The following is a 57,671-nucleotide window of genomic DNA, read 5'->3' as shown; positions in this document are numbered from 1 at the left end:
CGCCACCACACCAGCGCCTCCGTCAGCCCGGTCGCGGCCACGTGGGCGAGGGCCAGCGCCGCCACCGCGCGGCGGGCGCCGAGCACCGACACCACCGCGACCACGGACAGCGCGAAGACCGGCCACACCCACAGGGTGCTCTGCGGCACGAACACGGACACCGTCAGCGACTCGACCGGGTGGCCGGCCGGCCAGGGGCGCAGGTTGTCGAGGTTGGTCGACGCCCACTCCCGCAGCGCCAGCACCCGCTCGGGCGGCAGCAGCCGCAGGACCGGCCACATCACGGCGAGCGCGGCCACGTACCAGGACCCCGGGTTGCGCAGCAGGCGCCGCAGCCGGGGACGCGACGAGGACGCTGCGGCCACCGGGGCCGACGGGGCAGCCGATGACGAGGGATCAGTACGCTCCGACACCCGTCGATCGTATGCGGCGGCCGCCGCCCGGCCGCCCCCGGCCCCGTCCTGCCTCCGGTGCTGGTGGGGGCGGGGCCGGGGCCGGGGTTGGCCGGCCTGGGTGGGGAGTGGGGATCAGTGCTCGACGGCCGGAGCGGGCCCGCGCCGGGGTGTCAGGCCGGCCGCGACGGCCTCGCTCTTCACCAGCCACGCCACACCGAAGGCGAAGACGGACACCGACTCGCCGACGTACATCAGGGTCAACGGCGAGTCCCAGGTGAGGTGGAGGAGCGCCCCGACCGTGACCACCACGACGCAGGCCACGATGACCCACCCGCAGACCAGGTACGCCCAGTCGGCGGCGGGCCGGTGGCCGTCCGCACTCCGGGAGTCCGCGAAGAGCCGGAGGCAGAAGTACGCGAGCACCCCGAACAGCCCTGCGGCGAAGCAGAGATGAAGAGTCCCGATGACCGTCTGCGCGGTGCTCGGGTGCGCGGTGACCGAGGCCGGGGGCTCGGTGGGGAAGAGCGCCACCAGGATGGCGAGGACGCCGGCCACCGAACTCAGCCGGTCCTCCCGGCGGTCGTGGCGGTAGCAGATCAGGAAGACGCCGATGGCGCAGAGGCCGCCCACGAAGACGTTGCGCATGGGGGTGTAGTACGACGCGCTCATCGACCCGAGCAGCGTGATCCGGGCGGAGGTGAGGCTGTTGCCGACGGGCAGGACGATCGGCAGCAGGAAACCCATGACGCCGACGCCCAGGCGAAGCCGCCGAACGGTCGCCCCGTCCTGGGACTGGTAGTTGGTGACGAAGACCGGTTGCTCGGCCACGATCGGCCCCCTCGAAACGTCCTGAGGCTGGGCGGGCGCGGCCGGACGGGGCCGCGCACCAGGCGCGCTGGTCATTGCCGGTTTACCCGCGCGGAAGCCCCGGGAATCCCGTGCCCGTCCGGGCGTTCGGCACGTCCTGACGGGACGTCGGATCCCGGGGCCGCCGCGCGGTCGACCGGCCCCGGCCCGTGCCGGGGTACGGGGGGCCGGTGACCTTCGGGGCGGGGTCGGTCTGTCCGCGGCGGGCGGGCCGGGTGGGGGTCCGGTCCGCCCGCCGCGGACGGCGGTGGGTGTGCGGGGTGACTACTCGCCGGTGTCCTCGCCCGGCGCCGGGGCGGTGTCGGGCGCGGTGTCGGCCTCCTCCTCGGGGGCCGCCTCGGCGGCGCCGTCCGCCTCCGGCAGCTCGGAGGTCTCGGGCGCCGGGGTGTAGGGCGCCGGGGTGTACGGCGTCGGGAGGTAGGGAGTCGGGACGTAGGGCGTCGTACCGGTCGACGGGAGGCCCGACGGCGGCAGGGTGAACGGCGTCCGGCTGTTGCCGGCCGGGGACTGGGGTGCGGTCGGGCTCCCGCTTGTGCTCGGGCTCGGGCTCCCGCTCGGGCTAGCGCTCACGCTCCCGCTCGGGCCCGCCGTGGGTCCGGCTGCGACCGGGACCACCCGGAACTGTGCGGCAGGGGAAGTCCCCGCGCCCGCCCGCTCGGCCGGCGCGTTCTTCTGCTTGCCGTCACCGCGCAGCTTCAGCACCGCGCTGGTGGCCCGGTTGCGCAGGTTGCCGAACATGCGGTCGGCGCCGCGCGCCGAGGGCATCCACCACTCCTGGTGGGCGTCGCCCGGCTTGCAGTCGGCGAGGCCCGGGGCGCCCTCGGCGGGCATCGTCAGGCACCTGCCGTCGGCCGGGTGGCGAATCGTCAGATAGCCGTCGGGCCCGACGCTGCGGCGCCAGACCTGGGCGTCGCCGGGCGCGCACGGCCGCTGCACCACCGAGGCGCCGTCCCCGTCGGCGGTCAGGCACTGCCCGTCGGCCCGGCCGACCAGGGTGGCGTCCAGCGCTGCGGCGGGCTGGTCCTTGATCAGGTACGGACTGTTGGCGACGTTCTCCTCCGGGTGCTGGGCCAGCCTGCTGCCGGCCGCGGGGCGCGGGGAGAAGTACGCGAACTCGTCCTTGGCGCAGTCGAGGACCACCCCGCCCATGATGTCGTCGCACCGCGGCGACTTGTCGTAGCCGCGGCAGATCGGGTCGTTGCCCTGGCCGTGGTCGTTGTCGCAGTGGGTCACCCCGAAGTTGTGGATCATCTCGTGGGAGAGTGCCGCCTCGCCGAGGCAGTTCCAGTTCACGGCGATCCAGCCGGTGTGGAGGTCCGCCCGGCGTTTGGCCGCGGGTACCGAGGCCACGCCGCAACCGGTGGCCTGGCCGGTGTCCACGAAGTAGATGAACCGGGTGCGGCCGACCCGGGCCCGGTCGGCGCCGCCGGCCTCCTTCAGCCGGGCCTCGGCCAGCGCCTTGGCCTTCGTGCGGACCTGCCCGACCTTGTACGTGCCGTCGGCGCCGTCCACGCCGACGGTGAGCACCTGGGCCTGGCAGCCGGCCTCCTGGGCGAACCGCGGGCGGCGGCTGTCGCCCTGGCCGAAGCGCTGCGCACTGGCCTCGAACGCCTGGTCCACGTTCCACAGCGTGGTGCGGATCGCGTCGACCGCGTCCGCGCGGGGCCGACTGCCCGCCCGGTGGACGTACACGGCCTGGTACCAGCCCTTGCCGGAGGCGTCGGTGGTGTCGCAGGCGATCGGCGGGGTGGCCGGGGCACTGTCGGCCGCACGGCCGGGCTGCTCGTCGGCCCAGCCGGGCAGGCCCACCGTGGCCCAGGACGCGGCCGCCAGGGTGGCGAGGGCGAGGGGGACGCCGATGGCGAGCGGCGCCCGGTGACGGTTCTTTCGCATGGCTCTCTCCTGCTCGACGGAGCGGGAGCGGGGAGGTGCGGCCGGGTGGAGCGGAGGTCGGTGCCGGACGCTACCCCACCGGCCGGGCGGCGGCAAAACGCGACCCGGAATGGTAAAGGTTCGGCAAAGGCGCGGGACGCCGCAGCCGGGGCGCCACTCTCTCCTGGCATCAGATCCCGAACGGAGAAGAGGAGTTGGGGAGGCCGACCGTGGAGTCCGGAGGTCAGCGGGTGTCGGTGGCGGGTGCCGGGAACGGCCCGCCGCCGACACCCGACCGGCAGACGTCGACACTTCCCCCCGTGTGTGACCCGGCGGCAGCGCCATGCAGCTCGTATTCCATATTTCATATTCCGTATGTCGTATGACATCGGTATCTTCGCTCCGGACGGCTCGACCAGAACGGCTCCCAGATGCACCTCCCCGACAGGACACGGCGCGGCCGGCCGCGTGACCGCGGCCCGGAGCTCTCCGCCCTGGACGACGCGGCCCTCGCGGCGCTGCTCGGCGCCCCGGCCGGGGACGGTCCAGGCGCCGAGGCGGTGATGGCGGAGGTGTTCTCCCGTCACCACGGCGCCGTCCTCTCCTATGCGCGCACCTGCTGCCGCGAGGCCCAGACCGCCCAGGACCTCGCCGCGGAGGCGTTCGCCAGGACCTACCGGGCGGTGGCGGCCGGTGGCGGACCGCAGTACGCCTGGCGCCCCTATCTGCTGACCTGCGTCCGGCGGGTCGCCGCCGAGTGGAGCACCAAGCCCGCGGCGCGTCTGCTGCCCTCTGACGAGGTCGAGTCCTGGGCGCCCCACCTCGCGGCCGAGGACGCCGCCCAGGGCGCGCTCGCGGCCGAGGAGTGCTCCCTCGTCGCCCGCGCCTACCGCTCACTGCCGGACCAGTGGCAGGCCGTGCTGTGGCACTCGGTGGTCGAGGAGGAGGCGGCGCACGCGGTGGGGCGGCGGCTCGGCCTCTCGCCGAGCGGAGTGCGGTCGCTCGCGGCCCGGGCCCGGGAGGGCCTGCGCGAGGCCTACCTGAGCGAGCACCTCGGCACCCGGGCGACGGACGAGTGCCGGCACTACGGACGGCTGCTCAGCGGTTCGCTGCGCCGTCCGGGCCGACGGCGCAGCCGCGAGCTCGACCGCCACCTCGCCGACTGCGGCGACTGCGCACGGGCCGCCGAGGAGCTGCGGGCGCTCAACGGCCGGATCTCGGCGGTGCTTCCGGTCGCCCTGCTGCACTGGCCCGCCGGCGGACTGTCGGGGGCCGGTCTCGGCCTGGGGGCTGGCCTCGGTGCGGGTGCGGGTGCTGGGCTCGGCGGGCCGTTGGCCGCGCTGGCCGCCAAGGGATGGTCGCTCTGGGCCGCGGTGGCCGTCACCGCCGCCGGCGTCGCCACCACGGCGGCGGTCCTGCTGCCGGAGGCCGGGCCGCCGTCCGCCGGCCACCCGCCGCCTCCGGCGACGAGCCCCGGGGCCGGGGGCGCCGGGCCCGCCGGGCGGGTCGATCCGCCGCCACCGTCACCCGTGCCCTCGCCCCCACCGCCGCCGTCACCGGTCCCTGTCCCCGTCCCGTCCCCTGCGTCCGCGACGCCGTCCGACGGGCGTCGACTGGTCAACGCCCGCAACTCCCTCTGTGCGCAGGCCGGTCCGGCCCGGGCCGTGGCCCTCCAGCCGTGCCGGGACCGGCCCGAGCAGCTCTGGCAGCTGCTCCCGGACGGGGACAGTGCCCGGATCAGGAACGTCGCCACCGGGCTCTGCCTGGGCAACGGCGGCCGGTCCGCCGACCAGGCGGCGGTGTCCCTGGAGGACTGCGCCGCGGCTTCGCCGGGTCAGTCCTGGCGGGTCCTCACGGACGGCCGGCCCCACGCGGTGATCAACCGGGGCAGCGGGCACTGGCTGGGCATCACCCACTGGGCGGGCCCCGGGGGAGCGGGGGAGACGCTCACCCAGAGCATGAACTACTACAACAGCCCCTCCTTCCGCTGGGTCCTGGACGGCCCCGACCGGACCGGTAACGGCTGAGCCGAGACCGGCCCGCCCGCCCGCCATCCCGTCCCGGACCACCGGCCGCGGGCGGCGAAGTCCGGCATGCCGTCGCAGGGCCGCTGCGGGGCCGTCGCGGGGTAGGACGGGAGGGGCGGCCACTTCCTGATCATTCGATCGAATTGATGGAAATCTGATCGAGATGGATTGACGCGGTCAGATGACCGCCCTACCGTACGGGCGGGCGTTCATCCCCACCTCCCTCCCCCACCTCGGGAGTCACTCATGTCACTACCCCCCACCCTCGGACGGGCCCTGCTCGTCGCGGGCGCGGCGGCGGCCCTGGCCGTCCCCGCCGTACCGCCGGCCACGGCCGCCACCCCCACCGCCAGGTACCTGGACTGCTCCGCCGCCGCCAACGGCGACGGCAGCCAGGCCAGTCCGTGGAACACCCTCGACGCTGCCAACGCCCAGGTCTTCGGACCGGGCGACCAGTTGCTGCTCATGCGCGGCGCGACCTGCACCGGAACCCTGAAGCCGCACGGATCCGGCATCGCCGGCGCCCCGGTCACCCTCGCCGCGTACGGCACCGGCACCGCCCGCCCGGTCGTCGCCGGCAGTGCCTCCTCCACGGAGAAGGCCGCCGTCCACCTCTCCAACGTCGAGCAGTGGGAGATCCGCGACCTGGAGATCACCTTCCGGGACACCGGCTCAACCAGGCGCGAGCGCAACGGACTGCTCGTCGAGATCGCCGACCTGCCCGACGGCGTCGGGTCGCACTACCTCGTCGACGACGTCTACGTGCACGACGTCGACGGAGACGCCACCAAGTGGTCCAACGGCATCCAGTTCCGCGTCTCCGGCACCACGACCCCGACCGCCTTCGACGACGCCGTGGTCCGCAACTCCCGGATCAGCAACGTCGACCGGGAGGGTCTGACCAACCGCTCGACCTGGATGTGCCGGCCCGAGTACGGCAGCACCGACGGCTGCGCCGGCAAGGACAACTGGCGGCCCAGCACCCGGATGGTGTTCCGGGGCAACACGATCAACAACACCGGCGGCGACGGCATCGTCCTGCGGGCCTCCGCCGGCGGCCTTGTCGAGCACAACCACGTGTACGACATCGCCATGCGCCCGATGGGCTCCAACGTCGGCGTGTGGGCGATCAATTCGGACGACGCGCTGATCCAGTACAACGAGGTCGACCACGTCCGCCGACTGTCCGACAACGGCGACGGCCACGCCTTCGACTCCGACTACGGGAACAAGCGGGCGGTGTTCCAGTTCAACCACAGCCACGACAACGAGGGCGGCTTCATGCTGTTCTGCGGAAACTGCGGCTCGGGCTCGCAGAGCTCCGGCACCGTCGTGCGCTACAACCTCAGCGACCACGACAAGGGCCGCTGGCTGACCGCCTCCGGTGAGTCGGGCGCCGACATGTACCACAACACGGTCTACCTGCCGGCCGGTTCCACCACCGACCTCATCGAGGACGGCTACGGCACCACGAAGGTCCGGCTGACGAACAACGTCTTCCACAACCTCGGCTCCGGCGGGTACCGCGCCATGCCCGGCAAGACCTACCGGCCGGCGAACTTCACCTGGGTCGCGAACACCTTCTTCGGCAACCACCCGGCCAACGAGCCCACCGACCCGGAGAAGCAGACCGGCGACCCCCGGTTCGCCGATCCCGGCGGTACCGACCCCGCCGACTACCAGCTGGGCGCGGGCTCCCCGGCCCGCGCCGCCGGCGCCCCGATCCCCACCCTCGGCACCCGGGACTACTTCGGCAACGCCCTCCCGCAGGTCTGCCGCCCCGACCGCGGCTTCCACCAGGCCGCCGCCTTCGACGACAGCACCTGCGCACCGGTCAACCTGGTCCGCGACCCCGGTTTCGAGAACACCGCGCTCAACCCGTGGACGAGCTACGGAGGCGTCACCCTCGACACCGCCACCAGGCACACCGGCAGCCGGGCCGTGAAGGTCGGGCCCGCCCAGGCCGCCGCCGAGCAGGTCATCCAGGTCAGGCCCAACACCACCTACACGCTGAGCGGTTGGGGCAAGGTCTCCGCGAGCGGCACCGAACTCTCCCTCGGCGCCAAGCAGTACGCCGCCGAAGGCTCCAGCAGCACCGTCTTCTCCGGCACCGCCTTCACCAGCCGGTCGACCACCTTCACCACCGGCCCGGACGCCACCACGGCCAAGATCTACTGTTACGCCCGCAGCGGCACCGGCTACGGCTGGTGCGACGACATCACCGTCCACGCGAGCTGACCCACCCGCTCGCCCCCGGCGCCGGACCGTCCCCACGGTCCGGCGCCGGGCCGGTCCCCGTCCCGGTCCCGGTCCCGGTCCGCCCGAGCCGGTCATCAACTCCTTGACAGCGCGAATCGCAGGTCTGAGACTCATCGCACCCGAATCGTCCTGGTCGGGACCGGTACAGAGGCCGGGCGGAGGCCGCTCGGAGGCCGACCGGCCGCACCGGCCGCACCGGCCGCCTCCGCCCTGGCGGCAGCCGTCCGGAGACCGGGCACGGAGCAGCATCCCTTGGCACCCGGGGTGGAACCATGACGCGCAGCGAAGCATCCGACGCAGTGCCCCGGCCCAGGCCGGCCCGGTCGTCCTCGGCCCGGTCGTCCGCGGGCCGCTGGCCGGGTGCCGTGCGCCGCCCCGGCAGCCCGGAGTTCGAGCAGTCGGCCAAGGACTGGCTACTCGACCTCGCCCCGGCGCGGTGGCGCCACGAGGAGGTGTTCCACCGGAACCCGCTGGAGCTGGCCTGCATGCTCCGGCTCTACCTGGACGCCGAGGTGCTCGCCATGCAGGCCGGTCTCAAGGCCCTGCGCACCGCCCTGATCGGGGCGCCGCGGCGCCGGGACGACGCCGAGACGATCGAGGCGTACGTCCGCGAGCAGGCCTGGGCGCGGGCCGTCCGCGAGCAGGTCAGGCTGATCGAGGACGCCCTGCACGTGGCCTGCGGGAGCTCCGCCCGCAAGCGCGTCGCCTGGCGCATCGTCGGCGGCCCGTGAGGCCTGCGGGCCCGGCCCGGAGGCAGGCAGGGGCCCGGCCCCAGAACGGGCACGGCCGCGGACGGTGATGGACACTGATCGCGGGCGGTGGCGGGCCCGGACACGCCGCCGCCGCGCGATCGGACAGCGGTACCGCGGCATCGGTACCGCAGCATCGGCACCGCAGCATCGACACAGGGGCCGGCCATGAACGACCACCGCCAGGGATCGGGGTTCCGCCCCCCGGGGGACACGGCCTTCGTGGGGCGCGGGGACGAGCTGCGCACCCTCCTGGAGACCGTCGCGCGCCGGCCCGCCGTGGTCTTCGTGGAGGGCGAGGCCGGGATCGGGAAGTCCCGGCTGGTCCGGGAGGCCGCCGCCGTCCTGGGCGGCCGCGGGGTGCGGGTGCTGACCGGCACCTGCCACCCGCTGCGGGAGCCCCTGCCCTACGGCCCGGTGACCGACGCGCTGCGCGGCATCGGGACGTGGCTGCCCCCGACCGGCCGGCTCGGGCCCTCCGCCGGCGCCCTGGCGCCGCTGCTGCCGGACCTCGCCCACCGCCTGCCCGCACCACCCGAGGAGGCGGCCGAACCGGGCGGCCGGCGCCACCGCCTGGCGGCGGCGGTCCGCACGCTGCTGGGCGCGACCGCCCCGGTGGCCCTGGTCGTGGAGGACGTGCACTGGGCCGACGACGCCACCCGGGAGCTGCTCCTCCTGCTGGCCAGGGACCTGCCCGCGGACAGCGCCCTGGTGCTCACCTACCGCGCCGAGGACCTGCCCGCCGAGCGGCCCGTCCTCGGCGCCCCCTACCGGCGCCCGCCCGGGACCGCCGGGGCCGAGATCGCCCTCGGCCCGCTCGGCCGGGCCGAACTGCGGGCGATGGCCCGGGAGTGGCTGGCCCGGGAGCCCGCCGCCGCGCTGGTCCGCACCCTGCTCCGCCGCAGCGAAGGCCTGCCGCTGATCATCGAGGAGGACCTGATCACCCTCGCCGCCCACCCGGCCGACGCCGGGACCGCGGCCCTGCGGGTGCCGCGCAGTCTGCGCGAGGTGATGGACGAGCGCACCGCGGCGCTGTCCCCCGACGGGCAGGCCCTGGCCGGAGCCGCCGCGGTGCTCACCCGACCGGCCGACGAGGCCATGCTGATCGCCTCCGCCGCCCTGGACGAGACCCGCGGCGCCACCGCCCTCGTGGAGGTGCTCAGGGCCGCGGTGCTGCGCCAGCGCGGCCCCGACACGTACGGGTTCGCCCACGACCTCGCCCGGGAAGCGGTGTACGAATCCCTGCCCGGCCCCGTCCGCAACCGCCACCACCGCCGGATCCTGGAGGTCCTCCAGGCACAGGATCCGCCGCCGCTGGTCCAGATCGCCCACCACACCCGCGCCCTCGGCGACCTCGCCGCCTGGCTGCCCCAGGCCCAGGCCGCCGCCGACCAGGCCATGGAGATCGGCGACGACGGCACCGCCGCCACCCTCTTCGGCGCCATCCTGGAACAACCCGACCTGGCCCCCGAACAACTGGCCAAGGCGGCCCTGAGCCTCGCCACCGCCGCCAGGTGGAGCATCGCCTACACCGAGACCATCGCCACCCTGCGCCGCATCGTGCTGCTCCCGGGCCTGCCCGTACCGGTCCGCGGCGAGATCCGCGGTCACCTCGGGCGGATGATGCTCAACCAGGCGCAGGACCCGGCGGGCGAGGAGGAGGTCCTGACCGCGCTGTCCGAGGTGGGGGACACCAACCCGACGGTCGCCGCCAGGCTGCTGGGCTCGCTCGGCATCTCCGAGACGGCCCGCTTCTCCCTCGCCGAGCAGCACGCGCTGATCGAGCGCGGGCGCGTGCTGGCGGCGACGACCGGGGACAAGGTCGCCCGCAGCGTCCTGGAGGTCGCCCACTACGGCGTGCTCGGCCTCCAGGCGGATCCGTCATCGGCGGCCATGCTGGACGCGCTCCCGCGCGAGGGCGACGAGCGGATCGACCGGGAGCACGTGGTGGTCATCCTCAGCAACAGCGCCGAGATCTCGCTCTGCGTGGGCCACGACGAGCGGGCCGCCGCCACCGTCGCCGAGGTCCTCGCGCTCCTCCCGGACACGCACATCCCCATCCTCACGGCCTACGTGCATTACTACCGGATCATCCTGGACTGGCTGGCCGGGCGCTGGCAGGACTGGGAGCGCGGCCTGACGGCCTGTGAGGCGGACTACCCGGAGAGCCCGTTGTGGACCCACGGCCTGGTGGCCACCATCCGCGGCCTGACCGCCGCCGCCCGCGGCCACACCGCACCGGCGGCGGACATCCTCGACCGCATCCTCGCCCAGGAGGGGGCCCGGATGACCACGCTCGGCGCGGCGGCCGGAGCCGCCCGGCTGCACCTGGCCCAGCAGCATCCGGAGGCGGCCTGGGAGAGCCTGTGCCACCCGGTCGACCACCTCGCCTTCCTGCGCCGCAAGGGAGCGTGGCCCTACGCCTGGGACCTCGTGCCCACCGCCGTGGAGGTCCTGCTCGCCCTCGGCGAGACCCGTCCGGCCCGGGAGCTGGCCGACGAGCACGCCGCCGGCACCGCCGGCCGGGACGCGCCCGGCGCCGCTGCCGAACAGCAGCTGTGCCGCGGCCTGCTCCTGCGCACCGAGGACCCGGGGCGGGCCCGGGACTGCTTCGAGCGCGCGGCGGAGGGGTGGCGGGTCATCGGCCGCCCCTACCACGCCGCCCTCGCCGCCGAACACGCCGCGCTCACCCTCCCCGACCCCGCCGAGGCCGCCGACCGCCTCGCGGGGCCCCTCGCCGTCTTCGACCGCCTCGGCGCCACCACCGACGCCGCCCGCTGCCGGCACCACCTGCGCGCCCGCGGCCGGGACCGCCCCGCCCTGCCCGCCTCCCCGGGCCGGGCGGGTTACGGCGAACACCTCTCGCCCAGGGAGGAGCAGGTCCGCGACCTGCTCGCCACCGGAGCCTCCAACAAGGACATCGCCGCCGCCCTCTTCCTCTCGCCCCGCACCGTCGAGAACCACGTCGCCCGCCTGCTGCGCAAGCTCGGCACGACCCGCGCCGACCTCACCGGGCACCGCCACTTCCCGTCCTGAACGCGCCCACGCGCGCCGAGGGACGTTCCTGATTCGTAAGGCCCGGTGGCCCGGTTCCGGGCAGGGTCCGTTCCTACAGTGGCCGGGAGGCTGTTCCCGAGAAGAGAGGCGGACCGCGATGACGGTCGACCAGGACGTCCTGCCCAGCGCCGAGCTGGGCGTGATCGGCGGCTCCGGGCTCTACGAGCTGCTGGACGACGTGACCGAGGTGCGGGTGGACACCCCGTACGGCGAGCCGAGCGACGCGCTCCTGGTGGGGGAGGCGGCCGGCCGCCGGGTCGCGTTCCTGCCCCGGCACGGACGCGGCCACCGGCTACCGCCGCACCGGATCAACTACCGCGCGAACCTGTGGGCGCTGCACTCGCTGGGCGTGCGCCAGGTCCTGGCGCCGTGCGCGGTGGGCGGGCTGCGCCCGGCGTACGGGCCGGGCACGCTGCTCGTCCCCGACCAGTTCGTGGACCGGACCTCGGGGCGCCCGCAGACCTTCTACGACGGCCTGCCGCTGCCGGACGGCACGGTGCCGGAGGTGGTGCACGTGTCGATGGCCGACCCGTACTGCCCGGCCGGGCGGCAGGTGGCGATGGACGCGGCCCGGGAGGCGGCCTGGGAGCCGGTCGACGGCGGCACGCTGGTGGTGATCGAGGGCCCGCGCTTCTCGACCCGCGCCGAGTCCCGCTGGTTCACCGCCAACGGCTGGTCGGTGGTCGGCATGACCGGCCACCCGGAGGCCGTCCTGGCTCGCGAACTCAGCCTCTGCTACACCTCGTTGGCGCTGGTCACCGACCTCGACGCCGGGGTGGGGAGTGGCGAGGGCGTCACCCACGCCGAGGTGCTGAAGGAGTTCGCCCGCAACGTCGACCGGCTGCGCACCGTGCTGTTCAAGGCGCTGGAGCGGGTGCCGGTGGTGCGCGAGTGCCCCTGCCCGCACACCCTGGACGGTCTCACGACCGGTCTTCCCGGGGTGCCCGGCGTCTGACGGGCCGACCGCGGCGCCCGGCAGGCCGGTCCCGGTGCCTGACGGGCCCGACGGCCCGGTCCCGGTCCCGGTGCCGCCACCGACCGGCGAGCGCGACCAACAGCGCGAGGCCGGCGGTGGCGGCCAGCACCAGCAGCCAGTTGCGCAGGTAGGGCAGCGGCAGCGACGAGGGGTTGGCGCGGTCGACGCCGGCGCGCAGGACGGCGGGCAGCCCGACGGCGGTGACCGCCGCCGCGACGACCGCCCAGCCGCGCAGCACCGGCCCGCGCACCAGGAACGCGCCCACCAGGCACACCAGCGCCACCCACAGCCCGTCGTGGAGCACCAGCCCCCCGACCGCCCAGACGAGGACGTCCAGCGGGTCGGTGATGTACGGGTCGGCGAGCAGCCCGTACAGGCCGTAGCCGGCCAGGGCGAGGCCGGCGGCCAGCAGCAGCGCGCGGACGGCGGCGATCACACGATCACCTCGATGCGCTCGACCCACTTGGTCTGCAGGACCCCGGGCCGGTTCGGCACGATGACGCGTGCCGGGAACCCGTGGTCCGCGGCCAGGACTTCGCCGTTCACCCGCAGGGCGAGCAGGCTGAGCGGATCGTCGACGTACGGCGCGGGCATCTCCGTCACCCGGTACGGTCCCTCGGCCTCCAGCGAGGTGACCCGCACCGCCGATCCGGGCGGGGCTCCGGCCCGGCGCACCAGCTCGGCCAGCCGGACCCCGGTCCACCGCGCACCGCAGCTCCAGCCCTCCACGCAGGCGATGGGCAACTCCGCCTCGTGCTGCGGCAGTCCGCCGAGTTCGGCGAGGGTGAGTTCGTATGGCCGCGGACCGTCCACCCGGAGCCGCCAGTCGGCGGGCACCGTGACCGTCCCGGCCTGGGCGGCGGTGCGGTTCACCGGCAGGCCCTGGGGGCCGAGATCGGGGCGGCGCGGGGCCAGCAGGTCCAGGGACCGCAGCCAGGGAACGGTCTGCCCGGCGGTGACGAGGGTGACGGCACCGGCAGCGGCGGTGGTCGCCACGAGGAACGCGCGGCGCTGCGCCAGGGCCGGAGCGGCCCGGCGCCACCAGTTCGCGGCGACGAGCGGCGCCTTGACGGCGAGGTGGACCAGCAGTCCGCCGGTCGCCAGCCAGCCCAGCCAGAAGTGGGTCTGCCGGAACGGGAACGGCCACGGGTACCACTGCAGGGTGTTCAGCAGGCCGGTGAACAGCTCCAGCAGGACGGCCGCCACGAGGACGGCGACGGCCAGCCGCTCCAGGGCGTGCAGCACGCTGCGCGCCGGCGGCCACTCGAACAGCCGGGGGTAGACCGTCCACAGCTTCGCGCCGGTCAGCGGGATCGCGGCCAGACCGCTGATCACGTGCAGGCCCTGGGTGACCCGGTAGCCGTTCACCGGCCGGGCGGGCAGGTGCGGTGCCAGCCGGCCGGGCGGGTCCTGGAGCAGATGGCTGGTCAGACCGGTCAGGAAGCAGACCAGGAGGGCCGCGCCCAGCCAGCGGCCGAGGACGACCGCGGTCCGCGGCCGGTGGAGCGGATCGTGCAGCGGTGAGGTGAACGCACCCGCGCGGAACGGCCCGCGCCGCAGGAACGCCGGGGGAGCGGGCAGCGGTGGGTCGTAGCGGCGGCGGGCGGTCGGAGCGCCGGAGTCGGCGGGTTCGGATTCCACCCGTCCATCGAAGCGCCCCGGGGCGTGCCTCCGGCGCTCCGGCGTGCTTACGGAATCCGAACGGCGGCCTCGCCGCCGGGGCCGGGAAGGCGGGCCGGTGGGAGGGTGGGCGACGTGACCTCCCGTACCGTCCCGCCCTGCCTCCTCGCCCTGGCCGCGCTGGTCACGGCCCTGGCGCTGACCGTCGCCCGGAACGGCGCCCTCCCGCTCCCCGGCTGGTACCTCCTCGACGTCGCCCTCTTCGCCGTCGCGGTGCTGCTGCTGCGCGAGGTGCCCGGCCGGCAGGCCGTGCCGCTGGTCCTGGCCGGCGGCGTCGCCGTGGCCGCCGTCGGGCTCCTCGCCCCACCGCGCACCAGCGACGACGCCTACCGCTACGTCTGGGACGGCCGGGTCCAGGCGGCCGGGATCCCGCCCTACGCCCGCACCCCGGACGATCCGGCGCTGGCACGGCTGCGCGATCCGGGGCTCTTCCCGGTGGGCGACGGCTGCACGGGCTGGGACGAGCGGCGCACCGCCGCCGGCGACTGCACCCGGATCAACCGGCCGGGCGTGCACACCATTTACCCGCCGGTGGCGCAGGCGTGGTTCCTCGCGGTGCACCCGTTCGGCGGCGGGGTCCGCGGGGTGCAGGCCGCAGGGGCGGTGCTGGCGGTGGCGACCACCGCCCTCCTGCTCGGGGTGGGGCGGGAGGCCTGGCGGGCCGCGCTGTGGGGGTGGTTCCCCGGCGTGACGGTGTGGGCGGTCAACGACGCGCACGTGGACACGCTCGGCGCCCTGCTGACGGTCGCCGGACTCGGCTGCGCGGCGCGAGGGCGAGCCGTCCGCGGGGGGCTCCTCCTGGGCGGCGCGGTGGCGGCCAAGCTGCTGCCGGCCCTCGCCCTTCCCGGTGCGCTGTCGGGCCTGGCGGCCCGGCGGCCGACCCGCGGCGACGTCCTGCTCGCCGGATCCGCGTTCGGCGCCTTCGCGCTGTCGTACCTCCCGTACGTGGTGGGCTCGGGCACGTCCGTCCTGGGCTACCTGCCGGGCTACCTGCGGGAGGAGGGCTACCAGCAGGGGCACATCGACCGGTTCGGGCTGCTGCGGCTGGTGCTGCCCGACCGCCTCGCGCCGTGGGCGGCCGCGCTGGTCCTCGCGGCCGTGCTGGTCCGGGTACTGCGGCGGGGCGACCGGCACCGGCCCTGGGCGGGCGCGCTCCTGGTGACGGGTACGGCACTGCTCCTGGTCGCGCCCGCCTACCCGTGGTACGGGCTGCTGCTGGTCGCGCTGGTCGCACTCGACGGCCGCTGGGAGTGGCTGGCCGTCCCGGCCGCCGGGCAGGCGCTCTACCTGACGGGAGGCCAGGGCGCGCAGCAGCTCGCCTACGGGACGGCCCTGTGCGTCGTCCTCGCCGTCCCGCTGCTGCGGCAGCGCCTGGCGGGGCGGGTGGCGGTGGCGGACCGGCCGTAGGGTGCCGGGGGCCGGTCCGGCCCTGTCCGGTCCTGGTTTCCGGTCCTGTGCGGTCCTGGTTACGGAAGTCTGACGGTCCGGTGCGGGGTCTGGCCGTGTCGCCGCTCGGCTGGTCGAATCGGCAGCGTGAGCGAACAGACCGAGCAGGCAGGACAGGCCGAGCGTGCCGAAGAGGCCGAAGAGGCCGAAGAGGCCGAAGAGGCCGGACAGGCCGGGCGTGCCGAACGGGTCGACCAGGGCCGGGGCACGCCCGTGGGCCGCCGGGTGGTGCTGGGGCTGCTCGGGCTGGGCGCGGCGGGCGTCGCGGTCGGCCCGTACCTCCAGCGGGCCCAGGACACCCTGGCCGGCAAGGACCCGACGGGTCTCACCGGCCTGCTGCCGGGAGGCGGCGGCTTCCGCTACTACTCCGTGGCATCCTCGGTGCCGACCCGGGGCCCGGACACCTACACCCTGACGGTGGACGGGCTGGTGGAACGTCCCGGCACCTTCCGCCTCGCCGACCTCCAGGCGATGCCGCAGCGCCGGATCGTGCGGGACGTGCAGTGCGTGACCGGCTGGCGGGTGCCGGCCACCCCGTTCGAGGGCGTGCCACTGGCCCACCTGCTCGATGCCGCCGGCGTCACGGCGGGCGCCGCGGCGGTGCGGTTCAGCTGCTTCGACGGCGAGTACACCGAGAGCCTCACCCTGGAGCAGGCCAGGCGCGACGACGTGGTGGTCGCGCTCAAGCTGCAGGACGCCCCGATCTCCCACCCCCACGGTGGCCCGGTGCGCCTGTACGTGGCGCCGATGTACTTCTACAAGTCGGCCAAGTGGCTGTCCGGGATCACCGTCACCGCCACGGTGGAGCCGGGCTACTGGGAGCAGAACGGCTACGACGTCGACGCCTGGGTCGGCCGCTCGAACGGACGTGACGATGCACCGACCGCCTGACCTCCTGCTCCGCTTCACCCGCGCCGAGCGCTGGGTGCACCGCGCCACCGCCACCCTGATGCTGACCTGCCTGGCCACCGCCGCCTGCCTCTACCTGGCGCCGCTGGCCGAACTGGTCGGGCGCCGGAGGCTCGTCGTGACCGTGCACGTGTGGTGCGGTCTGGCGCTGCCGGTACCGCTGCTGCTCGGACTGGCCTTTCGGGCGGTGCGCGCGGACGTGGCGGGGCTGAGCCGGTTCCACCCCGTGGACCGGGCGTGGCTGCGGGCGGCGTGGGCGCGCGCGGCGCACCGCCCGGCGGGGAAGTTCAACGCCGGGCAGAAGCTCTACGCCCAGTGGACGCTCGGCGCGATGCTGGTGATCCTCGGCACGGGCCTGCTGATGTGGCTCACCCACCTCGCGCCGCCGGCCTGGCGGACCGGCGCGACCTTCGTCCACGACTGGCTCGCGGCGGCCATCGCGGTGGTGACCGCCGGGCACATCCGGATGGCCCTGCGGGATCCGGAGGCCCGGCGGGGGATGCGGACGGGGTTGGTCGACCGCCGCTGGGCCGAGCGTGAGCACCCGCAGTGGCCGGACGGGGAGCCCGCGGGGGCGCGGGAGTAGCTCCGGCGGCGCGCCCCCGGCGGGGCCGGAGCTACCCCTGCGGAACGGTCGCCGGGGACGGGTCCGCCCGCCGGAAGGAGAGGAAGCGGCGGCCGTGGGAGGACCAGCGCTCGGTCTCGACGAGCCCGGCCCGGCCGGCCCGCCGGGCGGTGGCCGCCGCACCGCAGCGGGCCCAGGCGAACGGCGGCCCGAGGCGCCCGTGGCGGCCCTCGACCCGGACGGTGACCCGTTCGTCGATCTCCCGCGGCTCCACCTCGACCAGCAACACACCGCCCGGGGCGAGGAGTTCGGCGCTTCGAGCGAGCAGCAGCCCCGGGTCGCCGCCGATCCCGAGGTTGCCGTCGACCAGCAGCGCGCCGCCCCAGCGGCCCTCCGCGGGCAGCCGGTCGAACACCGAGCGGCACAGGGCCGGCCCGCCGAGCCTGCGGGTCCGGGCCACCGCGGCCCCGGTGATGTCGACCCCGAGCGCCGGCACGCCCAGGCCCAGCAGGGCCGCGACGAGCCGGCCGGGGCCGCAGCCGAGGTCCACCACCGGCGCGGTCAGCCGGGTGCAGCGCAGCAGCAGCCCGTGGTCCGCGCCGGCGGCGGGCGCGCACCAGCGTTCGACGTCGAGCGGGATCCGGCAGCCGTCCTCGCGGCGCAGCCACAGCGGGCCCCGCCCGGCGCGGACGGCCTCGGCGAACGGGTCGTCCACCCAGGCCTCGGTCGCGACACTCACCCCGCCACCTCCCGGTCGCCCTCGATCGATCGCAGGCAGGCGGCGAACCTGCTGCCCGGGGCCTCGGCGGCGACGTGACGCGCGTCCCGGATGGTGTCCACGTCGGTGACCACCGGGAGGTGGCGGACCAGCAGGTCCTCCGCCGCCAGCCGGTCGAGCAGGGCCCGCCCGGTCTCCGGCGTGGACATCGGCAGCCCCAGGAGCAGCCGCCCGGCCAGCCGCGCGTCGGGCCCGGCCAGCCCGAGCGCCCAGAACCCGCCGTCGCCCGCCGGGCCGTACCAGGCGTCGACGCCCGGACGCCGGGCGGGCGACAGGGTCTCCGCCAGGAGGGCGGCGTCCAGCTGCGGAGTGTCCATGCCGACCAGCAGCGCGGGCGCGTGCGGGGCGATCCCGGCGGCGTGCGCGAAGGCGGCCGCGAGCCGTTCGTCCAGCCCGCCGCCCGACTGCGGCACGACCTGCCAGCCCGGCGGGAGCCAGCGGCCCGCCTCGCCCTCCAGGACGAGCAGCCGCCGGCCGGCCGGTACCCGGTCGAGGGCGGCGAGGGTGTCGGCGAGGGCGGCCTCGGCCAGCGCCGCCGCCTGCTCGGGCGTACAGGGCGGGGTCAGACGGGTCTTCACCCGCCCGGGGGCCGGCGACTTGGCGATCACCAGCAGGGTCGGCGCCGGCGCGGCCAGCACGGCCCGCATGTCGCGGACGGCCTGCCGGGTGCCGCGCACGGTGCCGGTGACCTTGGAGCGACCCGCGCGCGGCAGGTAGTCGACGGGCGTCTCGGCGATCCGCATTCCGGCCGCCGACGCGGCGAGCACCATCTCCAGGGGGTAGCCGGAGCGGCGGTCGCCCAGGCCCAGCGCCAGCAGCCGCTCACGGCGCGCGGCCCGCATCGGCCCGAGGTCGTGCAGCGGCGCCCCCGTCCGCGCCCGCAGCCGGTGGGCCAGGGCGGCATTGGCCAGCCGGGCGTGCAGCGGCCACGCGCCGGCGGTCGTGGGGCGGCGGCGGCCGAGCACCAGGTCCGCCGCGCCCGCGGCGACCGGAGCCGTGACGAGAGGCAGCTGGGCGGGATCCAGCGAGCCGTCGCAGTCCATGAAGCAGACCAGCTCGGCGGTGGCGGCGAGCAGCCCGGCGTGGCAGGCGGCGCCGAAGCCGCGCCGCGGCTCCCGGACGACCGTCGCGCCCATCGACCGGGCCAGCTCGGCGGAGCCGTCGCGGGAGCCGTTGTCGACGACGATCGCCCGCCAGCCCGGGGGGACGCGCCCCAGCACCCAGGGCAGGGCCTCGGCCTCGTCGAGGCAGGGCAGGATCACGTCGGCAGGCGGCCGTGGGGGAATCGGAGGGGTCACGTCGGCCACGCTAGGTGCGGACGGGCCCGCGGCGGCCGAACGGCGCCCTTACGAAAGTCCAACGCCGGCCCGCGGCGGGCGGGGAGCGCGCGGGGGAGCCGCATCCGCCGGCCCGCGATCTTACGGAACGCGAACGTCGACCACGGCGCGGCCCCCGACCACCACCGCGGCTCGTATCCTCGGCGAGGTGAACGACAGCCCCGCTCCCCCCGGACCCCCGGACCCCGCCCGCATCCTGGTGATCGACGACGACCTCACCGTGGGCGAGGTCGTCGCCGGCTACCTCACCCGGGCCGGCCACCGCGTCGACCGGGCCTGCGACGGCGACCAGGGCCTCCACCTGGCCCGCGCCCACCGCCCCGACCTGCTGGTCCTGGACCTCATGCTCCCCGGGATCGACGGCCTGGAGATCCTGCGCAGGCTGCGCGCCACCGAGGACGGCGCCGACCTCCCCGTGGTCCTGCTCACCGCCAAGGGCGACGAGGCCGACCGCATCCTGGGCCTGGAACTGGGCGCGGACGACTACGTCACCAAGCCGTTCAGCCCGAGGGAGCTCGTGCTGCGCGTCCAGTCCGTCCTGCGCCGCTCCCGCGCCGCCGCTCCCGCGGCCCCGGCCCCCGTGCCGCTGGAGTCCGGGGACATCACGCTCGACCCGAAGGCGCGCCGCGCCCATCGCGCGGGGCGTGAACTCCTCCTCACACTGCGGGAGTTCGACCTGCTGGCGTTCCTCCTCCGGCACCCCGGGACGGTCTTCGCCCGGCAGGAGCTGATGCAGCGGGTCTGGGGCTGGGACTTCGGCGACCTCTCCACCGTCACCGTCCACGTCCGCCGCCTGCGGGAGAAGATCGAGGACGACCCCGCCGCACCGACACTGATCACCACGGTCTGGGGCGTCGGCTACCGCTACGACCCGGCCACGGACGACAAGGACGGCCCGGCGTGAAGGACCTGCTGCTGATCGCCCTGTTCGCGGGGCTCGGCGCCACCGGCGCCGGCCTGCTCGGCTGGGTGGCCGTGCGCCTGCTGCGCCGCCGCTCGATGGCGCTCTCCCTCTTCTGCGTCGCCTTCGTCACCGTCCTCGCGGTCACCTCCGGGACGCTCGCCGTCGCCCAGGCGATGTTCCTGTCCGGCCACGACCTCGGCGTGGTGATCACCGTGCTCGGCATGGCCTCCGTGGTCTCGCTGCTCACGGCCGCACTGCTCGGACGCCAGGTCGTGGCCGGCAGCCGTGCCCTGACCGCAGCCGCCCGGACGGTCGGAAGCGACACCGGCTTCACCGCGCCGGAGCATCCGCTCGGGCTCGAACTGGCCCAGCTCAGCGCGGAACTCGCCGCCACCAGCGCCCGGCTCGCCGAGTCCCGCGCCCGGGCGCAGGCGCTGGACGCCTCGCGGCGCGAGCTGATCGCCTGGATCTCGCACGACCTGCGCACCCCGCTGGCCGGGCTGCGCGCGATGGCCGAGGCGCTGGAGGACGGCGTGGCCGACCGGCCGGAGCTCTACCTCAGGCGGATCCGTGCCGAGGTCGAGCGCCTCACCGGGATGGTCGACGACCTCTTCGAGCTCTCCCGGATCCAGGCCGGCGCCCTGTCCCTCTCGCTCTCCCGGGTGTCCGTCTACGACCTGGTCGACGACGCCCTGGCCGGCGCGCACCCGCTGGCCCGGCAGCGCGGCGTCCGTCTGGAGGGCCGTCAGGTCGCCGCCGAGCCGGTCGAGGTGGACAGCCGCGAGATCACCCGGGTGCTCGGCAACCTGCTGGTCAACGCGATCCGCTCGACGCCGGAGGACGGCGTGGTCGCCGTCTCCGCCCGCCGCGAGGTCGACGAGGTGGTGCTCTCGGTCACCGACGGCTGCGGAGGCATCCCGGAGCAGGACCTCTCCCGGGTGTTCGAGACCGGCTGGCGCGGCAGCGCCGCCCGCACGCCGCGGCGCGATCCCGGCGAGGGCGGGGACAGCGGCGCCGGGCTCGGACTGGCCATCGTCCGCGGCATCGTCGAGGCGCACGCCGGGCGCGCCCGGGTGCACAACGTCACCGGGGGCTGCTGCTTCGAGATCGCGCTCCCGGCGGCGCCCGGGTAGTCAGGCCCGCAGGGGCGCCGCGGCGAACTCGGCCATCCCCGCGTGGAACGGCACCCGGGCCCGCCAGCCGAGCTCGGCCCGCAGCCGGGACGAGTCGGCGGTGATGTGCCGGACGTCCCCGAGCCGGTACTGCCCGGTCACCACCGGCGCCGGCCCGCCGTGGGCGTCGGCCAGCGCCCGGGCCATCTCGCCGACCGTGCGCACCTCGCCGCTGCCGACGTTGTAGGCCCGGGCACTGCCCGGCACCCGGCTGCCGACGTCCTGCAGTGCGGCGAGGTTGGCCGCCGCGACGTCGTCGACATGGACGAAGTCCCTGCGCTGGCCGCCGTCCTCGAACACCCGGGGAGCCGTGCCGCGGGCGAGCGCGGAACGGAACAGCGAGGCGACCCCGGCGTACGGGGTGTCGCGCGGCATGCCCGGGCCGTAGACGTTGTGGTAGCGCAGGGCCAGGACGGACCCGCCGCAGGCGCGGGCCCAGGCCGCGGCCAGGTGCTCCTGGGCGAGCTTGGTCGCGGCGTACACGTTGCGGGGGTCGCCCGGCGCGTCCTCCGCGACCATCCCGGGCCGCAACGCGGCGCCGCACACCGGGCAGGGCGGCTCGAACCGCCCGGCGTCGAGATCGTCCGGGCGCCGCGGACCGGGCGCCACACCCCCGTGCTCCGCGCACACGTACCGGCCCTCCCCGTAGATCACCATCGACCCGGCCAGCACCAGGCTCCGCACCCCCGCGCGGGCCATCGCGGACAGCAGCACCGCCGTGCCGAGGTCGTTGCAGCCGACGTACTCGGGCGCGTCGGCCAGGTCGAGGCCGAGCCCGACCATCGCCGCCTGGTGGCAGACCGCGTCCACCCCGGCCAGGGCCTGCTCCACCGCCGCCGCGTCCCGCACGTCGCCGTGCCGGAACCCGACGCCGGCCGGCAGCGCGGGCGCCGCCCCCGACGGGTGGACCGCGGGCAGCAGCGCGTCCAGCACGACCGCCTCGTGGCCCGCCGCGACCAGGGCGCGCACGACCGCCGAACCGATGAACCCGGCGCCGCCGGTGACCAGAATCCTCATGCCCGGCGACGCTACCGGCCGCCCCGCCCGTCCGGCCCCCGCAGCGCGCGGGCGTCAGCAATCCGTAAGAGCCGGCCGCACCGCCCGTCCGGCCCCCGCAGCGCGCGGGCGTCAGCAATCCGTAAGAGCCGGCCGCACCGCCCGCCGCTCCTCACCGCCGGGGCGGAGGGAACCGGTGGCGCCTCATCTGCCCTGACCGGTCGGCGGTGGGCCGCCGGGTGCCCGGAGCGGATCGTCCAGATCTCCCAACTGTCGCCACAGTGCGGCCTCCTGGGCCGTCGGGGGCAGGTGGGGGAGGAGTCGTTCAGGGTGCCCGGGAGGCAGCTGGAGGCGGCGGGGGGCCGTGGCGCCGTCTCGTCCGGGGGACGCAGGGAGGGCGGCCTCCGGCGGTGCCAGCCCGAGCAGGGCGCCGTACGCCCGCAGGCCGGCGATGATGTGGCGGTTCAGCAGTCGGGCGATCCGTGCCAGGTCCGTGCCGATGTCGAATCCCCTCTCCCGCTGGGCGGGTGGCCCCCTGCCGGCCCCGGTGTGCGCCGGGAGGGAGGGGGCCACCCGGGCCTCAGTCCCCCTGGCCGTAGCCGGAGTTGACGATCCGCTTCGCTCCCTCGGCGTAGAAGCCCGGGTCCTCGGGGAGGTCCGTGGCCAGGGCGTCGACGTAGCGGTTGTACATGCAGAACGCGGCGGCGATCAGGACGGTGTCGTGGATCTCGGTGTCACCGGCGCCGGCCGCCCGGGCGGCCGCCACCGCCTCCTGCGAGACCGGCCCGACCTGCCCCCGGACCTCGCCCGCGATGCGCAGCAGGGCCCGCATCCGCTCGGTGAGCGGCGCGGACGCGGGGTCGGCCAGGGCGGCCTTCACCAGCTCCTCGCCACCCTCCAGCTGCGCCGCGGCGAAGGCGCTGTGGGAGTTCGTGCAGAAGCGGGTGCCGTTGAGGTCGGAGACGTACGCGGCGACCAGCTCGCGCTCGCCGCGGCTCATCGGGGCCGGGCTCCGCAGCAGCGCGTCGGCGAGCAGCGACAGCGGCGCACCGGTGTCCGGACGGAGCGTCAGCAGCCCTGTGATTCCCGGCAGTTTGTTGTCAATGGCAATGTGCGGCACGGTGCACTTCCTCGTCTCGGAGGGTCGGACGACCAGCAGTCCATCGTCACGGGAGGCGCTTCGGGCGGTCAACTCCCAGATTGCCCCGCCCTCGTGGGCCGCGGCCGCGCCGCGCGCGGGCCGGAGACCCGTGATCGCGCTGTCGCTTCGTCAGTAAAGGCGGAGGATCGCGGCACTAGTCTTGGCCCGGACGATCCGTCAACTCATGTCGTGCCCGGTGTGGGAGACAGCGGCGCCGGGTGCCATCGATCGCTGAGCGGGGAGGCTTCACCGTGAGTCGAACAGACGTGTGCCCACGTGTGCTCATAGTCGGGGCGGGACTGGCCGGTACCGCCACGGCGATCCGGCTGCTGCGCTTCGCGCGCCGGCCGCTGGAGATCGTCCTGCTGGAACGGCGTGCGGACTACCGCTCGGCGGGTATCGCCTACCACCGGGACGGCAACCCCTGGGACCACGTGTTCAACATCCAGGCGGGCCGGATGTCGGTCTTCCGGGAGGACGTCCTCGACTTCATCCGCTGGGCCAACCTCGAAGCCGACCGCAGCGGTTGGCCGGCCTTCTGGGTCGACTTCGAGTTCGTCGAGCAGGGCCCGGCGCCCCGGCGGATCTTCCAGGACTACCTGAACGACCGGCTGGCCGAGGCCCGGCGGGAGGCCTGCCCCGGGGTGGTGCTCGTCGAGGCGGACGGCGAGGCGGTCGACCTGGAGGTGCTGCCCTCGGGGATCGAGGTGACGGTGCGGCAGCCGGGTCCCGGCGGTGCTCCGGACGGCCGGGATCCGGAACCGGCGGTGTTCCCCGCCGACCACGTGGTGCTGGCGACCGGCCTCGAACTCAAGGAGCTGCCCTTCGCGGCCGAGGTGCTCGATCACGAGTCCTTCGTGCGGGACCCGTACTCCGCGGCCGCGATCCGCAAGCTGGAGGGGCTCCCGGCCGAGGCGGACGTCGCGATCGTGGGATCCGTGCTGAGCGCGTACGACTCGGCCGGCCTGCTGCTGCGGCAGGGGCACTCCGGACGGATCCACCTGATCTCCAAGACCGGGACGATGTTCCGGACGTATCCCGGCGGCCACGAGCACGAGGTGCTGCAACTGCCCTGTCCGAGGGCGCTGTTGGAGCCGTACCGGAATCGTGAGGAGTTCCTGGCCCGGGTCCGGGCCGAATGGGAGAGCGCGTGCTCGGCGGTCGTCCGGGACCACCCCGGAATCGACCGGACGGTGGTCGCCGAGCGGGTGGCCAAGGCGTGGGAGCCGCATCTCCCCGAGGCCATCGAGCGGATCCCCTCCGAGGAACTGCGCTGCCTGCTGGACGAGTTCGGTACGGCGATCGCCGCGCTCCGGGTGGGCGCGGTGGAGTACACGATGGCGGTCATCGAGCGCGCCGTGCACCCGGTGGACGGCCCGGTGAGGCTGGTCGTCGGCAAGGTGGAGGGAATCGCTCCGACGGAGTCGGGGCGGCTGCGCGTCTCGATCGGGTCGCCGGGGGAGAAGTGCGCCGTCGAGGCCGACCTGGTGGTGTCCAACGTGGGCAGGGAGTCGGACTACAGCAGGGTCGGCGGGCCGCTCTGGAGGAACCTCCTGCGCCGGGGGACCGCGGTGCCCCACGAGCGCACCGGGCGCGGGCTGGAGGTCGACGGGCAGGGGGTGCTGCTGCGTGCCGACGGCGAGCCGGTCGGCCCGGTGTTCACGGTCGGTGTGCTGCGCGAGGGCGACGAGATCGTGCGGAACGGCCGAACCGGTGCGTTCACGTTCAATCTCGCCGCCATCAAGAACCAGTCAATCGCCGTGGCCGCGCGCGTGATCGAACAACTGGAACTCCCCGACGAGGGTTTGGACCGTGACATCGCTGAATTCCATGGCCATGTCAGCAATATGGAGGAAGCGGCCCTGGTCGAATTCGAGGAGGCTGTGGTCCTGGAGGTGTGGAGGTTGGCTGCGCGTGCTCGAAGCGAACGGGAAGTTCTCGATTCCCGGCTGGAAGCCCGTATCCGGTCCCTGGGCGGGATTTCGGTCCCTCCGGCGGACGCCTCCCGCCGGGACCGCCTGATGAGGGCGGTCGTCGGCCGGGCCGCGGTCGAGCGACTCACCGATGTCTCCGTGACGCCGCGGCAACTGCGCCGGCAACTGGGCTTGGAGAACGCTGACGCTCTGGAGGATTAGGTGAACGGGCGACGGATTCAGGGATCCCTTTTGACCGGTGGAAGGCAGGGCGTGTTGCGAGGTGTCTGTAACCGCACGAGAAATCCGCTCGACGGGTCCATCCTCGTCGCCCCCTCCCTCGAAGCGAGTCTGTACGAAGCGATCGTGGCGGCGCGGGCGATCGTCTGCAGTTCCGGCGGGCTGACCGGCCACATGCAGTCGATCTGCCGCGGCAGGGGAATTCCGGTGCTCCGCGTGGACGGGGCCGAGCTCGCCGACCTGGTCGGCGAAGTGACGCTGCACCTGGAGAGCCAGTCGATCGTCCTCGGGTCCGACACGGGCGCCGGGGCCGCGGGCTCGGCGGACGGGAGCTCCTCGCTGGACGACCTCGGCTCGGCGTGCGCGGTCATCGCGGACCTGCAGGACATCCGCACGATCAACTCGTGCGGGCCGAAGGCCGCACAGGTCGACTCCTTCTTCATCCGGGAGGAGTTCCTCTGCCTGGCGGCCGGCCTGCGTCCGCTCGACTGCCTGGACGGCGGCCCGGCCGCCGTCGCGTCCTACGGGCGGGCCCTCGCGGACCGGCTCTGTACCTTCGTCGAGGCGCTGCTGCCCAACCAGCGGCTGATCCTGCGGCTCCTCGACCTCCGCTCCGACCACGCCGCCGGGGTCACGGAGCTGGCCCCGGTCGCCGTCGAACCCAACCCCGAACTGGGCCTGCACGGCGCCCGCTGGCTGCTGGGCTCGGACGCCTACCGGGACGCGCTGCACGTCGTGCTCGGGACGCTGCGCTCGCGGCTCGGCGAGGACGCGGGCCGCGTGCACCTCTCCGTCCCGTTCCTCAACGACGCCGAGGAGTTCGCCCAGCTCAGGGCGCACCTCGACCTGCCGCCCGGGGTGCCGGTGTCCGCGTTCATCGAGACGCCGGCGGCGGTGCACGCCGCCACGGCGATCTGCGCCGCGGGCGCCACCGAGCTGTTCGTCGGGACGAAGGACCTGGTGCAGTTCTACCTCGCCGCCGACCGGAGCAACCACCTGGTGGCCGACTCCTACCAGACCCGGCACCCGGCCGTCCTGGACGGGGTGCGGAGGGTGGTGGAGTCCGCGCGGGCCGTGGGCATCCCGGTGCGGGTGTTCGCGCTCGGTGCGGACCTCGCCCACTACCTGGAGGGCCTGCCGACCCCGGACGGCTACATGATGTGCACCGCCGAACTCCAGCAGGTGGTCCTGCAGTCGCAGTCGCAGCCGCAGTACTGACCGAACCGACCGGTCCGACAGGGCGGGGCGCAGCCGGAATCCCACCGGCTGCGCCCCGTCTGTCGTGTCCCCGGGAGCCTCCCCACGACGCACCCGGGCCGCCCCGGGCCGCCCCGGGTGGGCCCAGGCGGGCCCGGGGCGGCCCGGGACGACGGAAAGGCCGTACGTGCGCCCGCTCGGGCGCACGTACGGCCTCGGGGAGGCGCGGGGGGTACGGGGTCAGGCCGCCATCGCCCGGGGGCTCTGGGAGCCGCCGACCTCGGCCGGGTGGGCGGCCGCCGGCGCGCCGGCGCCGCTCCGCTCCCGCTGGCGCTTGACCAGATGGGCGACCCACCAGCCGAGACCGCGCAGCAGGCACACCAGGCTGGTCGCGAAGAACAGGGTGTAGACGACGTTGAACAGCATCAGGACGCCGTAGGTCATGGCGACCGACGAGCCGAACATGAACTGGTTGCGCGCCTTGAACGGCGTGGTCCCGGGGTCGGTGATCATGTAGTTGGTGAACAGCACGAACGCGACGCCGCTCATCGGACCGAGGGCCGAGAAGATGGCGACGTCCCAGACCCAGTGCCTGATCAGCGCCTGGATCACGAACCCGCCGAGCCAGCCGACGATCAGCGCGACCTTCTTGGTGAGCATGGAGTTGATCACGGTCCCGGCGGTCGCGATGATCAGCGGGATGGCGACCCGGAAGAAGGTGTTCGCGTTCTCGGTGAACTGGTACGGCGGGGCGATGCTCGCCCAGGAGCCGAAGCAGAGCAGCGAGACGGTGATGCCGAAGTTGGACGGGTTCATGAAGTGCCGCATCCGGCCGGCGATCGGCGCCTGGAGCGCGTGCTTGCCGGCGACGCCGACGAACACCCCGAACAGCACCGGGAGCGGCTGGTTGTTGGCGTAGAACAGCATGTTCATGGCAATGCCGGTGATGTGCGACGGCAGCAGGAACTCGTACATGCCGCGCATGCCGTTGCCGAGGAAGCGGGGGGAGCGCCGCTGGGCCCAGGCGCTGATGAGCTCGAAGACGATCTCGACGGTGTAGGCGAAGAGCACCGAGATGATCGGCCAGAGCCAGGGCTGCTCGAAGCCCAGCAGGGTGTAGCCGAAGATGTTGAAGATGGTGATGGAGGCCGCGAAGTTCCGCAGGGCCAGGTAGCGCGGGTCGGGCTTGGCCGGTGCCGGGGGTGCGGCGGGGGCCGGGGCCGGGGCCGTCGTCGAGGTCGCGGTCATCGGTTCGGAACCTCCTTGGCGGCACCGGTCAGCATGAACGAGTGGGTGCCGGGGGTGAGCTGCTCGGTCTGCTCGTGGAGGCCGCCGTTGCTGTCCCGCCAGCACAACTGCACGGTCACCGGGCCCTGCTGGTCGCCGAGCCCGAAGTGCACGTCGAAGCTGCGGAAGCCGCCGTGCCCGCTGCCGCCGTCGAGCTGCGAGACCTGGGTGCCGGTCGGCGTGGTGACCTTCACGGAGGCGCCGTAGGCGGGGGAGCCGGTGTTCACCAGCCCCATCTCGGGGTCGTCGTCCGTGGAGGGGCGGTACAGCCGCAGGTTCAGGTACTTGCCGGGGGACGGCGCCTTGTTGGCGTAGAAGGCCGGCGGGCCCCACTGGCGGGCGATCGCGAAGTCGAGCAGGCCGCTGCCGGTGGTGTCGCCGGTCGCGATGGCGCGGGTCGGCGTGGGCACCGCGATCCCGAGGTGCTTGCTGATGTTGACGAACTCGCCGCTGGCGGACCGGGCGTAGAAGGCCATCGCCTCGTCGCCGGAGAGGTCGTCGCCCGGCTGGACATTGGGCCACATCGCGGGGTTCGACAGCAGGTCGTCGTTGGTCATGGCCATCTCCTGCAGCCACGGCCAGCGGTTGATCTTGCCCTTGACGAACCCGTCGGCCTGGAGGATGTCGAGATTGCCGGAGTTGCGGAAGTCCGCCATCTTGGTGTCCCAGGACCAGCCGGTCCAGGCCACCCCGTGCTCCTGCGCCTCCTGGGTGAACGGCGCGACGCCGTCGGCGAGTTGGCGCTTCATGTCGGCGGCGTCCTTGGCCTGGTTGATCCAGAGGAAGTTGCTCTCCTCCAGGCCCCAGGCCGTGGTGATGTTGCTGACCATGATGTCGAAGGCGCCGTTGCGGTTGACGTCGCCGAAGTCGGCGCCCATGCCCTTGAACGAGCCCTTGCCGAGCACGAAGGACTTGGGCGTGGTCGCGCCGCGCGTCCCGGTGGCCTCGGTGAACCGGATGCGGCCCGGCGTCGACTGGTTGTAGAGCAGGTGGCTGTGCCCGAAGTCGTTGGCCACGTACAGCTCGGGCAGGCCCTCGCCGGTCAGGTCGGCGGCGGCGATGGCGAGCGTCCACCCGGTGGCGGCGTCGAAGGGGATCGCGTCCTTCTCCTCCACGAAGTTGGCCTGCGGCTCGTTGCCCGAGGTCGCGCTGACCCAGCGCAGCACGTGGTCGCCGCCGGCGTTCTTGGCGTTGGAGAGCGAGTTGTTCATCAGGACGTTGTTGAGCCCCTTGGGGTCGAGCACGTCCGAGTCGGGGAAGTAGTTCCCGATCACGATCGAGGGGTGCCCGCTGCCGTCCAGGTCGCCCACGTAGTCGGCGTCGGTGTTCCAGCGCGGGCCGTGGTACTTGCCGTCGATGGAGGTCGAGGGCACCAGCTCGCGCGGGACGTAGGAGGTCGGGGACGGCATGTGGGCGTCGGCCTTCGGCAGGAACAGGATCGGGGTCCGTCCCCAGTAGGTCACCAGCAGGCCCATCCGGCCGTCGCCGGTGAAGTCGCCGGGGGTACAGCCGGTGGGCGCCATGGTGTCGTCGACCGGGAGCGGGGCCGCGTCGAGGACGAACGGGGTGAAGCGGTCCGCCTCGCGGGCGGTCGGCGTGTACGTCACCACGACCTGGTTCGTGCGGGTGTCGACGATGCACATACCGTCGGCCCGTCCGTGCCCGGTGAGGTCGTTGATGGCGATACCGGCACCGACCGAGGAGATCCAGGAGCGGATCTTCTGGTAGGACGGGTTCACGTCGCGGACCGTGCGCATGGGCTGCGCGTCGTATCCGGCCGGCATGGCGATGGGCATTTCCTGGAACGCGTACTGCGTCGCGGTCTCCTCGGCGCCGGCCACCGCGACCGATTCCCGGCTGGCGAAGAACAGTGAGGTCGCCACCACCACCGTTGCCAGGCCGGGAATGATCCTTCGGATTCGTTCTCGATACAACACATTCACCTCTCCGTGTGGAAATTGACGATGTGGTGGATCGTTGCTGGAACGTCCCTCTACGAACTTGGCTGACAATTAGCCGATTCAAGAGTCCCGCAGCGGCCGGGCGAATGCTTCTCCCGTCGTGCTGACGGGGTCAGGAATTCCCGGGGGCAGCGAGCCGGGCGCCCATTTCCCGGGCCGCGGAGAAGGCCGCCCAGAATGTCAGCTCGATCAGTGCGCCGTCACCCGGCCGTTCGTGCCGGAAGCCCGCGACGACCGCCTCGTCGACCTGGTAGGAGGCGAGGGCGGTGAGCAGCGCCAGCCGCCCGGCCGCGCGATCGGCGGGCGGCAGGGCGGCCACGGCCTCGTCGACCCAGCCGCGGCCGAGGCCCCTCGGCCGGCCGTCCCAGCGGGCCAGTTCGGTGCGGACCAGCCCGCGGACGGACTCCGGCACCGTGCGTGCTCCGGCCGACTCGGCGGCGGCCGCCGCGCGGGCGAAGGCGCCGGCCACGCTCGGGGTGGCGGCGGCCCAGCCGAGGTCCGCGGGCAGGGCCGCGCCCGGCAGCAGTTCGAGTGAGCTGCCGGGCGCCCAGTGCCGAGCGGTGGCGGTCCCGAGGAACCGCCCGAGCAGGGCGCCGGCCCCGCTGCGGACCGCGGGCGGCGCGACGGCGGGGAACGGGCTGTCCGGCAGGAAGATGTTGACCATGCGGTTGAGGTGGTGGAACGTCACCGCGACCCCGACCAGCTCCGGGGCGTGGGCGGCGGGGAACGGAGCCGGCCGGGCACCGCCCGAGCCGGCCCACTCGGCGACCGCCCCCGGCGCCGCACCGGCCGGCTCCGGAAGGCGGCGCAGCGCCATGCCGTGCACCTCGACGCAGTAGGGGCAGGAGTTGGCCTCGGAGACCGCCGTCGCGACCACCTCCTTGAGGGCCCGGTCGACGGCGCCGGCGGCGACCAGCGTCTCCCGCAGCATCATCCAGGAGGCCGCGAGGGCGGCGGGTGCCGGGGAGTGCAGGGCCACCGGCGGGGCGAGCATGCCGAACTCCCGCTCCATGTCGGCGTAGACCCGGCCGACGCGCTCCCCGGCGCGGGGCACCCGGACGGGGGATACGTGGCGGACCTGGTCGAGCGACCGCCGCAGTGCCGACCGGAGGACTGCTCCAGCCATCGTCGTCTCCTTCGGTTGACGGTGTCCGGGTGCGCCCGCTGAGCACGGTCAGCCGTGCAGCCGCTTGGCGGCGAGCGGGAGGACGGTACGGCGCCCGTTGTCGCCCGCGCCCGGGCCGGGCGCGCCGTAGCCGACCTTGATGCCGCGCTGCTGGGCGGCCCGGACGATGCCGGGGATCGCGCGCTCGGCGAGCGCGGAGATGGTGAGCGCCGGGTTGACGGTCAGTGCGCCGGGCACGGCGGATCCGTCCGTGACAAAGATGCCCGGGTGGCCGCGGAGTTCGTGGCCGTCGTCCAGCGCCGAGGTGGCCGGGTCGTCGCCGATCCGGCAGGAGGCCAGCGGGTGGACGGTGTACGCGCCGACCAGGTCGTTCGTCCAGGGCATCACCCTGGCCAGGCCGTCCCGCTCCAGGATCGACTTGACCACGGCGTCGGTCTCGTCCCAGGCGCGCAGCGTGTTGGGCGTCGGGCGGTAGCTGAGCGGGCCGGCGCCGAGCATCTGCTGCGAGATCCGGGTGGCGTTGCCGGTGGGCGGCGGCGGGCCGAAGACGCCTTCGTTGTCGTCCTCGATCATGGTGAAGACGGTCAGCCAGGACTGCCACTGCCGGACCAGGTCCTTCTTCTCCACGCCGAACCACGAGGGGCCGGCCGCGTCGGGGACCTGGGCCAGGATGGTGCCGAAGCCGGGCGGGAAGTAGAGCTGCTCCAGCGAGTACCGGTGGTACTCGGGCAGGTTGCCGTCCAGGTTGTCCCAGCTGGCGACCACCGGGCCCTTGCCGATCTGGTTCGCCGCGTACGCCCGGCCGTCGCCGCGGTCCAGGCCGAGCAGTTCGGCGGCCTTCTCCTCGTTGATGACGGCGGTGTTGAGCCGCTCCCCGTTGCCGGAGAAGTACCGGCCCACCGCGTACGGCATCGGGCCGAGGTCGGGCTCCGAGCGCTTGAGGATGACCGGTGTGGCGCCCGCCCCGGCGGCCAGCACCACGATCTTGGCCTCGATGACGCCGTGGCCGACCTGCTCGCGGTAGTCGACCTCGTCCACCACGTTGTAGTGCACGCGGTACCCGCCGTCGTCGGTCCGTTCGAGGCGCTGGACCTCGTGCAGCGGTCGGATCTCGGCGCCGTGCGCGAGCGCGCCGGGCAGGTAGTTGAGCAGCAGGGAGCGCTTGGCGTCGAAGCGGCAGCCCGCCATCATCCAGTTGCAGTTGGTGCACTTGGTGTTGTCGACCGCCACCGGGACGGGGTTGGCCGTGCGGCCGGCGTGGTCGCAGGCGGCCGCGAACAGGCCGCCGGCGAAGCTGACGTCCTTCCAGTCCTGCTTGGTGATCGGCAGGGCGTCCGTCACCACGTCGTACCAGGGGTCCAGGGTGTCGCGGGTGATCGCGGCGGGCCACATCCGCCGGCCGATGCCGCCGCGGCGCTCGAAGACGAACCGCGGTGCGCGGGGCATGGCGGCGAAGTAGACGACGCTGCCGCCGCCGACGCAGTTTCCGCCGAGCAGGCTCATGCCGTCGCCGACGACGAAGTCGAAGATCCGGGTGTAGGAGGAGCCGAGCAGGAAGTCGTGCTCGAACTCGTCGGCTTTCAGCCAGGGTCCGCGCTCCAGCACGACCACCTTGGCGCCGCCCGCGGCGAGGTGGTAGGCCGCGATGGCGCCGCCGAATCCGCTGCCGATCACCAGGACGTCGGTGCGCTCGCTACTGCTCATGCCGGGCTCCCTGAGGCCGTCGTGTCCGGGTGCGAGTCGGCCAGCTGGCGGCCGTAGGTGAAGTCCGAGAACCGCCAGAGGCCGTCGGCTCCGGGCTTGCTGAAGCCCATCGCGGTGAGCCCCGGGTGGTCGTCCGCCATGGCCTCGGCGGTGTGCCGGTGGGCGCCGGTGTCGTAGGCCATGTTGCAGAACAGCGCCAGCAGGACCCACAGCGGACGCTCGGGGTGCGCGACCGCGGTCAGCCGCCGCACCAGCTCGGTGCGGTGGGCGAAGGACAGTGCGACGAAGGTGGGCACGGACGCGTCCAGGTCCAGCTGCTGCTCGGCCGCGTAGGTGTCGGCGTGCGCGTTCAGCGCGGAGGCGAAGTTGGGCAGATCGGGGGCGAGTCCCGTCCCCGGGAGCTCCAACAGGTCGATGGCGCCGGCGACCACCGCGCCGCCCCCCTCGGCCGCACCGGCCACCGCCAGGTCGGTGGGGGAGCGTTTCTCGCCAGGGACGATGGTGTCCGCGAACGCTTCCAGGGTGATCGTCCTGCCCTGCTCTTCTTCTGAAGTGCCGGATGGCAACGGCTCTCCTCCTGTTCATCGGCGGTGCCGCATTGGCTAAAGGGGATTCGGCCGGTCATTAACCGGGGTCGAAGTTTGAAACCGACTGGAGCCGGAAAGAGATTTCTACCGGCACGTACGGATGCCGCGGACGGATGTTTCCCGCCCGGTATGGTTTCGCAGCTCCCATCGTGCTGACGGGGCGCTCAGGCTGCATCTTCCGTGTTGCTGCCTGGCTTCGGGAGGATGGCCGGCACGTTAAGTTACCGGCGAGTATGGCCATTATCGATCGTTGATCAGCACAATCGCACTGCTATGGTATTCAATCAACAATCGACCCGAAGCGCCCGCGTCCGGTTGTGTATGAGGGGACGTTTGTGGTCGATGGCCGATGGGCAGCTCTCGGATTCACGATGTTCGAGAGGCATCGGTATGGAGTGTTTCCCGGAAAGTTTTCACTTCTCCGGACAGCCCTGTACTGGAGGTTCGATGGACGACCCCAGAACCACCACGAAGTCGGCGATAGAACAGGCCGTCTTCCGCGCCGTGGAGGCCATGAGCGCGAATATCGGTGAGCCGCTCACGATTGACGACATGGCACGCACCGCGATGTACAGCAAGTTCCATTTCTCGCGGGAGTTCCAGCGGGTCACCGGCGTCTCGCCGAGGCGTTTCCTCTCCGCCCTCCGGTTGCAGGAGGCGAAGCGATTATTGGTCGAGACGGCGATGACCGTGACCGAAATCAGCCACCGCGTGGGCTACACCAGCGTGGGTACTTTCAGCTCCCGATTCGCCAGCAGTGTCGGAGTCTCCCCCACCGCGTACCGCCAGCTCGGCGGATTCGCCACCGAGATCAGGACGGAGAACCAGCCGGTCGCGCGCGAGGGCCGCAGTTCGACGTTGTACGGCGAGGTGCGGGCGCCGCTGGGGGGAGATCTCGGGCTGATCTTTCTGGGCCTCTTCCCGGGCCGGATCCCGCAGGGCCGCCCGGTGGGCTGCGCGATACAGACCAGGCCGGGCCCGTTCATGTTCGAGAACGTGCCTCCCGGCAGCTGGTACCTGCTCGGCCATTCCGTCCCCCGGGGGATGGGCGAGCAGATGGTGCCCGATCAGCAGGTCTGGGTGGCCTCGGTCGGCCCGATCGAGGTGCGACCGGACGTACCGGTACTGCCGATCGACTTCCGTTTCCGCGCCAAGCGCACGCTGGATCCCCCGGTCCTGCTGGCGCTGCTCGATGTGCGGCCGGAGGCGATCTGGCGCAGTGAGATGGCCAGCCGGGCGGTCTGAGCGCCGGCACCGGAACAACGGAACAGCGGTGCGGCCGAAGTTCGGGCCGCACCGCTGTTCCGGTGTACGGGGTGGATCGGGAGCGCCGGGTGGATCGGACGTACGGGGTGGATCCGGAGCGCCGGGTGGATCGGACGTACAGGGTGTAACGGGTGCGCCGGGAGTGCTGGGCGGATCGGACGGACCGGGCGGACCGGCCGGACCGGGAGGTCAGCGCATCGGGTGCGCCGTCATCGGCAGCCCGCCGCGGACGCGGAGCGAGAGCATCGGCTCGGCCACCACCCGGTACCCCGGCACGAGGCTCAGCCGCAGCTCACGGGAGAGCAGCGCGACGGTGAACACCGCCTCCATCAGCCCCAGGCTGTTGCCGACGCAGAACCGCGGTCCGGCGCCGAACGGGATGTAGGCGTACCGCGGCCGTCCGCCGGAGTGCGCCGGGTCGAAGCGGTCCGGCCGGAACTGCTCCGGCGCGTCCCAGAACTCCGGGTGCCGGTGCAGGGTGTACGGGCAGATCAGGACGTCCGAACCGGCCGGCACCGGGTACCCGCCGACCTCGTCCTCCGCCTGGGCCTCGCGCGGCAGGATCCACACCGGCGGGTACAGCCGCATGACCTCCTCGACCACCTGCATGGTGTAGGTCAGCCGGTGCAGGTCCTGGTACTCCGGCAGCCGGTCGCCGAGCACCTCCACCGCCTCGGCGTGCAGCCGCTCGCGGACCTCGGGGTGGCGGTCCACCAGGTAGAGGGTCCAGCCGAGCGTCGAGGCGGTGGTCTCGTGCCCGGCCAGCAGCAGCGTGGTCAGCTCGTCCCGCATCCGCTGGACGCCGACGCGCTTGTCCGGCTCGGCGCGGGTGGACGTCACCAGCCGGGCGAGCGCGTCCTCCTTCCCGGCGAGGTCGCCGGTGCGCGCCACCCGGTCCGCGACCAGGTGGTCGACCGTCCGCTGCAGGGTCTGCCGGGCCTTGCGGAAGCGCAGCTGGTGCGGCAGGGGCACCCACATCGGCACCGAGCTCATGGTGACCATCTCGAACATCGCCTGGTCCTGCACGGCCTCGAAGGCCTCGCCGAGCCCGTGCACGGCCCCGAGGTCGGCGTCCAGGAGGGTGCGGCCGAGCACGCCGAGGGTGAGGGCGGTGATCTCCTCGATCACGTCGACCGGTCCGCCGCCCTCGAAGGTCCGCAGCCGGGCGACGAGCTTGGCCGCCTCCTCGGCCACGATCCCGGCCTGCAGGTTGATCCGCTTGGCCTGGAAGGCCGGCTGGACGACCTTGCGCTGCTTCTGCCAGAGCTTGCCCTCGCTGGTCAGCAGGCCGTCGCCGAGGGCGCGTCTGGCCTGCTGGAGGCCGATGCCCTTGTGGTAGTTGGCGGCGTGGTCGGCGAGCACCCGCTTGGCGTGGTCCGGGTGGTTGAAGAAGTACAGGGTCTTCGGGCCGATCCTGATCCGGACGGCGTCGCCGTACTGGCGCGCCGCCGAGGTCATCAGGGCGAGCCGGTCGCCGGCCAGCTGCCGCAGCAGGCTGGGCATCTCCCGGCGGGCGGGGCCGGGCATCGGCGCGGTGGTGCGGGGCTTCGTCATGGGCGGTCGACACCCCCCGGGGCGGCGAACTCGTCGGCGATCAGCTGCCGCCAGACCTCGTAGGCGGGCTGCCCGGCCGTCGCGGAGGCGGCCTGGCGGGCGTCGAGGGTGATCTGGGCGGCCTCGGCCGGCGGGAGGCCGCAGAGGATCCCGGTGGCGAGCGCGGTGTGCGGTACCACCAGCCCGGCCCGGATCCTCGCCTCGGCGGCGAAGGCGCTGCCCTGGGCGACCAGCGGGCGGTACACCCCGGCGCGCTCCCGCAGCACCAGCAGCTCGTTCTCCTCGGCGCCGCCCGCGTAGCTGGCGGCCAGTCCTGCACCGCTGTAGAGGTCGCCGCGGCGGCGCTCCGGGAACTTCTCGATCATGGTCGCGACCAGGTCGGCCTCGGTGCCGCCGATGAACCACAGGGCCCGGCCGATGCCCTGGTCGATCGCGTTGGCGGCGTAGCCGGGGTGGTTGTGCGCCGGCCAGGGCAGCCCGGTGTCCTGCTGCTGGCCGTGGACGTAGCGGTCGGTGTGGAAGTACGCCTGGTGGAACCCGTAGCCGTCCAGGACCAGCCAGCGCAGCAGCGGGTCGAGCCGGTCGATCGCCGGCCAGCGGAACCGGGGCAGCCGGGCCATCGCCCAGCCGATCCCGACGTACACCATGTAGTTGTGGCGGTCGCCGCGTCCGGCCAGGAACCGGTCGACCGAGCCCCGGCCGCCGAACGGCAGGCCGTCGAGCATCGCGAAGCCCATGCCGGCGCCTTCGTAGGCGAAGCCGCGGAACTGCGTCGGGATGCGTTCCAGCCGCTCCTCGGCCTCGGCCGTGGTGCGGGCCTCCATCGCGTGGCCGTAGCCCTCCAGGAACGTCCGGCCGACGGTCTCCAGGAGGTCCTGCGAAGCTCGGTTCTTCTTGTGGAAACCGCGGGTGTCGAGCAGGGTTTCCCGGGTGTTCGGGGTCAGTATCCGGCGCCTCAGCGCACGCCAGGAGTTCGGCACGGAGTGCTCCTTCCATGTGTTCCGGCGGGTTCGGGAATTCCGTCGGTCGGGATCCGTCAGTCGAGATCGGAGAACTCGTGGCGGACCCGGCTGCGCCACAGCTCGTAGGCGGGGTGCGAACCGTCGCCGGAATGCGTGGCGCCGTCGTCCGCGATCTTCACTGCCTGCTCGACCGAGCGGCCGGTCAGCAGCTCGACGGCGGCCGCCGAGTGCGGCGGCACGTACCCGGAGTACGACCTGGCCCGGATCGCGAAGACCGCGCCCTGGGCCAGTTCGGCCCGGCTCCTTCCGGCCGCCGTGCGCAGCGCGGCCAGTCCCTCGTTCGGGCAGCCGCCGGCGAAGGTCGCGGCCAGTCCGACCCCGCTCCACAGGTCGGGCTGCCGGTGTCCGGGGAACCTCCCGACCGCGGCCGCCACCTGCTCCGGGTGCCCGCCGTTGATGAACCACAGGGCCCGTCCGATCCCCTGGTCCACCGCCCGCGGGAAGTACTCCTTGGAGCCCTGCCACGGGTAGGGCGCCGGGACGTGCTGCCGGTCCACCCAGCGCGCGGTGTCGAAGTAGGCGCGGTCGAAGGCGTAGCCGTCCACCGCGAGCCAGCTCATCACCGGGTGGTACGGCGTCCCGGACAGGTCCGGCAGCACCTTCCTCCAGAGCGGGCGCGGCAGCCGGGCCATCGCGAAGCCGATGCCGATGTAGGCCAGGAAGACGTGCGGCTGGCCCGGGCCGAGCAGCAGGTCGCGGGTCCGGGTGCCGCCCGCGGTGGCGTCCAGGACGGTGAAGGCCATCACGGCGCCCTCGTAGGCGAACCCGCGCTGCTCCGGCTCGACCAGGTCCAGCCGGCGCTCGATCTCCCACTGGTCGCGGACGTCCATGCCCCACTCGAAGCCGCAGACCACGGCCTGCGGCACCGCCTCCAGGTGCCGGGTGGCGTCGGTCGGGGTGACCGGGAAGCCGCGCCGGGCGAATGTCACCTCCGCGAACTGCGGTGCCAGTACCAGTCGTCGCAATGATCCGAGCAGTGTCGGCACGATCGTCTCCTGCCCTTGCCATGAGGGGTGGGGGGAGTCTCCATGCTGGGTGTCGTGCCTGGTCCGGCGCTTCTCCCGGCTTGCGCTGGTCGCGAACCGGCCGGCCGGTGGCTTCGCGAAAATTACGGCGTTATGCAATAACCGTGTGATAATCCTGTTATGTAAAAACTATCCGGCGCATATCGATGGAAAGCATGCTCGAAGAAGACCGGTGCAGTGCGCAGCGGGCATGCTCGATCCGATCGCTCCAGGTCATTCGACTGGCGAAGTTCGGAGGCGATAAACAAATGGACAACAGCCGGATAGCAATCATCGGAATCGGGCTGCGTTACCCGGGAGCGGCCGGGCCGGAGGAACTCTGGGAGGACATCCTCGGCGGCCGCCGGGCCTTTCGGCAGCTCCCCGACGAGCGGATGAACAAGGCCGACTACTGGTCCCCCGACCCGGCCGCACCGGACCGTTTCTACGCCGCCAAGGCGGCGGTCCTGCGCGACTACGAGTTCGACCGCATCGCGTACAAGGTGGCGGGCAGCACCTACCGCTCCACCGACCTGACCCACTGGCTCGCGCTGGACACCGCCGCCCGCGCATTGGCCGACGCCGGATTCGCCGAGGGCGCCGGGCTGCCCAACCGGACCACCGGCGTGGTCATCGGAAACAGCCTCACCGGAGAATTCGCCCGCGCCAACCTCATGCGGCTGCGCTGGCCGTACGTCCGGCGCACGGTCGCCGCCGCGCTCCAGGCCAAGGGCTGGGACGAGGAGGAGACCGGGAGCTTCCTGCGTGAACTCGAAGGCCGGTACAAGGCGCCCTTCCCGGAGATCGACGAGGACACCCTCGCCGGCGGCCTCGCCAACACCATCGCGGGGCGGATCTGCAACCACTTCGACCTGCGCGGCGGCGGCTACACCGTCGACGGCGCCTGCTCCTCCTCGCTGCTCTCGGTGGCCACGGCCGCCGGCGCACTCGCCCGGGGCGACCTCGACCTGGCCGTCGCGGGCGGCGTCGACCTCTCCATCGACCCCTTCGAGGTGATCGGCTTCGCCAAGACCGGCGCGCTGGCCACCGGCGAGATGAAGGTCTACGACCGCGACTCCAACGGTTTCTGGCCCGGCGAGGGCGCCGGCATGCTGGTGCTGATGCGCGAGGCGGACGCCGTCGCCCAGGGCCGCCGGATCTACGCCACCGTCACCGGCTGGGGCGTCTCCTCCGACGGCAAGGGCGGCATCACCCGGCCCGAGGCCGACGGCCACCGGCTCGCACTCGCCCGGGCCTACCAGCGCGCCGGGTACGGCGTGCAGACGGTCTCCTACTTCGAGGGGCACGGCACCGGCACCGCCCTCGGCGACGCCACCGAGATCGCCGCCCTCTCCGCCGCCCGCCGGGCGGCCGACCCCGCCGCCCGCCCGGCCGCGCTCAGCACGGTCAAGGGCAACTTCGGGCACACCAAGGCGGCGGCCGGGGTCGCCGGCCTGATCAAGGCCGCCCTGGCCGTGCACCACCAGGTGATCCCGCCCGCCTCCGGCCACCACGACCCGCACCCCGGCCTGCTCGGCGACGAGGCCGCGCTCTACGTGCCGCGCGAGGCCGGACTCTGGCCGGCCGACCAGCCGGTCCGGGCGGGCGTCTCCGCGATGGGCTTCGGCGGCATCAACACCCACGTCGCCGTCGAACAGGCCCCGGGCGCCGCCCGCCGCGGCGAGCTCGACCCCGGCACCCGCGCGATCGTCGCCGGACGCCAGGACGCCGAGCTGCTGCTGCTGGACGCCCAGGACGCCGCCGAGCTGCGCGAGCGCGCCGACCGCCTGAGCGCCACCGCCGCCAAGCTCTCCTACGCCGAACTCGCCGACATGGCAGCAGAGTTGGCCGGGCAGCTGGCCGACCGGCCGCTGCGCGCGGCGGTGGTGGCGGCCTCCCCCGAGGAGGCCGGGCGCGGCCTGCGGTCGCTGTCCGCCCTGCTCGACGACGGCTACGACGGGCAACTGGTCTGCGCCGAGGGCGTCTACCTGGCCCGGCCCGAGGCCGCCCCGCGGATCGCCTACCTCTTCCCGGGGCAGGGCTCCGGGCGCGGCGCCGTCGGTGCCATGCGGCGCCGCTTCGCGGCGGCCGACGAAGTCCACCGCAGCGCCGGACTGCCCGCGGGCGGCGACCAGGTGGCCACCGAGGTCGCCCAACCCCGGATCGTCAGCGGCTCCCTGGCCGCACTGCGGGTGCTGGCCGACCTGGGCGTCGAGGCGGACACCGCGGTCGGCCACAGCCTGGGCGAACTGACCGCCCTGCACTGGGGCGGCGCGCTCGACGCCGAAGGGGTGCTCCGGCTGGCCGCCGTCCGCGGCCGGGTGATGGCCTCCGCCGGCAAGGGCGGCGGAGCGATGGCCGGCCTGGCCACCGACCCCGACCGGGCCCGGGAGCTCGCCGCGGGCGAGGACACGGTGATCGCGGGCTTCAACGGCCCCCGGCAGACCGTGATCTCCGGCGCCGCCGACGCGGTCGAGCGGGTCTGCCGGGCCGCCGCGGCCGCCGGTGTCACCGCCACCCGGATCAACGTCTCGCACGCCTTCCACTCACCCCTGGTCGAGCCCGCCGCCGAGGCGATGACCGACCGGCTGGCCGAGTTCGACTTCGCTCCGCCGGTGCGAACCGTGGTCTCCACGGTCACCGGGGAGCCCGTCGACCCGTCGACCGACCTGCGGGCCCTGCTGCGCGACCAGGTGCTCCTTCCGGTGCGGTTCCACGAGGCCGCCGCGAAGGCCGCCGCCGAGGCGGACCTGGTCATCGAGGTCGGGCCGGGCCGGGTGCTCACCGGACTGCTCGCCGAGATCGCCCCGGGCCGCCCGGTGCTGCCGACCGACACCGACAGCGCCTCCCTGACCGCGCTGCTCCGGGTCCTCGGCGCCGCGTACGCCGCGGGCGCACCGGTGCGCACGGCCGCGCTCTTCGCCGACCGGCTGGTCCGCCCGCTGAGCCTGGACCGCGAGCCGGTCTTCCTGGCCAGCCCCTGCGAGGCCGCGCCCACCAGCGACCTCGGACGCCCGGCCCCGGAGGAGGCCGCGCCCGCGCAGCAGGGCCAGACCACCGGCGACGGCGAGTCCGTGCTCGAACTGCTGCGCCGCCTGGTGGCCGACCGGGTGGAGCTCCCGCTGGAGGCCGTCACCGCGCACACCCACCCGCTGGACGACCTGCACCTCAGCTCCATCACCGTCGGGCAGATCGTCAACTCGGCGACCAAGGCGCTGAACCTGCCAGTGCTCGCGGCGACGCCCAACTACGCCACCGTCCGGCTCGGCGAACTGGCCGAGATCATCGGCCAGTTGGCCGAGGAGGCGGAGGAGGGGGGCAACCCGGCCGGTGAACTGCCGGGAGTGGCACCCTGGATACGGCCGTTCGCGCTCGACCACGTTGCGACCGAGCCGCTCGGCGCCGTGCACGCCACCGCGGCACCGGGGCACTGGTCGGTGCACGCCACCCCCGGCCACCGGCTGGCCGAGCCGCTGCGGGCCGCGCTCGCGGCGGGCGTCCCCGGCGGCGGTGTGCTGCTCTGCCTGCCCGCCGACAGCGGGGCCGACCAGGTCGAACTCCTGCTGGAAGCCGCCCACGACGTGCTCGCCGCACCGCGGGGCACCAGGTTCGTCGTGGTGCAGGGCGGGCTCGGCGCCGCCGGCCTCGCCCGCACCCTGCACCTGGAGTCCCCGGACACACCGGTCACCGTGGTCGACCTGGCCGACCCCGACCCGGCCGACGGCGTCGACCGGATCGTGGCCCGGGTGGTCGCCGAGGCCGCCGCGACCGACGGGTACACCGAGGTCCGCTACCGGGCCGACGGCACCCGCACCGTCCCCGTGCTCACCGCCCGCCCGCTGCGCCCCGCGGAGCCGTCCGCCGCCCCGCTCGACGCCGCGGACGTCCTGCTGGTGACCGGCGGCGGCAAGGGCATCACCGCCGAGTGCGCCCTGACCATGGCCAAGGACTCCGGCGCCGCCCTCGCCCTGATCGGCCGCGCCGACCCCGGCGCGGACAAGGAGCTCGCGGCCAACCTGGAGCGGTTCGCGGCGGCCGGGATCCGCTACCGGTACGAACGCGCGGACGTGGGCTCCGCCGAGCAGCTGTCCGCCGCGGTCGGTCGGATGGCGGCCGTCCTCGGACCGGTCACCGCCGTGCTGCACGGCGCCGGACGCAACGAGCCGGCCGCGCTCACCGGTCTGACGCCGGAGCGGTTCCGGCAGACCCTGGCCCCGAAGACCACCGGCCTGCGGAACGTGCTGGCCGCCGTGGACCAGGACCGGATCAAGCTGCTGATCACCTTCGGCAGCATCATCGGCCGGGCGGGCCTGCGCGGCGAGGCGCACTACGCCACCGCCAACGACTGGATGACCGAACTGACCGTGCGCTTCGGCGACGACCACCCGCAGTGCCGGGTGCTGGCCCTGGAATGGTCGGTCTGGTCCGGCGCCGGGATGGGCGAACGGCTGGGCGTCGTCGAGGCGTTGACCCGCGCCGGGATCACCCCGATCTCCACCGAGAACGGGGTCGAGGTCCTCCGCCGGGTGCTCGCCGACCCCTCGGCCGGGCCCGTGCTGATGGTCAGCGGCCGGACGGGCGGACTGCCCACGCTCAACCTGCCCGCCGCCGAACTGCCGCTGGGCCGCTTCGTGGAACGCGTCGCGGTGCACTACCCGGGCGTCGAGCTGGTCACCGAGGCCGAGCTCTCCGAAGGCGCCGACCCGTACCTGGGCGACCACCTGCTGGAGGGCGACCTGCTCTTCCCGGCGGTGCTCGGCATGGAGGCCATGACCCAGGTCGCTGTCGCCGTCAGCGGGCACGACGGGCCGCCGCTGCTGGAGGACGTCGAGTTCCGCCGACCGGTGGTGGTGCGGCCCGGAGGCTCGACCACCATCCGGCTGGCGGCCCTCGTCCGGGACGGGGAGACGGTCGAGGTGGTGCTGCGCAGCGAGGAGACCGGCTACGCCGCCGACCACTTCCGCGCCGTCCTGCGCTTCCCGCGGCCCGAGCCGACCGGCGAACGTCCCCCCGCCGACGACCGGCTGCCGGCCGTCCCGGTCGACCCGGTGGCCGAGCTCTACGGCGGCGTGCTGTTCCAGGGCAAGCGGTTCCAGCGCCTGATGGCCTACCGCAGGGCCGCGGCCCGGCACGCGCTGGCGGAGATCTCCACCAGCACGCCCGCGGCCTGGTTCGCGGCCTACCTGCCGCAGCAGCAGCGCCTGGCCGACCCCGGCACCCGGGACGCGATGATGCACGCCCTGCAGTGCTGCGTCCCCGACGCCACCCTGCTGCCGGAGAGCATCGGGCGCCTCTGGCTCGCCGACCCGGCCGACCAGGGCAGCGAGTACGTGCTGCTCGACGCCCGCGAGCGGGAGCAGGACGGCGACCGCTACGTCTACGACCTCGACGTGCGGGCCCCCGACGGCCGGCTGGTCGAGCGCTGGGAGGGCCTGGCCCTGCGCGCCGTCCGCAGGCGGGACGGCGCCGGCCCGTGGGTGCCCTCGCTGCTCGGCTCCTACCTGGAGCGGTCGCTGGAGCGGGTGCTCGGCGGAAGCCGCGCGGTCGTGGTGGAGCCCGACCCCGAGGCCGGGGCCGACCGGCGCGCCCAGTCCGAGCTGGCGGTCGGCCGGGCGCTCGGCAGGCCCGTCGAACTGCGCCACCGGCCCGACGGACGGCCGGAGGTGGACGGGGCGGTGGTCTCCGCGTCGCACGCCGCCGGGCTGACCCTCGCCGTGGTCGGGCAGGGGCGCCTCGGCTGCGACGTGGAGAGCGTGGTGGAGCGCGGCGCCGAGGACTGGGCCGGGCTGCTGCCGGCCGGCCTGCTCGCCGTCCGGGACCTGCTGGCCGCCGAGACGGGCGAGTCCGCCTCGACGGCCGGGACCAGGATGTGGGGGGCGCTGGAGTGCCTGCGCAAGACCGGAGCGACGAGCCAGGCGGTCACCCTGGAACGGGTCCACCCGGACGGCTGGGTGGAGCTCGGCGCGGGGGACGCCAGGATCGCCACCTGGGTCACCGCGGTCAACGACCGGCCCGAGCCGGTGGTGTTCGCGGTCCTGATCGGTACCGCGCTGGACGGAGGGACGCGCTGATGGCCGACTACTACGAGATCCGGCACGTGGTGGGCTTCGAGGAGACCAACCTCGTCGGCAACGTCTACTACGTGAACTACCTGCGCTGGCAGGGGCGTTGCCGGGAGATGTTCCTCAAGGAGAAGGCGCCGGGGGTGCTGGTCGAGCTCCAGGACGACCTCAAGCTCTTCACGCTCAAGGTGGAGTGCGAGTTCTTCGCCGAGATCACCGCGTTCGACGAGCTGTCCGTCCGGATGCGGCTGGACGAACTGACCCAGACGCAGATCCAGTTCAGCTTCGAGTACGTGCACCTGACGGACACCGGCGAGCACCCGGTCGCCCGCGGCCGCCAGCGGATCGCCTGTATGCGCGGCCCGAACACGGCGACCGTCCCGGCCCGGGTGCCGGAGGAGCTGCGGCTGGCCCTGGCGCCCTACGCGAGCGGGGTGGCGACGGCGGGGAGGGCGCGATGAGCGACGACGGCGCCCGCGGCGCAGCGGTGGCCGAACCGTCCGGCGGCTGGCCGCCGCCGTGGGAGCCGCGGCCGGTCCGCGAGCAGGACGGCGCCGGGCGCAGCGCGCTGCGCGACGCGATGGCCCGGTTCGGGACCGGGATCACGGTGCTGACCACGGGGGGCGGGACCACCCACGGGATGACGGCGAACGCCTTCAGCTCGGTGTCCCTCGAACCGCCCATGGTGCTGTGCTGCGTGGCCCGGACGGCGGAGATGCACGAGGCGATCGTCTCCTCGCGGTGCTTCGCGGTCAACGTGCTGGGCGGCCGCCAGGAGCGGATCGCCCGCCACTTCGCCGACCGGCGGCGGCCGCGCGGCGTGGCCCAGTTCGAGGGGATCGACTGGTGGCCGGGCAAGCACACCGGCGCGCCGCTGTTCGCGGGCTCGCTCGCCTGGCTGGAGTGCCGGCTGGTCGAGGTGCACGACGGCGGCGACCACTCGATCTTCCTCGGCGAGGTGCTGGAGGCGGAGTGGAGCGCCGAGAGCGAGGCGCTGCTCTTCCTGGGGGGCGGCTTCCACCGGCTCGGCTGGGAGCCCCGGTGACGGCCCGGCGCGAGGGCGGGCGGCGGGCCCGGCCGGCCGCGGCGGGCGCCAAGCCGGGCGCCGGCCAGTCCGCCAGGCCGCCGGAGGCCGCGGTCGGCCGGGCGCTCGCCGCCTGGCCGGTCCTGGGGGAGCGGCTGCTGGAGATGGAGGAGTTGACGCGATGCTGGTCGCTGTGACGGGCGGTACCGGGTTCGTCGGCACGCACTCGGTCGCCGCCCTGCTGCGGCGCGGCCACCGGGTGCGGCTGCTGGTCCGGGACCGGGCCGCGGTGGCCCGGTCCCTGGCGCCGCTCGGGATCGACCCGGCGGCGGTCGAGACGGTGGTCGGCGAGGTCACCGACCGGCGCCGGGTGGCCGAGGCGGTCCGTGGCGCGCAGGGCGTCCTGCACGCGGCCTCGGTCTACTCCTTCGACAGCCGGCAGCGGGAGGCGATCCGGCGCACCAACGAGCACGGCACCGAGCTGGTGCTCGCACAGGCGCTGCGGGCGGGTGCCGAGCGGATCGTCCACGTGTCCAGCGTGGGAGCGCTGTTCCCGACCGGCGGCGCCCCGCTGAGCGAACGGACCCCGGTCGGGTCGCCCGCCGAGCCGTACCTGGCGAGCAAGGCCGCGGCGGAGCGGATCGCCCGGCGGCACCAGCAGGACGGTGCTCCCGTGCTGATCAGCTATCCGCCGGCGCTGCTCGGCCCGCACGATCCCCGGCTCGGGGACCAGACCGCCCGGCTGCGCGACGTGCTGCGCGGGCTGATGCCGGTCTGGCCGCTCGGCGGATTCCCGGTCGGCGACGTCCGGGACACCGCCGAACTGCACGCCGAACTGATGACCGCGCCGCGGACCGGTCCGGACCGCTACTTCGGCCCGGGGGTGTTCCTGCCCACCCGGCAGTACGTGCGGACGCTGCGGGAGGTCACCGGACGGCGGCTGCCCACCGCCTTCCTCCCGGCCCGGGCGGTGCTGCCGGTCGGGCGCCTGGTCGGCCTGCTCCAGCCGTACTGGCCCTGGCACCTCCCGGCGGAGTACGGCGCGGTGTACACCTGCGCGTACGCCACCGCGGTGGACGCCGCCGCCGGCACCGCCGGGCTGCCCGGCCGGGGCATCGCCGAGACGATGGCGGACGCGGTGCGCTGGCTGCACCGCAGCGGCCGGCTGACCGACCGGCAGGCGGGTCTGCTCGCGGCCGGGAAGGAGCCCCGGCCGGCCGGCTGAGCCCCAACCGGCCGACTGAGTCCGGGCCGGCCGGTCAGCCGCCCGCTCAGCCGCCCGGTCAGTCGGCCGAGCGCACGTCCGCGAGGCGCTGTTCGGAGGCCGCCACCGATCTGGTGGCGGCCTCCCGTTCGTCCCCGGCCCCGATCATCAGGCTGACGAGCTGGGCCTCGAAACAGCGGTCCGCGTCGAGCGGGTCGATCAGGTAGCCGCCGAGCTCCAGCGTGACCAGGCCGTGCACCGCGATCCACATCTGACTTGCCGTCAGTTCGGGCTGGACGGTGGAGAACCGTCCGGCGGTGCCGCACCGGACCGCGCACTCGACGGCGTGCAGCAGGGTGTAGCGCCCGGCCTGCCGGTCCTCCTCGCTGAGCGAGAAGCCGGCCAGCGAGGAGCCGCCGAACATCACCGAGTAGAGGTGGGAGTTGGCGAGGGCGTTGCGGCGGTAGGCCCGGCCGAGCAGGGCCATGTCGGCGACCGGGTCGTCGGTCGCGCCGACCGAGCTGAGGTGTCGCTCCAGCCGGTCGAAGCCCTCCCGGACCATCGCCCGGACCAGCCCGCTCATGCCACCGAAGTGGGTGTAGAGGGCCATGGTCGAACTGCTGGCCTCGGCGGCGACCCGCCGCGCGGAGAGGGCGCGAGGTCCGTGCTCGGAGAGCAGCCGGGCGGCGACGTCCAAAAGTCCCGCACGGATGCCGGGGTCTGACCTTCGCGGGCTCATGTCGAACAGTCTTCCACGTCGTATCGCCGAATACATGACATCGTTATGCGAACCGGGGTCCGACGGCCCGACTGTGCAATCTGCAAGAAACGCCGACCGGTTGACACCCCCTCAGCTGCACTTTCACGGCAGCCTGGAAGGTTTGCCGCCGATGCTTCCCGGACGGTGCGGACGGCCTGGAGCCCTGGATCAGCAGGCAGGGAGAAGGGCGGAAGTCCCGCGCGGCCGATACTGGAATTGCCGCCACGGATAACCGGTGAAGTGGCGTTGCACGGCGCAAGTTCCGGTCTCATCGAGCGAGAGGAACCGTCGCGTGACCGTATCGAGGGATGTCATCGCCGACCTGGTGGCCGAGGGCGCGGAGGTCGACCGCCTGGTGGCCGATCTGACCGACGCGGAGTGGGAGCTGCCCACCCCGGCGGACGGGTGGACGGTCGCCCACCAGGTCGCCCACCTGGCCGCCACCTTCCGGATGGCCGCCACCGCGGCCGGCCGGCCCGCCCTGTTCGAGGCCCAACTCGGGCAGATGGGGACCGACTTCAACGCGGCCATCCAGGCCGTGCTGATGCCCTACCTGGAGGGCCCGCGCTCCGAGCTGAAGGCCAAGTGGCGGGCCGAGCGGGCCGGCGCCGAGCAGGCCCTGACCGCGGTGCCGGCCGGTCAGCTGGTGCCCTGGCTGGTCCGGTCGATCCCCGCGCCCGTGCTGGCCGCCGCCGGGATGATGGAGCTGTTCGGGCACGGCCAGGACATCGCCGACACGCTCGGGGTGAAGCGGGAGCACACCGACCGGCTGGAGGCGCTGGTCGAGTTCATCACGCGGGTCTGGGACTTCGGCTACCACGCGCGCGGACTGGCCGTGCCCGAGGTGCGGTTCCGCTTCGAGATCACGTCGCCGTCGGGTGCGCTGTGGGCCCACGGACCGGCCGATGCCGAGCAGCGGATCTCCGGCTCGGCCGCGGACCTCTGTCTGCTGGCCACCCGTCGCCGCCACCGCGACGACCTCGGCCTCACCGCGGTGGGCCGGGAGGCCGACCACTGGCTGGACATCGCCCAGTGCTACCGCGGCCCGGCCGGCCCGGGCCGCAGGCCCGGCCAGTTCGCCGACGCATCCCGGTAGCCCGCACCACCGCCGAAAGCGCCCTCCGTACCGGTGGACCACCGGTACGGAGGGCGCTCGGGCTCCGAGGTCAGTAGCGGGTCGAGGCACCCGGAGGGATGTCGTGGCGCAGGCGGCCGAACGGGTCGACCCGGCGGCGGACCCGGTCCAGTCGCCCGACCGCCTCGGGGGACAGGTGCCGCTGCGGCTGGTCGAGCCGTTCGACCAGGGTCGGCGCGGTCCGGCCGGTGTCCCACGGCGCCAGTGCCGAACGGACCTTGGCGCAGTGGCTGCGGATCGCGGCGGTCGTGATCGGATCGACCGCGATGCCGCCCGCCGTGAAGGCGAAGGCGGCGTCGAGGTGGCTCAGCGCACCGCCGGCCGGATCGGGCACCGCGAGCGCCCCGCCGAGCTGGCGCAGTTCGGCATTGACCAGCGGCGATCCCGACCCCTCGCCGAGGACCTGGAGGAAGACCTCCGCGCCCTGCTCGCCGAGCTCGGAGAGCAGCAGGTGGTCGCCGGCCACCGGGACGGGGTCGACGGGATCCATGTGCGTCCGGAGCACGGCGGACGGCGTGGTGGTGCACCAGGTGTCGAGCACCGGGTCGGCGACCGCCCGGAGCGGGCCGAGCAGTTCCCCGGCGAGGGCCTCGGCGCCGGCCGGGTCGTCGGCGGTGGGAGCGAGCACCACCCCGGCCAGGCAGACGACCGTGCCCCCGGTCAGTTCGGGCGGGATCCCGGGCACGGACGGCAGGTTCATCACCCGCAGGGCGGTGGTGGCGGCCGAGGGGGCGTCCCCGGTCCAGCGCAGCCACCGGGAGAGCAGTTCGGGACCGTGCGCCGCGGGCCAGAAGGCCGCACCGGTGACCACCCGGTCGGCCGGGAACAGCCCGATCTCGACCGCGGTGACCACGCCGAGGCCACCGCCGCCCCCGCGCAGGGCCCAGAACAGCTCGGGGTCGGCCGTCGCGTCCACCCGCCGCAACTCAAGGTCGGGAGTGACGAGTTCGACCGCCCGGACGCTGTTCACGGCGAGCCCCGTGCGGCGGCCGTAGAAGCTGACCCCGCCGCGCAGCAGATAGCCGACCGCGCCGACGGTCGGCGAGGAGCCGTGCGGAGCGGCCAGGCCGTGCCGGGCGGCCGCCTCGACCACGGCCCCCCAGCGGGTGCCCGCCGGGATCCGGGCCGTGCGGGTCCGCGGGTCGACCTCGACCGGGCCGGCGGGCTCCGTCCGGATCAGCAGCGAGCCGTCCATCGGGCGGGCCGAGGAGGCGGCGTGCCCGGTGCTGTGCACCCGCACCCAGAGCCGCCGGGCCTGTGCCCGGCGCAGCGCCGTCCGGACCTGTTCGACGGTCCGGACCGTCACCGCGGCCGCCGGGTGCACCGGCGCGGCCAGGTTGAACACCGCGGTCGCGGCGGCGAATTCCGGCTCGCCGGGCCGGGCGATCACCGGGTCCGGCTGGTCGGTCCCGTTCATGGGCTGGTCCCTCCTTCCGGGCGCGGGCTACTTGACGCCGAACCGGGCACGGGCCAGCTCCCGGGTGGTCACCGAGGACAGGAAGACGCCGATCCCGGCGTGGCTGTGCAGCGTGGACAGATCGCGCCAGATCCGCTCGATCCGCTCGCCGTGCCGGACGGCGCTGGAGCCGGCCGTCGGGAACAGCTGCCCCTCCACGGCGTGCCAGCACAGCCGGATCACCTCGCGGCAGATGGTCGCGATCCGCAGGTCCTGCTCCCGGGTGAAGGCGCCCGGACCCTGCGCACACAGCTCCTGCCACTGCCTGACCGCCTGGAGCACGGCCGCCTCCGCGGTGGCGATCATGCCGGCCGCCTCGCCGTACCAGAACTGGTAGTCCGGGTCCTCGGCCCGGGTGACCATGGGCGGGAACAGCGTGGTGCGGGAGAGCATCAGCTCCTCGTAGGCGTCCAGCGCGCCCTGGGCCATGCCCACCGCCAGCGAGGCCACCTCCAGCACCATGAAGCTGAGCGGACCGCCGCCGTACTCCGGATTGCCGTGCAGCCGGGAGCCCGGCGTGCCGGCCGCGACGTCGACCTCGCTCATGTGCGTCCCCGGAAGGGCGAAGTGCGCGGGGATGCGGCCGTCGTCGATCACCACGCTGTGCGAGCCGCTGCCCTTGAGCCCGAGGTGGCCACCCCAGTCGTCGAGCCGGTGGAACTCGCTGCGCGGAGCGATGAAGAGCATCGGCGCCGCAGGCTCGCCGTCCGCGCCGGGCACCGGGATGTGGCCCATGAAGTGCGTCGCGTACGGGGATCCCGAGCAGTAGTTCCAGGTGCCGTTCAGCAGCCAGCCGCCGTCCGCCACCCGCTCGGCCGACCCGCTCGGCACGATGGTGGCCGGGCAGACGAAGTCGCCGCCGCCGAACAGTTCGGCCTGGGCGGCCTCGCTGAACAGCGAGGCCGCCGGAAGCGCGTGGGTGGCGCCGAGGCAGAACATCCAGCCGGTCGACGGGCAGCCGCGGGCCAGCGCCATCGACACCCGCAGGAACGTGTCGATGCCGAATTCGTAGCCGCCGTACCGCCGGGGCACGAGAATCCGGTAGAAGCCCGCCCGGGAGAATTCCTCGTGGGTGTCCTGGGCGTAGTAGGTGCGCTGTTCGGTCTCGGCCTGCCGTGCCACCAGGGCCGGCGCGATGGCCTCGGCCCTGGCGATGACCTCGGCCGGCGTCAGACCGGGCTCGGGCGGTGGCGGCGAGCCGGACCCTGCGGCATTCGTGGTGACCGTCATTGCGGCGCAGCTCCTCTGCTGTATTCCGTAACGGCTTTACCGGCAAGGGTTGCCCGCCGACCTGCCGCGGCGCACCTCCGGGATTGCGAGCACGTTCGAAGAACCACGGCGGAAGGACGATTGCTACGGTTCCCAAGCGAATTCGGTGCCGGCCAAGCGAGAGGAATGCCCGATGAGTGCCGATGGGAAGCTCCAGCCCGACGATCCGGCGCGCAGGACCCCGCTCTCCTTCAACCAGGACTTCCTGTGCGGGTTCGATCGCGGTGACGACCAGGGCCCGTTCGGCCCGCGGTTCCACATCGTGCACGGCTGGCGCCTGCGCGGGAAGGTCGACACCGGGACACTGCAGCAGGCGCTGGACGACGTCGTCCTCCGCCACGAGGCCCTGCGGACCACGATCGTCCGGGGCGACGGCGAGCGGTACCAGGAGATCCACCCGCCGTCGCCGGCCCGGCTGGAGCTGCGGGAGGCGGCGGCGGGAGCGGATCCTGCCGAGCGCGACCGCGCGGTGGAGGAGCTGATCACCGAGGTCGAGTCGGGCACCATCAGCGCCCGCGAACTCCCCCTGCTGAAGGCCACCTTGCTGCGCTTCGACGAGGACGACGCGATCCTCGTCCTCATCGTGCACCACACCGCGGCCGACGGCTGGTCGGTGCGGCTGATCATCCGCGACCTCGCGGCCTGCTACGCCGCGCGCCGCGAGCACCGGCCGGTCGAGTTGCCGACCGCCCTGCCGTACCGCGAATTCGCCTCCTGGCAGCGGGAGTTCGCCGATGACCCGGCGCTGGAGGGATCGCGCGCCTTCTGGCGCGAGCAGCTGGCCGGCGCCCGGATCCTCTCGGTGCCCACCGACCGGCCGAAGTCGAGCGGCCTGCCGGAGTCGACCGCCGTCTACCGCTTCACCATCGGGGCCGAACTGACCTCGCGGGCCGTGGAGATCTCCCGGGCCCTGCGCAGCACGCCCTTCATGGTGCTGCTCGGCGCGTTCGCCGTGCACGTCCAGCGGACCACCGGGAGCACCGACGTGGTGGTGCCGACGTTCTCGCCGGGGCGCGGCGAGGACAGGTTCCACCACACGGTCGGGCCGTTCTTCAACTTCCTGCCGCTGCGCACGGAGCTCGCCGGCTGCCGCAGCTTCGCCGAGGTGGTCGGACGGGTGCGGGCCACGAGTCTGCTGGCCTACGCCCATGACATTCCGTTCGGTCAGATCATCGCCGAGGCGCCGGAGTTGATGCTTCCGACGCTGGAGGACGACCGGGCGGCCTGCGTCTTCCAGGTGTTCCCGTTCCCGTTCCTGCTCGACGGGGAGCTGATCGGCGACCTCGAGTACACCGAGGTGCGGCGCCGGCTCACCTCCCAGCCGCTGGGCTCCGACGTGCCCAACGGCGCGCTCTGGACGCTCAACCTCGACCCGGCCGGCGACGTGGTCGCGGGCGTCCAGTACAACAGCAACCTCTACGACGAGCGCTCCGTGGCGGAGCAGGCGGACCAGTTCCGGGCAGTCCTGGGGGAGTTGGTGGAGTCGCCGGACGCTCCGCTGGAGTTCCGCTCCGAGCTCTCCTGAATCCGCGCGGGCGAAGCCCGGGGCGTGTTTGCAAAGTCGCGTCGGACCAGGCCCGGGGGAAGCAGTGGCGGACGTCCCGGGGCGGCCGCTCGACGACCGCCCCGGGAGCAGGGCTACCGCCCGGTGTAGGTGAACTCGTCGGCCGGGCTGGTGGGAGAGGTGGCCGTGCCGACCTTCACGGTGATGTCCACCGTCTGGTGGACGTCGATCAGACCGGGCGCGGTCGCGATGATCTCACCGGTGGAGACGAACCTGACCGAGTCGGATGCCTTGTCCTTGAAGTACACGGTGGCGCCTTCGGCGAAGCCCGAGCCGCTGACGGTGACCGGGGTGCCGACGTTCCCGCTGGTCGGGCTGACCGCGCTGACCACCACGGGGGCGGGCCCGCCGTAGGCGAACTGCCCCATCGCGACGGGCGGGGAGGTGGCGAGGGTGTTGGTGACGCGGACGTGGACCACGCCGTGTCCGGCGGGGACCTTGGCGGTGATCTTGATGCCGGAGGGGTCGACGACCGGATCGATGCAGGCGTACGTGCCGAAGTCGACCATGCTGTCCGGGCTGAAACCGGTGCCGTTGATGGTCACCGTGTCGCCCGCCGAGCCGAAGGTGGGGCTCACGTCGGTCACCACCGGACCGGCCGGGACGTCGGGCGCCCCCACCAGGTCCAGGTAGGTGGCGTTGGCGTGCTGGAAGGCGACCTGGGCGAGGAAGTCCTGGGTGGTCTTGTTGACCAGGTTCTTGGCGAGGTACGTGTATCCGGGGTTCATCAGACAGAGCGTGCCGGGCTGGACGTAGACGTTGCCCTTGGTGCGCTGGGCGAACCCCTTGATGAGCAGCTTCACCTCGTCGGTCGCCTGCGGTCCGGGGCCTGGGTACCACTCGGTGGTGGTGACGAGATCGGCCCACGCGTGCGGCACCAGGTCGTAGGCGTTGTTCTGGCGCTCGTCGATGAGCCACGGCCGGGAGTCGACGTAGTCGACGAAGCTCTGCAGGCCGGCGGTGGGAGCGGCAAACGTCATCACCGCGAACTGCGGCTGCGGCTGCTTCGGCCAGGTCTGCGCCTGCAGGTACGGCGCGAGCATGCTGGCGATGCAGCCGCCCAGGCTGTGACCCGTCACGTAGACGGTCGGCTGCGGTGAGGAGGGCGCCGCCTTGAGCGCGGCGGTGAGGGCCTGGGCGAGCGTGGCGTTCGGGGAGGGCGAGGCGATCGACACGGCGGTGGTCACCTGGGTGAACGCCTCCTTCGCCCCCTTGGAGACGGCGACGGGCGTCGGCGATCCGCTTTCCGGGAACGGGACGACCGTGCCGACCTCGAGGTCCTCGAGGATGTCCGTGATGTCGGCGTCCGTCCCGCGGGCGACCACGGCGAACGCGTTCGAGCCGTCGGTGCTCCGGGCGATGAAGGCCATGTTGGCGTTGGCCTCGCTCAGGGCGAGCCACACCAGCTCCCACGCGCCCTGCGTCGCGAGGCCGGGGTCGCTCAGTTGTGCGTCGATGCCGGTGATGATGCGTGCGGTCTGCTGCGGAAGGGACTCCCCGGACGGGCGGGTGGTGTTCGCGGTGGCTGCAAGGGCTGCCAGGGTCATGGTCACCTGGGCGATTGCGGGATCGGATGCCATCGTCGTTCCTGCTCCTCGGATGTCGTGCCGGTGCGGGACGGCCTTCCGGCAGCATCAGGTGCAAGATCTGTGCCGAACCGGCCATCAGAATGGATCGCATGCCATCAGACCCTCCTGCGGCGGCATCCGGTGCATCCCCGGCGCCGCGCCCGGCCAGGTTCACCTGGTCGGCCCTCCGCCCGGTCCCCCGGCCGCCGACGCCCCCGGCCGCGTCGATCGGCAAGCCCCGGCTGGGCCGCGTCTGACGAATGATCACCCGGCCCACCGCGTCGTCGCGGACCTGGATGTGCTCCAGCAGCCTCGCCCAGGTGCCGCCCGCCTCCCGGCGGGCGAACCCAGACTCGGCCTAGCCCACCCTGATCGGGCCCCGGGGGCCCTGCCCCTTGGCGGCGGCGTTGTAGTGGTCCAGCAACTGCTGGGCCTCCGCGTTCGCCTGGGCGAAGCGGGCGCGCGGGTCCGCGTCGGAGGCCAGCACGTCGTGCATGGCGCAGGTGAGGGCGTCCTGGATCCCGGCGAAGTCGCCGAGCAGCGCGCCCCGCGCGGCCGGCGAGCCGTCGTTGGCGGCCAACTGGTCCAGCGCGGTGCGGAAGTGCGGGTTCCGGCGGAACCAGCCCTCCTGGTCGAGCAGGTCGATCGCGCCGCCGGTGACCGGGATGAACCCGGTGGCCCGGTGCCGGTCGGCGGCCCTCCGGGGCGTGTTCAGGTACTGCATGAAGGCCAGGGCGCCGTCCTGGGCCTCGGGGGAGAGGCCGGCCGCCAGCCAGAGCGCGTCCCCGCCGATCACGTTGCCCGCGTAGGGCACCTGCTCGTTGTACGGCATCCGGCAGGCCCGCACCTCGAAGCCGCCGTCCCGGCCGGCCTGGGCCATCCGCGCCGCCTCGACCGAGGTGGTGAGGGTGAAGGCGACCTGCTGGTCGGCGAAGGCGCGGAAGTTGGCGTCCCAGTCGACCTCGGTGTTCACCCGGCTGGCGTGGTAGCGGTACAGGCCGGTCCGGTGCAGCCGCCGCCACCACTCGACGTAGGCCAGCATCGCGTCCGAGTCCAGGTACAAGGTCTCGGCCCGGCCGGAGCGGCCGTTGTCGTGATCGGCGAGCAGCACGCCCTGCTGGGCCACCGACTGCTGGAACAGCCAGCCGTGGTTGGGCCAGGTGATCGCGTGGCCGGGCCCGTCCGGGAGCGCGGTGACGGCCCGGCACGCGGCCTCGATGCCGGCCCAGGTCTGCGGGACCTCGGTGATCCCGGCCCGGTCCAGCAGGGTGGTGTTGGCGTAGAGCAGGGTGGTCGAGGTCAGCGGCGGCATGGCCACCACCTCGCCGTCGTAGGTGTAGTACTGGCGGGCCGCCGCCGCGACGTCGCCGAGGACGACCGGCTCGCCGAGGATCTCGGTGCGTCCCGCGATCGCCCGCTCGACCGAGGTGAACAGCGGTGACCCGTCGGGCTTCCGGGTGTCCCGCGCCTCCTGGGCCGAGGTGTAGAAGTACTGCGCGATGGTCGGCGCGGTGCCCTGCCGGGCCGCGTCGTGGACCACCTGCGGAACCGAGAGCCAGTCCGCGCCGCTGACCCGGATCAGGTACTCGGGGTGGCCGGCCATGAACTTCTCGGCCGACTCCCTGGTCTGGTCGAGAAAGAACGGCATGAACGGGTAATGCGGCACCACGACGTCGATGACGATTGGGCTGCTCATTCTGGCGTCCTCCTGCAACTGGCCGGGTAATCCGGATGTTCATGATCCGTCCCCGACCGGGCCCGGGCATCTCCGACCGTGCTGAGTCCGCCGGCCGGGCCTGCGGGAACCGCGCAATCTGGGAGAAGCAGACGTCGGCCGGGGGTGCAAGGCTCGGGACCGTCCGGTGAATTGGCAGCAAGGAGAAACGTCAGATGGCCGAAGCCCGGGAAGCCGCCGAGGGTAAAGGGAGCGGGACTCGCCCGCTTACCGGGGCGGAATACATCGAGAGCCTCCGCGACGATCGGGAGATCTATCTCTACGGTGATCGAATCAAGGACGTCACCGCGCATCCGGCCTTCCACAATCCGGTCCGGATGACCGCCCGGCTCTACGACGCCCTGCACGACCCCCGGCACCGGGACGTGCTGACCGCGCCGGTCGACAGCGGCGGCGAGGGCTACACCCACCGGTTCTTCACCACCCCGCGCAGCGCCGAGGACCTGGTCGCCGACCAGCAGGCGATCGCCGCGTGGGCGCGGATGAGCTACGGGTGGATGGGCCGCAGCCCCGACTACAAGGCCTCCTTCCTCGGCACCCTCGGCGCCAACGCGGACTTCTACGAGCCGTTCGCGGACAACGCCCGGCGCTGGTACGCCGAGTCGCAGGAGAAGGTCCTGTACTGGAACCACGCGATCGTGCACCCGCCGGTCGACCGGAGCCTGCCGCCGGACCAGGTGGCCGACGTCTTCATCCACGCCGAGAAGGAGACCGACGCCGGCCTGGTGGTGTCCGGTGCGAAGGCGGTCGCCACCGGCTCCGCCCTGACGCACTACAACTTCATCGCGCACCACGGCCTGCCGATCAAGGACCGCACCTTCGCCCTGGTGGCCACCGTGCCGATGAACGCACCGGGGATGAAGCTGATCTGCCGCCCGTCCTACAGCGCGTCGGCGGCGGCCATGGGCAGTCCCTTCGACTACCCGCTGTCCTCCCGGCTGGACGAGAACGACACGATCCTGGTGCTGGACAAGGTGCTCATCCCCTGGGAGAACGTCTTCATCTACGGCCAGCCCGAGAAGATCAGGATGTTCACCGGGCAGTCGGGCTTCATGGAGCGGTTCACCTTCCACGGCTGCACCCGGCTGGGGGTGAAGCTCGACTTCATCGCCGGCCTGCTGGCCAAGGCCCTGGACATCACCGGCAGCGGCGAGTTCCGCGGCGTGCAGAGCCGCCTCGGCGAGGTGCTGGCCTGGCGCAACCTGTTCTGGGGGCTGTCGGACGCCGCCGCCCGCAACCCGGTCGCCTGGCGCAACGGCGCCGTCCTGCCCAACTCCCAGTACGGGCTGGCCTACCGCTGGTTCATGCAGGTCGGCTATCCGCGGATCAGGGAGATCGTGCTGCAGGACGTGGCGAGCGGCCTGATCTACCTGAACTCCAGCGCCAAGGACTTCGCCAATCCGGAGATCCGGCCCTATCTGGACCGGTACATCCGCGGCTCCGGCGGCGTCGACGCCGTCGAGCGGGTCAAGCTGATGAAGCTGCTCTGGGACGCCGTCGGCAGTGAATTCGGCGGGCGCCACGAACTCTACGAGCGGAACTACGCCGGAAACCACGAGAACACCCGGGTCGAGCTGCTCTTCGCCCAGCTCGCCAACGGCCAGGTGGACTCCTACAAGGCCCTGGTCGACGAATGCATGGCCGAATACGACCTGAACGGGTGGACGGTGCCGGATCTGTCCTCCTTCGCGGATCTGAGCGATTCCGTCCACCGGCTTCTCGACAGCTGACGCACGGCACCGGCCGGCAATCCCGGAGATGACAGGGAAGGCCCGCCGGCAGCAGGCTGGATATCCAGGATCACAGGCCGTCGCGATCGGCGGATCGGAGGACATGGTGGTTTCCCCTTCTATTCACGGGTATTTCACACAAGTGGCGGCCGGAGCACCGGATGCCATTGCCG

45 protein-coding genes and 1 pseudogene (2 of these 46 only partly in view) are annotated in these 57,671 nt (G+C 73.7%); 22 read left to right on the top strand and 24 right to left on the bottom strand.

The window, feature by feature from the left end; genetic code table 11:
• From ACFVVX_RS09895 to ACFVVX_RS09885, 3 genes are all read right to left on the bottom strand, one after another.
• On the bottom strand, positions 1 to 413 hold the 5' portion of the coding sequence (locus ACFVVX_RS09895; protein ID WP_387943381.1) for a rhomboid-like protein. It extends 304 nt beyond the left edge of the window; 413 of the gene's 717 nt are visible here — the first part of the coding sequence; its start codon is at positions 411 to 413; its stop codon lies off the left edge, out of view.
• A 114-nt stretch (positions 414 to 527) separates the two neighbouring features.
• A complete protein-coding gene (locus tag ACFVVX_RS09890; RefSeq protein ID WP_387943379.1) occupies positions 528 to 1,223 on the bottom strand; it encodes a DUF998 domain-containing protein in 696 nt (231 codons plus the stop codon).
• Positions 1,224 to 1,526: 303 nt separating this feature from the next.
• Positions 1,527 to 3,155 carry an RICIN domain-containing protein gene (locus ACFVVX_RS09885; protein ID WP_387943377.1) on the bottom strand — a complete coding sequence of 543 codons (1,629 nt, stop codon included), beginning with the start codon at positions 3,153 to 3,155 and terminating at the stop codon, positions 1,527 to 1,529.
• A 410-nt stretch (positions 3,156 to 3,565) separates the two neighbouring features.
• Between ACFVVX_RS09885 and ACFVVX_RS09880 the strand changes: the two genes are divergently transcribed.
• The 5 genes from ACFVVX_RS09880 to ACFVVX_RS09860 all read left to right on the top strand — a co-directional run bounded on the left by ACFVVX_RS09880 (position 3,566) and on the right by ACFVVX_RS09860 (position 12,181).
• Complete coding sequence (locus ACFVVX_RS09880) at positions 3,566 to 5,161, top strand: RICIN domain-containing protein (protein ID WP_387943375.1); 1,596 nt, start codon at positions 3,566 to 3,568, stop codon at positions 5,159 to 5,161.
• 246 nt (positions 5,162 to 5,407) lie between these two features.
• The gene (locus ACFVVX_RS09875; RefSeq protein WP_387943373.1) at positions 5,408 to 7,399 is read left to right on the top strand and encodes a carbohydrate binding domain-containing protein; all 1,992 of its coding nucleotides are present in this window, start codon (positions 5,408 to 5,410) and stop codon (positions 7,397 to 7,399) included.
• 293 nt (positions 7,400 to 7,692) lie between these two features.
• Positions 7,693 to 8,151: a hypothetical protein gene (locus tag ACFVVX_RS09870; protein ID WP_387943371.1), complete on the top strand. Its 459-nt coding sequence runs from the start codon at positions 7,693 to 7,695 to the stop codon at positions 8,149 to 8,151.
• Positions 8,152 to 8,337: 186 nt separating this feature from the next.
• Positions 8,338 to 11,205: an ATP-binding protein gene (locus tag ACFVVX_RS09865; RefSeq protein ID WP_387943369.1), complete on the top strand. Its 2,868-nt coding sequence runs from the start codon at positions 8,338 to 8,340 to the stop codon at positions 11,203 to 11,205.
• A gap of 118 nt (positions 11,206 to 11,323) precedes the next feature.
• Positions 11,324 to 12,181, top strand: coding sequence for an S-methyl-5'-thioadenosine phosphorylase (locus ACFVVX_RS09860; protein ID WP_387943367.1), 858 nt, complete (start codon positions 11,324 to 11,326; stop codon positions 12,179 to 12,181).
• Here ACFVVX_RS09860 and ACFVVX_RS09855 read toward each other — a convergent pair.
• Both ACFVVX_RS09855 and ACFVVX_RS09850 read right to left on the bottom strand, forming a co-directional pair.
• Positions 12,147 to 12,638, bottom strand: a complete 492-nt coding sequence (locus ACFVVX_RS09855) for a hypothetical protein (protein WP_387943365.1) — start codon at positions 12,636 to 12,638, stop codon at positions 12,147 to 12,149. The two genes, ACFVVX_RS09860 and ACFVVX_RS09855, sit on opposite strands and share 35 nt — an antisense overlap.
• Positions 12,635 to 13,762: a molybdopterin-dependent oxidoreductase gene (locus ACFVVX_RS09850; RefSeq protein WP_387943407.1), complete on the bottom strand. Its 1,128-nt coding sequence runs from the start codon at positions 13,760 to 13,762 to the stop codon at positions 12,635 to 12,637. Before ACFVVX_RS09850 ends, ACFVVX_RS09855 begins: the two co-directional genes overlap by 4 nt.
• Positions 13,763 to 13,957: 195 nt before the next feature.
• On the opposite strand from ACFVVX_RS09850, the gene ACFVVX_RS09845 reads away from it, so the two are divergent.
• The 3 genes from ACFVVX_RS09845 (at position 13,958) to ACFVVX_RS09835 (ending at position 16,823) form a co-directional block, all read left to right on the top strand.
• Positions 13,958 to 15,289, top strand: coding sequence for a glycosyltransferase 87 family protein (locus tag ACFVVX_RS09845; RefSeq protein ID WP_387943363.1), 1,332 nt, complete (start codon positions 13,958 to 13,960; stop codon positions 15,287 to 15,289).
• Between the two features lie 252 nt (positions 15,290 to 15,541).
• Entirely contained in the window at positions 15,542 to 16,219 is a 678-nt protein-coding gene (locus ACFVVX_RS09840) for a molybdopterin-dependent oxidoreductase (protein WP_387943405.1), read from the top strand.
• Positions 16,203 to 16,823: a cytochrome b/b6 domain-containing protein gene (locus ACFVVX_RS09835; RefSeq protein ID WP_387943361.1), complete on the top strand. Its 621-nt coding sequence runs from the start codon at positions 16,203 to 16,205 to the stop codon at positions 16,821 to 16,823. Before ACFVVX_RS09840 ends, ACFVVX_RS09835 begins: the two co-directional genes overlap by 17 nt.
• A 31-nt stretch (positions 16,824 to 16,854) precedes the next feature.
• On the opposite strand, the gene ACFVVX_RS09830 is transcribed toward ACFVVX_RS09835, so the two are convergent.
• The 3 genes and pseudogenes from ACFVVX_RS09830 to ACFVVX_RS09820 all read right to left on the bottom strand — a co-directional run.
• Positions 16,855 to 17,541 (bottom strand): SAM-dependent methyltransferase, encoded by a 687-nt coding sequence (locus tag ACFVVX_RS09830; protein ID WP_387943359.1) that lies wholly within the window; start codon positions 17,539 to 17,541, stop codon positions 16,855 to 16,857.
• A complete protein-coding gene (locus ACFVVX_RS09825; protein ID WP_387943403.1) occupies positions 17,538 to 17,993 on the bottom strand; it encodes a DUF2064 domain-containing protein in 456 nt (151 codons plus the stop codon). Before ACFVVX_RS09825 ends, ACFVVX_RS09830 begins: the two co-directional genes overlap by 4 nt.
• Before the next feature lie 168 nt (positions 17,994 to 18,161).
• Positions 18,162 to 18,878: pseudogene (locus tag ACFVVX_RS09820) on the bottom strand (glycosyltransferase family 2 protein); the annotation flags it as partial.
• A 187-nt stretch (positions 18,879 to 19,065) separates the two neighbouring features.
• Here ACFVVX_RS09820 and ACFVVX_RS09815 point away from each other — a divergent pair.
• Both ACFVVX_RS09815 and ACFVVX_RS09810 read left to right on the top strand, forming a co-directional pair.
• Positions 19,066 to 19,821, top strand: coding sequence for a response regulator transcription factor (locus ACFVVX_RS09815; protein WP_387943357.1), 756 nt, complete (start codon positions 19,066 to 19,068; stop codon positions 19,819 to 19,821).
• Positions 19,818 to 20,954 carry a sensor histidine kinase gene (locus ACFVVX_RS09810; RefSeq protein ID WP_387943355.1) on the top strand — a complete coding sequence of 379 codons (1,137 nt, stop codon included), beginning with the start codon at positions 19,818 to 19,820 and terminating at the stop codon, positions 20,952 to 20,954. The genes ACFVVX_RS09815 and ACFVVX_RS09810 overlap by 4 nt, the downstream gene beginning before the upstream one ends.
• On the opposite strand, the gene ACFVVX_RS09805 is transcribed toward ACFVVX_RS09810, so the two are convergent.
• The 3 genes from ACFVVX_RS09805 to ACFVVX_RS09795 all read right to left on the bottom strand — a co-directional run bounded on the left by ACFVVX_RS09805 (position 20,955) and on the right by ACFVVX_RS09795 (position 23,109).
• Positions 20,955 to 22,010: an NAD-dependent epimerase/dehydratase family protein gene (locus ACFVVX_RS09805; RefSeq protein ID WP_387943353.1), complete on the bottom strand. Its 1,056-nt coding sequence runs from the start codon at positions 22,008 to 22,010 to the stop codon at positions 20,955 to 20,957. It abuts the gene before it with no gap.
• 183 nt (positions 22,011 to 22,193) lie between these two features.
• Positions 22,194 to 22,562: a DUF6059 family protein gene (locus tag ACFVVX_RS09800; RefSeq protein WP_387943351.1), complete on the bottom strand. Its 369-nt coding sequence runs from the start codon at positions 22,560 to 22,562 to the stop codon at positions 22,194 to 22,196.
• 7 nt (positions 22,563 to 22,569) lie between these two features.
• The gene (locus ACFVVX_RS09795) at positions 22,570 to 23,109 is read right to left on the bottom strand and encodes a carboxymuconolactone decarboxylase family protein (protein ID WP_387943349.1); all 540 of its coding nucleotides are present in this window, start codon (positions 23,107 to 23,109) and stop codon (positions 22,570 to 22,572) included.
• Positions 23,110 to 23,381: 272 nt separating this feature from the next.
• Between ACFVVX_RS09795 and ACFVVX_RS09790 the strand changes: the two genes are divergently transcribed.
• On the top strand, positions 23,382 to 25,265 hold the full coding sequence (locus ACFVVX_RS09790; RefSeq protein ID WP_387943347.1) for an FAD/NAD(P)-binding protein: 1,884 nt from the start codon (positions 23,382 to 23,384) through the stop codon (positions 25,263 to 25,265).
• Between the two features lie 51 nt (positions 25,266 to 25,316).
• Positions 25,317 to 26,501, top strand: coding sequence for a putative PEP-binding protein (locus tag ACFVVX_RS09785; RefSeq protein ID WP_387943345.1), 1,185 nt, complete (start codon positions 25,317 to 25,319; stop codon positions 26,499 to 26,501).
• A 219-nt stretch (positions 26,502 to 26,720) separates the two neighbouring features.
• Here ACFVVX_RS09785 and ACFVVX_RS09780 read toward each other — a convergent pair whose 3' ends face one another.
• The 5 genes from ACFVVX_RS09780 to ACFVVX_RS09760 all read right to left on the bottom strand — a co-directional run bounded on the left by ACFVVX_RS09780 (position 26,721) and on the right by ACFVVX_RS09760 (position 33,124).
• Complete coding sequence (locus ACFVVX_RS09780) at positions 26,721 to 27,728, bottom strand: enediyne biosynthesis protein (protein ID WP_387943343.1); 1,008 nt, start codon at positions 27,726 to 27,728, stop codon at positions 26,721 to 26,723.
• Complete coding sequence (locus ACFVVX_RS09775) at positions 27,725 to 29,650, bottom strand: ASPIC/UnbV domain-containing protein (RefSeq protein WP_387943341.1); 1,926 nt, start codon at positions 29,648 to 29,650, stop codon at positions 27,725 to 27,727. Before ACFVVX_RS09775 ends, ACFVVX_RS09780 begins: the two co-directional genes overlap by 4 nt.
• Before the next feature lie 190 nt (positions 29,651 to 29,840).
• Positions 29,841 to 30,854: a carboxymuconolactone decarboxylase family protein gene (locus ACFVVX_RS09770; RefSeq protein WP_387943339.1), complete on the bottom strand. Its 1,014-nt coding sequence runs from the start codon at positions 30,852 to 30,854 to the stop codon at positions 29,841 to 29,843.
• Positions 30,855 to 30,902: 48 nt separating this feature from the next.
• Entirely contained in the window at positions 30,903 to 32,558 is a 1,656-nt protein-coding gene (locus tag ACFVVX_RS09765) for a GMC family oxidoreductase N-terminal domain-containing protein (protein ID WP_387943337.1), read from the bottom strand.
• A complete protein-coding gene (locus ACFVVX_RS09760) occupies positions 32,555 to 33,124 on the bottom strand; it encodes a DUF5987 family protein (RefSeq protein WP_387943335.1) in 570 nt (189 codons plus the stop codon). Before ACFVVX_RS09760 ends, ACFVVX_RS09765 begins: the two co-directional genes overlap by 4 nt.
• 468 nt (positions 33,125 to 33,592) lie before the next feature.
• On the opposite strand from ACFVVX_RS09760, the gene ACFVVX_RS09755 reads away from it, so the two are divergent.
• The gene (locus tag ACFVVX_RS09755; protein WP_387943333.1) at positions 33,593 to 34,390 is read left to right on the top strand and encodes a helix-turn-helix domain-containing protein; all 798 of its coding nucleotides are present in this window, start codon (positions 33,593 to 33,595) and stop codon (positions 34,388 to 34,390) included.
• A 210-nt stretch (positions 34,391 to 34,600) separates the two neighbouring features.
• Here ACFVVX_RS09755 and ACFVVX_RS09750 read toward each other — a convergent pair whose 3' ends face one another.
• The 3 genes from ACFVVX_RS09750 to ACFVVX_RS09740 are packed head-to-tail and all read right to left on the bottom strand — an operon-like array spanning position 34,601 to position 37,973.
• Positions 34,601 to 35,965 (bottom strand): cytochrome P450, encoded by a 1,365-nt coding sequence (locus ACFVVX_RS09750; RefSeq protein WP_387943331.1) that lies wholly within the window; start codon positions 35,963 to 35,965, stop codon positions 34,601 to 34,603.
• Positions 35,962 to 36,945: a DUF1702 family protein gene (locus tag ACFVVX_RS09745; protein ID WP_387943329.1), complete on the bottom strand. Its 984-nt coding sequence runs from the start codon at positions 36,943 to 36,945 to the stop codon at positions 35,962 to 35,964. The genes ACFVVX_RS09750 and ACFVVX_RS09745 overlap by 4 nt, the downstream gene beginning before the upstream one ends.
• 56 nt (positions 36,946 to 37,001) lie before the next feature.
• The gene (locus ACFVVX_RS09740; protein ID WP_387943327.1) at positions 37,002 to 37,973 is read right to left on the bottom strand and encodes a DUF1702 family protein; all 972 of its coding nucleotides are present in this window, start codon (positions 37,971 to 37,973) and stop codon (positions 37,002 to 37,004) included.
• 287 nt (positions 37,974 to 38,260) lie between these two features.
• Here ACFVVX_RS09740 and ACFVVX_RS09735 point away from each other — a divergent pair, with 287 nt between their 5' ends.
• From ACFVVX_RS09735 to ACFVVX_RS09715, 5 genes are read left to right on the top strand one after another with little or no spacing between them, the layout of a single operon-like run.
• Positions 38,261 to 44,062, top strand: coding sequence for an SDR family NAD(P)-dependent oxidoreductase (locus ACFVVX_RS09735; RefSeq protein WP_387943325.1), 5,802 nt, complete (start codon positions 38,261 to 38,263; stop codon positions 44,060 to 44,062).
• On the top strand, positions 44,062 to 44,514 hold the full coding sequence (locus tag ACFVVX_RS09730) for an acyl-CoA thioesterase (protein ID WP_387943323.1): 453 nt from the start codon (positions 44,062 to 44,064) through the stop codon (positions 44,512 to 44,514). Before ACFVVX_RS09735 ends, ACFVVX_RS09730 begins: the two co-directional genes overlap by 1 nt.
• Entirely contained in the window at positions 44,511 to 45,098 is a 588-nt protein-coding gene (locus tag ACFVVX_RS09725; protein ID WP_387943321.1) for a flavin reductase family protein, read from the top strand. Before ACFVVX_RS09730 ends, ACFVVX_RS09725 begins: the two co-directional genes overlap by 4 nt.
• Positions 45,095 to 45,274 (top strand): hypothetical protein, encoded by a 180-nt coding sequence (locus tag ACFVVX_RS09720; RefSeq protein ID WP_387943319.1) that lies wholly within the window; start codon positions 45,095 to 45,097, stop codon positions 45,272 to 45,274. Before ACFVVX_RS09725 ends, ACFVVX_RS09720 begins: the two co-directional genes overlap by 4 nt.
• Positions 45,259 to 46,302 (top strand): NAD-dependent epimerase/dehydratase family protein, encoded by a 1,044-nt coding sequence (locus tag ACFVVX_RS09715; RefSeq protein WP_387943317.1) that lies wholly within the window; start codon positions 45,259 to 45,261, stop codon positions 46,300 to 46,302. Before ACFVVX_RS09720 ends, ACFVVX_RS09715 begins: the two co-directional genes overlap by 16 nt.
• 58 nt (positions 46,303 to 46,360) lie before the next feature.
• On the opposite strand, the gene ACFVVX_RS09710 is transcribed toward ACFVVX_RS09715, so the two are convergent.
• Positions 46,361 to 47,020: a TetR/AcrR family transcriptional regulator gene (locus ACFVVX_RS09710; protein ID WP_387943315.1), complete on the bottom strand. Its 660-nt coding sequence runs from the start codon at positions 47,018 to 47,020 to the stop codon at positions 46,361 to 46,363.
• Between the two features lie 313 nt (positions 47,021 to 47,333).
• On the opposite strand from ACFVVX_RS09710, the gene ACFVVX_RS09705 reads away from it, so the two are divergent.
• Positions 47,334 to 48,137 (top strand): TIGR03084 family metal-binding protein, encoded by an 804-nt coding sequence (locus ACFVVX_RS09705; protein ID WP_387943313.1) that lies wholly within the window; start codon positions 47,334 to 47,336, stop codon positions 48,135 to 48,137.
• A 70-nt stretch (positions 48,138 to 48,207) separates the two neighbouring features.
• Here ACFVVX_RS09705 and ACFVVX_RS09700 read toward each other — a convergent pair whose 3' ends face one another.
• Positions 48,208 to 49,593 carry an FAD-binding oxidoreductase gene (locus tag ACFVVX_RS09700; protein WP_387943311.1) on the bottom strand — a complete coding sequence of 462 codons (1,386 nt, stop codon included), beginning with the start codon at positions 49,591 to 49,593 and terminating at the stop codon, positions 48,208 to 48,210.
• A gap of 27 nt (positions 49,594 to 49,620) precedes the next feature.
• On the bottom strand, positions 49,621 to 50,862 hold the full coding sequence (locus tag ACFVVX_RS09695; RefSeq protein ID WP_387943309.1) for an acyl-CoA dehydrogenase family protein: 1,242 nt from the start codon (positions 50,860 to 50,862) through the stop codon (positions 49,621 to 49,623).
• Between the two features lie 172 nt (positions 50,863 to 51,034).
• Here ACFVVX_RS09695 and ACFVVX_RS09690 point away from each other — a divergent pair, with 172 nt between their 5' ends.
• Complete coding sequence (locus ACFVVX_RS09690; protein WP_387943307.1) at positions 51,035 to 52,426, top strand: condensation domain-containing protein; 1,392 nt, start codon at positions 51,035 to 51,037, stop codon at positions 52,424 to 52,426.
• Between the two features lie 113 nt (positions 52,427 to 52,539).
• Here the strand turns inward: ACFVVX_RS09690 and ACFVVX_RS09685 are convergent, their stop codons facing one another.
• The gene (locus ACFVVX_RS09685) at positions 52,540 to 54,045 is read right to left on the bottom strand and encodes an IPT/TIG domain-containing protein (RefSeq protein ID WP_387943305.1); all 1,506 of its coding nucleotides are present in this window, start codon (positions 54,043 to 54,045) and stop codon (positions 52,540 to 52,542) included.
• A 346-nt stretch (positions 54,046 to 54,391) separates the two neighbouring features.
• Entirely contained in the window at positions 54,392 to 55,729 is a 1,338-nt protein-coding gene (locus ACFVVX_RS09680) for an extracellular solute-binding protein (protein ID WP_387943303.1), read from the bottom strand.
• Between the two features lie 194 nt (positions 55,730 to 55,923).
• Between ACFVVX_RS09680 and ACFVVX_RS09675 the strand changes: the two genes are divergently transcribed.
• The gene (locus ACFVVX_RS09675) at positions 55,924 to 57,498 is read left to right on the top strand and encodes a 4-hydroxyphenylacetate 3-hydroxylase family protein (RefSeq protein WP_387943301.1); all 1,575 of its coding nucleotides are present in this window, start codon (positions 55,924 to 55,926) and stop codon (positions 57,496 to 57,498) included.
• A gap of 103 nt (positions 57,499 to 57,601) precedes the next feature.
• A protein-coding gene (locus ACFVVX_RS09670; protein WP_387943401.1) for an amino acid adenylation domain-containing protein crosses the window boundary here: on the top strand, positions 57,602 to 57,671 show its beginning. 1,685 nt of this gene lie beyond the right edge of the window; 70 of the gene's 1,755 nt are visible here — the first part of the coding sequence; the start codon lies at positions 57,602 to 57,604; its stop codon lies beyond the right edge, outside the window.

It is taken from the genome of Kitasatospora sp. NPDC058170 (assembly GCF_042883905.1).
Lineage (GTDB): Bacteria > Actinomycetota > Actinomycetes > Streptomycetales > Streptomycetaceae > Kitasatospora.
The sequence above is the reverse complement of the archived record's forward strand: the minus strand, read 5'-3'. Positions and strand labels throughout refer to the sequence as shown.

Coding starts and splice junctions, on each gene's coding strand:
- ACFVVX_RS09730 (WP_387943323.1), top strand. CDS start 44,062: ATGGCCGACTACTACGAGATCCGGCACGTGGTGGGCTTCGAGGAGACC.
- ACFVVX_RS09865 (WP_387943369.1), top strand. CDS start 8,338: ATGAACGACCACCGCCAGGGATCGGGGTTCCGCCCCCCGGGGGACACG.
- ACFVVX_RS09750 (WP_387943331.1), bottom strand. CDS start 35,965: ATGACGAAGCCCCGCACCACCGCGCCGATGCCCGGCCCCGCCCGCCGG.
- ACFVVX_RS09695 (WP_387943309.1), bottom strand. CDS start 50,862: ATGACGGTCACCACGAATGCCGCAGGGTCCGGCTCGCCGCCACCGCCC.
- ACFVVX_RS09685 (WP_387943305.1), bottom strand. CDS start 54,045: ATGGCATCCGATCCCGCAATCGCCCAGGTGACCATGACCCTGGCAGCC.
- ACFVVX_RS09675 (WP_387943301.1), top strand. CDS start 55,924: ATGGCCGAAGCCCGGGAAGCCGCCGAGGGTAAAGGGAGCGGGACTCGC.
- ACFVVX_RS09725 (WP_387943321.1), top strand. CDS start 44,511: ATGAGCGACGACGGCGCCCGCGGCGCAGCGGTGGCCGAACCGTCCGGC.
- ACFVVX_RS09780 (WP_387943343.1), bottom strand. CDS start 27,728: ATGACCGCGACCTCGACGACGGCCCCGGCCCCGGCCCCCGCCGCACCC.
- ACFVVX_RS09715 (WP_387943317.1), top strand. CDS start 45,259: ATGCTGGTCGCTGTGACGGGCGGTACCGGGTTCGTCGGCACGCACTCG.
- ACFVVX_RS09805 (WP_387943353.1), bottom strand. CDS start 22,010: ATGAGGATTCTGGTCACCGGCGGCGCCGGGTTCATCGGTTCGGCGGTC.
- ACFVVX_RS09680 (WP_387943303.1), bottom strand. CDS start 55,729: ATGAGCAGCCCAATCGTCATCGACGTCGTGGTGCCGCATTACCCGTTC.
- ACFVVX_RS09770 (WP_387943339.1), bottom strand. CDS start 30,854: ATGGCTGGAGCAGTCCTCCGGTCGGCACTGCGGCGGTCGCTCGACCAG.
- ACFVVX_RS09755 (WP_387943333.1), top strand. CDS start 33,593: ATGGACGACCCCAGAACCACCACGAAGTCGGCGATAGAACAGGCCGTC.
- ACFVVX_RS09700 (WP_387943311.1), bottom strand. CDS start 49,593: ATGAACGGGACCGACCAGCCGGACCCGGTGATCGCCCGGCCCGGCGAG.
- ACFVVX_RS09875 (WP_387943373.1), top strand. CDS start 5,408: ATGTCACTACCCCCCACCCTCGGACGGGCCCTGCTCGTCGCGGGCGCG.
- ACFVVX_RS09765 (WP_387943337.1), bottom strand. CDS start 32,558: ATGAGCAGTAGCGAGCGCACCGACGTCCTGGTGATCGGCAGCGGATTC.
- ACFVVX_RS09870 (WP_387943371.1), top strand. CDS start 7,693: ATGACGCGCAGCGAAGCATCCGACGCAGTGCCCCGGCCCAGGCCGGCC.
- ACFVVX_RS09860 (WP_387943367.1), top strand. CDS start 11,324: ATGACGGTCGACCAGGACGTCCTGCCCAGCGCCGAGCTGGGCGTGATC.
- ACFVVX_RS09690 (WP_387943307.1), top strand. CDS start 51,035: ATGAGTGCCGATGGGAAGCTCCAGCCCGACGATCCGGCGCGCAGGACC.
- ACFVVX_RS09710 (WP_387943315.1), bottom strand. CDS start 47,020: ATGAGCCCGCGAAGGTCAGACCCCGGCATCCGTGCGGGACTTTTGGAC.
- ACFVVX_RS09880 (WP_387943375.1), top strand. CDS start 3,566: ATGCACCTCCCCGACAGGACACGGCGCGGCCGGCCGCGTGACCGCGGC.
- ACFVVX_RS09735 (WP_387943325.1), top strand. CDS start 38,261: ATGGACAACAGCCGGATAGCAATCATCGGAATCGGGCTGCGTTACCCG.
- ACFVVX_RS09885 (WP_387943377.1), bottom strand. CDS start 3,155: ATGCGAAAGAACCGTCACCGGGCGCCGCTCGCCATCGGCGTCCCCCTC.
- ACFVVX_RS09835 (WP_387943361.1), top strand. CDS start 16,203: ATGCACCGACCGCCTGACCTCCTGCTCCGCTTCACCCGCGCCGAGCGC.